Origin of the sequence: Flavivirga jejuensis (genome assembly GCF_030540765.1) — a bacterium.
In the GTDB taxonomy this organism is placed as follows: Bacteria; Bacteroidota; Bacteroidia; order Flavobacteriales; family Flavobacteriaceae; genus Flavivirga; species Flavivirga jejuensis.
The window spans coordinates 807,401-865,071 of record NZ_JAUOEL010000002.1; the positions used below are offsets into that span (position 1 = coordinate 807,401).

General features: G+C 32.2%; 46 protein-coding genes (2 of these 46 running past the window's edge). 33 read left to right on the forward strand and 13 right to left on the reverse strand.

Going from position 1 to position 57,671, the window contains the following annotated elements; translation table 11 throughout:
- Positions 1-446, forward strand: the 3' portion of a protein-coding gene (locus Q4Q40_RS08405; protein WP_303301340.1) for a YdeI/OmpD-associated family protein. 127 nt of this gene lie to the left of the window's left edge; the window shows 446 of its 573 coding nt (coding positions 128-573); its start codon lies off the left edge, out of view; it ends in the stop codon at positions 444-446.
- Positions 447-451: 5 nt separating this feature from the next.
- Here the strand turns inward: Q4Q40_RS08405 and Q4Q40_RS08410 are convergent, their stop codons facing one another.
- The 6 genes from Q4Q40_RS08410 to Q4Q40_RS08435 all read right to left on the reverse strand — a co-directional run bounded on the left by Q4Q40_RS08410 (position 452) and on the right by Q4Q40_RS08435 (position 10,604).
- Positions 452-886, reverse strand: a complete 435-nt coding sequence (locus tag Q4Q40_RS08410; RefSeq protein WP_303301341.1) for a T9SS type A sorting domain-containing protein — start codon at positions 884-886, stop codon at positions 452-454.
- 451 nt (positions 887-1,337) lie between these two features.
- Positions 1,338-4,334 carry a glycoside hydrolase family 48 protein gene (locus tag Q4Q40_RS08415; protein ID WP_303301342.1) on the reverse strand — a complete coding sequence of 999 codons (2,997 nt, stop codon included), beginning with the start codon at positions 4,332-4,334 and terminating at the stop codon, positions 1,338-1,340.
- 673 nt (positions 4,335-5,007) lie between these two features.
- Complete coding sequence (locus Q4Q40_RS08420; RefSeq protein ID WP_303301343.1) at positions 5,008-6,402, reverse strand: glycosyl hydrolase family 8; 1,395 nt, start codon at positions 6,400-6,402, stop codon at positions 5,008-5,010.
- Between the two features lie 71 nt (positions 6,403-6,473).
- The gene (locus tag Q4Q40_RS08425) at positions 6,474-7,940 is read right to left on the reverse strand and encodes a magnesium chelatase (protein ID WP_303301344.1); all 1,467 of its coding nucleotides are present in this window, start codon (positions 7,938-7,940) and stop codon (positions 6,474-6,476) included.
- A 293-nt stretch (positions 7,941-8,233) separates the two neighbouring features.
- A complete protein-coding gene (locus tag Q4Q40_RS08430; RefSeq protein ID WP_303301345.1) occupies positions 8,234-8,593 on the reverse strand; it encodes an endonuclease domain-containing protein in 360 nt (119 codons plus the stop codon).
- An 880-nt stretch (positions 8,594-9,473) separates the two neighbouring features.
- Positions 9,474-10,604: a vWA domain-containing protein gene (locus Q4Q40_RS08435; protein ID WP_303301346.1), complete on the reverse strand. Its 1,131-nt coding sequence runs from the start codon at positions 10,602-10,604 to the stop codon at positions 9,474-9,476.
- 109 nt (positions 10,605-10,713) lie between these two features.
- On the opposite strand from Q4Q40_RS08435, the gene Q4Q40_RS08440 reads away from it, so the two are divergent.
- On the forward strand, positions 10,714-13,938 hold the full coding sequence (locus Q4Q40_RS08440; RefSeq protein ID WP_303301347.1) for a VPS10 domain-containing protein: 3,225 nt from the start codon (positions 10,714-10,716) through the stop codon (positions 13,936-13,938).
- Positions 13,939-13,940: 2 nt separating this feature from the next.
- A complete protein-coding gene (locus tag Q4Q40_RS08445; RefSeq protein WP_303301348.1) occupies positions 13,941-15,890 on the forward strand; it encodes a S9 family peptidase in 1,950 nt (649 codons plus the stop codon).
- A gap of 55 nt (positions 15,891-15,945) precedes the next feature.
- On the opposite strand, the gene Q4Q40_RS08450 is transcribed toward Q4Q40_RS08445, so the two are convergent.
- Positions 15,946-16,623 carry a Crp/Fnr family transcriptional regulator gene (locus tag Q4Q40_RS08450; RefSeq protein WP_303301349.1) on the reverse strand — a complete coding sequence of 226 codons (678 nt, stop codon included), beginning with the start codon at positions 16,621-16,623 and terminating at the stop codon, positions 15,946-15,948.
- Between the two features lie 106 nt (positions 16,624-16,729).
- Here Q4Q40_RS08450 and Q4Q40_RS08455 point away from each other — a divergent pair, with 106 nt between their 5' ends.
- The 15 genes from Q4Q40_RS08455 to Q4Q40_RS08525 all read left to right on the forward strand — a co-directional run bounded on the left by Q4Q40_RS08455 (position 16,730) and on the right by Q4Q40_RS08525 (position 35,174).
- Complete coding sequence (locus tag Q4Q40_RS08455) at positions 16,730-19,105, forward strand: heavy metal translocating P-type ATPase (RefSeq protein WP_303301350.1); 2,376 nt, start codon at positions 16,730-16,732, stop codon at positions 19,103-19,105.
- A 229-nt stretch (positions 19,106-19,334) separates the two neighbouring features.
- Positions 19,335-19,523 (forward strand): cbb3-type cytochrome oxidase assembly protein CcoS, encoded by a 189-nt coding sequence (gene ccoS / locus Q4Q40_RS08460; RefSeq protein WP_303301351.1) that lies wholly within the window; start codon positions 19,335-19,337, stop codon positions 19,521-19,523.
- Between the two features lie 12 nt (positions 19,524-19,535).
- The gene (gene ccoN / locus Q4Q40_RS08465; protein ID WP_303301352.1) at positions 19,536-21,728 is read left to right on the forward strand and encodes a cytochrome-c oxidase, cbb3-type subunit I; all 2,193 of its coding nucleotides are present in this window, start codon (positions 19,536-19,538) and stop codon (positions 21,726-21,728) included.
- 19 nt (positions 21,729-21,747) lie between these two features.
- Positions 21,748-21,933 carry a CcoQ/FixQ family Cbb3-type cytochrome c oxidase assembly chaperone gene (locus Q4Q40_RS08470; protein WP_303301353.1) on the forward strand — a complete coding sequence of 62 codons (186 nt, stop codon included), beginning with the start codon at positions 21,748-21,750 and terminating at the stop codon, positions 21,931-21,933.
- Complete coding sequence (locus Q4Q40_RS08475) at positions 21,930-22,844, forward strand: cbb3-type cytochrome c oxidase N-terminal domain-containing protein (protein WP_303301354.1); 915 nt, start codon at positions 21,930-21,932, stop codon at positions 22,842-22,844. Before Q4Q40_RS08470 ends, Q4Q40_RS08475 begins: the two co-directional genes overlap by 4 nt.
- A gap of 100 nt (positions 22,845-22,944) precedes the next feature.
- Complete coding sequence (gene ccoG / locus Q4Q40_RS08480; RefSeq protein WP_303301355.1) at positions 22,945-24,369, forward strand: cytochrome c oxidase accessory protein CcoG; 1,425 nt, start codon at positions 22,945-22,947, stop codon at positions 24,367-24,369.
- Between the two features lie 135 nt (positions 24,370-24,504).
- Positions 24,505-24,951 carry a FixH family protein gene (locus tag Q4Q40_RS08485; protein WP_303301356.1) on the forward strand — a complete coding sequence of 149 codons (447 nt, stop codon included), beginning with the start codon at positions 24,505-24,507 and terminating at the stop codon, positions 24,949-24,951.
- Between the two features lie 164 nt (positions 24,952-25,115).
- Positions 25,116-25,817 carry a sulfite exporter TauE/SafE family protein gene (locus tag Q4Q40_RS08490; RefSeq protein WP_303301357.1) on the forward strand — a complete coding sequence of 234 codons (702 nt, stop codon included), beginning with the start codon at positions 25,116-25,118 and terminating at the stop codon, positions 25,815-25,817.
- Between the two features lie 499 nt (positions 25,818-26,316).
- Positions 26,317-27,594, forward strand: coding sequence for an aminotransferase class I/II-fold pyridoxal phosphate-dependent enzyme (locus Q4Q40_RS08495; RefSeq protein WP_303301358.1), 1,278 nt, complete (start codon positions 26,317-26,319; stop codon positions 27,592-27,594).
- Between the two features lie 163 nt (positions 27,595-27,757).
- Positions 27,758-28,390 (forward strand): TetR/AcrR family transcriptional regulator, encoded by a 633-nt coding sequence (locus Q4Q40_RS08500; protein ID WP_303301359.1) that lies wholly within the window; start codon positions 27,758-27,760, stop codon positions 28,388-28,390.
- Positions 28,391-28,836: 446 nt separating this feature from the next.
- Entirely contained in the window at positions 28,837-29,511 is a 675-nt protein-coding gene (locus tag Q4Q40_RS08505) for a TetR/AcrR family transcriptional regulator (protein ID WP_303301360.1), read from the forward strand.
- 3 nt (positions 29,512-29,514) lie between these two features.
- The gene (locus Q4Q40_RS08510; RefSeq protein WP_303301361.1) at positions 29,515-31,182 is read left to right on the forward strand and encodes a peptidase domain-containing ABC transporter; all 1,668 of its coding nucleotides are present in this window, start codon (positions 29,515-29,517) and stop codon (positions 31,180-31,182) included.
- A 3-nt stretch (positions 31,183-31,185) separates the two neighbouring features.
- A complete protein-coding gene (locus Q4Q40_RS08515; RefSeq protein WP_303301362.1) occupies positions 31,186-32,544 on the forward strand; it encodes an HlyD family secretion protein in 1,359 nt (452 codons plus the stop codon).
- Positions 32,544-33,947: a TolC family protein gene (locus tag Q4Q40_RS08520; protein ID WP_303301363.1), complete on the forward strand. Its 1,404-nt coding sequence runs from the start codon at positions 32,544-32,546 to the stop codon at positions 33,945-33,947. Before Q4Q40_RS08515 ends, Q4Q40_RS08520 begins: the two co-directional genes overlap by 1 nt.
- A 132-nt stretch (positions 33,948-34,079) precedes the next feature.
- Positions 34,080-35,174 (forward strand): serine hydrolase domain-containing protein, encoded by a 1,095-nt coding sequence (locus Q4Q40_RS08525; RefSeq protein WP_303301364.1) that lies wholly within the window; start codon positions 34,080-34,082, stop codon positions 35,172-35,174.
- A gap of 165 nt (positions 35,175-35,339) precedes the next feature.
- Here the strand turns inward: Q4Q40_RS08525 and Q4Q40_RS08530 are convergent, their stop codons facing one another.
- Entirely contained in the window at positions 35,340-36,170 is an 831-nt protein-coding gene (locus Q4Q40_RS08530; protein WP_303301365.1) for a universal stress protein, read from the reverse strand.
- 39 nt (positions 36,171-36,209) lie between these two features.
- A complete protein-coding gene (gene hemN, locus Q4Q40_RS08535; protein ID WP_303301366.1) occupies positions 36,210-37,574 on the reverse strand; it encodes an oxygen-independent coproporphyrinogen III oxidase in 1,365 nt (454 codons plus the stop codon).
- 123 nt (positions 37,575-37,697) lie between these two features.
- Here hemN and Q4Q40_RS08540 point away from each other — a divergent pair, with 123 nt between their 5' ends.
- On the forward strand, positions 37,698-38,327 hold the full coding sequence (locus tag Q4Q40_RS08540; RefSeq protein ID WP_303301367.1) for a YceI family protein: 630 nt from the start codon (positions 37,698-37,700) through the stop codon (positions 38,325-38,327).
- Between the two features lie 258 nt (positions 38,328-38,585).
- Positions 38,586-39,185: a YdeI/OmpD-associated family protein gene (locus Q4Q40_RS08545; RefSeq protein ID WP_303301368.1), complete on the forward strand. Its 600-nt coding sequence runs from the start codon at positions 38,586-38,588 to the stop codon at positions 39,183-39,185.
- Positions 39,186-39,305: 120 nt separating this feature from the next.
- On the opposite strand, the gene Q4Q40_RS08550 is transcribed toward Q4Q40_RS08545, so the two are convergent.
- The 3 genes from Q4Q40_RS08550 to Q4Q40_RS08560 all read right to left on the reverse strand — a co-directional run bounded on the left by Q4Q40_RS08550 (position 39,306) and on the right by Q4Q40_RS08560 (position 41,417).
- Entirely contained in the window at positions 39,306-39,503 is a 198-nt protein-coding gene (locus Q4Q40_RS08550; RefSeq protein WP_303301433.1) for a hypothetical protein, read from the reverse strand.
- A 124-nt stretch (positions 39,504-39,627) separates the two neighbouring features.
- The gene (locus Q4Q40_RS08555; RefSeq protein ID WP_303301369.1) at positions 39,628-40,428 is read right to left on the reverse strand and encodes a TIGR00266 family protein; all 801 of its coding nucleotides are present in this window, start codon (positions 40,426-40,428) and stop codon (positions 39,628-39,630) included.
- Between the two features lie 527 nt (positions 40,429-40,955).
- On the reverse strand, positions 40,956-41,417 hold the full coding sequence (locus Q4Q40_RS08560; protein ID WP_303301370.1) for a DUF4442 domain-containing protein: 462 nt from the start codon (positions 41,415-41,417) through the stop codon (positions 40,956-40,958).
- A gap of 143 nt (positions 41,418-41,560) precedes the next feature.
- On the opposite strand from Q4Q40_RS08560, the gene Q4Q40_RS08565 reads away from it, so the two are divergent.
- From Q4Q40_RS08565 to Q4Q40_RS08595, 7 genes are all read left to right on the forward strand, one after another.
- Positions 41,561-42,007: a DUF4870 domain-containing protein gene (locus tag Q4Q40_RS08565; protein WP_303301371.1), complete on the forward strand. Its 447-nt coding sequence runs from the start codon at positions 41,561-41,563 to the stop codon at positions 42,005-42,007.
- 93 nt (positions 42,008-42,100) lie between these two features.
- Positions 42,101-42,442: a PadR family transcriptional regulator gene (locus tag Q4Q40_RS08570; RefSeq protein WP_303301372.1), complete on the forward strand. Its 342-nt coding sequence runs from the start codon at positions 42,101-42,103 to the stop codon at positions 42,440-42,442.
- Positions 42,439-44,271, forward strand: coding sequence for a PspC domain-containing protein (locus tag Q4Q40_RS08575; protein WP_303301373.1), 1,833 nt, complete (start codon positions 42,439-42,441; stop codon positions 44,269-44,271). Before Q4Q40_RS08570 ends, Q4Q40_RS08575 begins: the two co-directional genes overlap by 4 nt.
- A 296-nt stretch (positions 44,272-44,567) precedes the next feature.
- The gene (locus tag Q4Q40_RS08580) at positions 44,568-45,296 is read left to right on the forward strand and encodes a head GIN domain-containing protein (RefSeq protein ID WP_303301374.1); all 729 of its coding nucleotides are present in this window, start codon (positions 44,568-44,570) and stop codon (positions 45,294-45,296) included.
- 527 nt (positions 45,297-45,823) lie between these two features.
- Entirely contained in the window at positions 45,824-46,129 is a 306-nt protein-coding gene (locus Q4Q40_RS08585; protein WP_303301375.1) for an ArsR/SmtB family transcription factor, read from the forward strand.
- 51 nt (positions 46,130-46,180) lie between these two features.
- Positions 46,181-46,417: a thioredoxin family protein gene (locus Q4Q40_RS08590; protein WP_303301376.1), complete on the forward strand. Its 237-nt coding sequence runs from the start codon at positions 46,181-46,183 to the stop codon at positions 46,415-46,417.
- A gap of 219 nt (positions 46,418-46,636) precedes the next feature.
- Entirely contained in the window at positions 46,637-47,614 is a 978-nt protein-coding gene (locus tag Q4Q40_RS08595) for a permease (protein ID WP_303301377.1), read from the forward strand.
- An 18-nt stretch (positions 47,615-47,632) separates the two neighbouring features.
- Here Q4Q40_RS08595 and Q4Q40_RS08600 read toward each other — a convergent pair whose 3' ends face one another.
- Positions 47,633-48,679: a GntR family transcriptional regulator gene (locus Q4Q40_RS08600; RefSeq protein ID WP_303301378.1), complete on the reverse strand. Its 1,047-nt coding sequence runs from the start codon at positions 48,677-48,679 to the stop codon at positions 47,633-47,635.
- Between the two features lie 613 nt (positions 48,680-49,292).
- Here Q4Q40_RS08600 and Q4Q40_RS08605 point away from each other — a divergent pair.
- The 6 genes from Q4Q40_RS08605 to Q4Q40_RS08625 form a co-directional block, all read left to right on the forward strand.
- The gene (locus tag Q4Q40_RS08605) at positions 49,293-51,398 is read left to right on the forward strand and encodes a bifunctional aldolase/short-chain dehydrogenase (protein ID WP_303301379.1); all 2,106 of its coding nucleotides are present in this window, start codon (positions 49,293-49,295) and stop codon (positions 51,396-51,398) included.
- Between the two features lie 76 nt (positions 51,399-51,474).
- Positions 51,475-52,755: a sugar isomerase gene (locus Q4Q40_RS08610; RefSeq protein WP_303301380.1), complete on the forward strand. Its 1,281-nt coding sequence runs from the start codon at positions 51,475-51,477 to the stop codon at positions 52,753-52,755.
- Between the two features lie 9 nt (positions 52,756-52,764).
- Positions 52,765-54,135 carry an FGGY-family carbohydrate kinase gene (locus tag Q4Q40_RS08615; protein WP_303301381.1) on the forward strand — a complete coding sequence of 457 codons (1,371 nt, stop codon included), beginning with the start codon at positions 52,765-52,767 and terminating at the stop codon, positions 54,133-54,135.
- Positions 54,136-54,200: 65 nt separating this feature from the next.
- The gene (locus Q4Q40_RS08620; protein WP_303301382.1) at positions 54,201-55,616 is read left to right on the forward strand and encodes a purine-cytosine permease family protein; all 1,416 of its coding nucleotides are present in this window, start codon (positions 54,201-54,203) and stop codon (positions 55,614-55,616) included.
- Between the two features lie 1,522 nt (positions 55,617-57,138).
- Positions 57,139-57,243: a helix-turn-helix domain-containing protein gene (locus tag Q4Q40_RS24050; RefSeq protein WP_425556024.1), complete on the forward strand. Its 105-nt coding sequence runs from the start codon at positions 57,139-57,141 to the stop codon at positions 57,241-57,243.
- Positions 57,244-57,533: 290 nt separating this feature from the next.
- On the forward strand, positions 57,534-57,671 hold the beginning of the coding sequence (locus Q4Q40_RS08625; RefSeq protein WP_303301383.1) for an iron-containing alcohol dehydrogenase. It continues 1,017 nt past the right edge of the window; the window shows 138 of its 1,155 coding nt (coding positions 1-138); its start codon is at positions 57,534-57,536; its stop codon lies off the right edge, out of view.

The following is a 57,671-nucleotide window of genomic DNA, read 5'->3' on the forward strand; positions in this document are numbered from 1 at the left end:
GATGGGAAGAAGCTGTAAAAGTAGCGCTTTGTTATGGTTGGATAGATTCCACAGTAAAAAGTTTAGGTAACGGAAAACGTCGACAACGCTTCTCTCCAAGAAACCCAAAAAGTGTATGGAGCGCCTTAAACAAAAGATATATAAAAGAATTAACCGCCAACAATTTAATGCACAAAAGTGGCCTTAAAATTATTGAGATCGGTAAAAAAAATGGAAGCTGGACAGCTTTGGATGCTGTTGAAAAAGGCATTATTCCAGAAAGTTTACAAAATGCCTTTGATAAAAACCCTAATGCTTTTAAAAATTATCAAAACTTTGCACCTTCTTACCGAAAAGGGTATTTGTATTGGATCAATCAAGCCAAAAGAGAAGAAACCAGACAAAAACGCATTGCTGAAATTATTAGACTGTGTGAGGCCAATATAAAGGATAGAGGGAATTGGTAAAAGATCTACAACTTAATGATCTTAAAATTTTCTTTATCAATATTTAAAAAATAAATACCGTTACTTAAATGGCTAATATTTAATTCTATTTCAGAAGTATTTATTGTTTTACTTAACAGCTTATTTCCGTTTATCGAAAACAGATTAATTGTTCTCTGTTCGGTAACTCTAAAACTTATAAATAAGTAATATAAAACAGAATTAGCATCTGTTTCAAAAGATGTATCTTCCAATTCAGTAACTCTTAAAAAAGGTTTTTTTAAGAGATTTGTATGACTGTTATTTACAAAACTTTGAGTATTGATAGTCATACTCGCAATAGTATTAGCACCTGTAAATAATGGATCTCTATTTAAAAAATTCACTTCTGAAATTTGAGCACTGGAAAGACTCACAAGTAATAGTAACAAACAAACGGTAGTAGGATAACGTTTTTTCATAGTGGGGGCTATTTTTGTTATTTTATATACGTTACTGATCTACAAACCAGATCTTAATTAGCAATAAATCTGGTTTTTACATGCCTTTTATCCCCAGTAAGGATCTATAGATTGAATGCTCTCTGCAAACCTTTTTTGTATACTTAACTGTTAAAAACACTACTAATACCCGAAGAATAAAGAGGCTGTCTAAAAAGTGTCATTCAGAAGGCTATCTTCAAACAAAATATATTTTGTTTGAAGATATAAGCGAAGCTTACGACTGAAGAATCTCTTGAATTTTAATGTTTCTATTTTTAGACAAATAAGTATATAAAAGGAATAATTAGATGAGCCTTTAATTTCTATTTGGTGTAAAAAAAAGAGAGATTCTTCAGTTTGCTCTGAATGGCAAAGTTCATCACTTTTTAGACAGCCTCTTTTACAGATTTAAAATAATTTATTCGTTATTTTATTGTACTAAAATCTTTTGTAAATGTTTTTGACCTGATTTAGTTGTTACAGTCAAGAAATACATCCCTGTAGGCAATGTATTAACATCAAGTTCATATCTTGAATTCCTTGTTTTAATAGTTCTATTTTTCACCATCCTACCAAGCAAATTAATTACATTTATATTAGCCCCTTCAAGACTAGAGCTGCTTTGAATAGTTACTGTCGCTTTTTTAAATCGATTAATAGGATTAGGATATAATCTTATATTAACTTCCTTAGCTATGGTTGTAGGTGTTTCAGATGTTTCTTCGGTATCATTTCCAAAAAAGAAACCATACTCTGCGTTTGCCAAGGCAACCTCAATTTGTGCCCAGCTCCTGTGATAGTTTTGTGAAAAATCTTGCCCAGCATCATATGCCGCTTTTAGCCTATCATATTCAGGATCATCCTTATATTTAGAACGAATGTCTAGAAAACTAACTCCAGGTTGTATAACATCTCCATTAGCCATAACACCAGAGTATCCAGCTGGAATATATACTTCCTGCTCAAACATTCTTTTGTAATCTGCTCTAATTTCTGTTGAAGACACACCTTTAGAATCTCTGTATTTCGTCCACATTCTATCTAAAATTTCTTTCGCAAGTGTTTTCGCATCGTTATCAAGAGTATCATGTTTATCAGTAGCTGCTGCGTAATAAATTAAAGCTTTTGCAGTAGAAGCAGCGACACCAAGATCTAAATTATACGACGTTACTGTTACGCTAAGATTGTTATTAGCACCTGGATTTGTAGGATTCCAAGTATCAGGTTCTCCAGTCCATTCTAATCCAGCAGGAACGCTGAAATCATCTGTGCCTACAAGTTGAAATACTCCTTTAACCCAATTAACCCATTTCTCTATTAGTATTTTTGCTGTAGGGTCGTTAGTAATATAGTAATATTCTGCTACACGTTCCATTGACCAAGATTGCCACCCAAACCAAGTGCCACTTCCTGGGTCATGATAAACAGGATTCGTATCAAATGCCATATCATAGAAAGTAGACTTCCCAGCTGGGTAAGTGCTATAATTACCATTCCAACTATTTGTGGCACCACCTGCTATGGCACCTTCTTTAGATTGCAGGTATTGATAGAATTCCATTTGTCTTTCTAAACTATCACCCCAATCACGTTTACCATTAGTTGATTTTGGAGCAAATTCGTTTATTTGAGACATCGCATAGGCTGCAACTGGGTTTTGATACCCAAAATGACAATGACTTGAACTAATTCTAAAAGCCCAAGCTGCATCAGAATTGGTAGCCCCTCCCCAAGCCATATACCAAGACATTAAATAATGTGCACTATCGTATCCTGTTCCAATACCCGAAGACTCACTTTGAACTCCCATAGGTTTGAAATATTTATCAAACATTGATAGTCTTAGGTAATCACCCATTTTAGTAGCTTTATCTAGTAAAGAACCATCGATGGTTGCACCTTGTTCTTTAGCATACTCTACAGCCCAATACATGGCTTGTACTGCTCTTGCATCTGCATCAGGGGCACTTGTATAACGCCATTGTTGCGCATAGTTACTATCTTCTATAAATATTGGCAAGAATCCATTTGTTCCTCCCCATTCATAGCTTTCCCAAGATGGATGTGGTACTGTTTCAAAAACAGACTCTTGTTCTCCTCTTTGAAAGGTATTAATATAAGACGGCGTACTAACACCATCTCCACGATTTCCATAACCATAAAAATTATCATTATCTAATAACCAATGCATTTGATAAACATTTTCACCATAGGCAGCCGTAAGTTCTGGTGAAACAGGATCGACACCAACTGGGGTACTTAGACTCAATGGTGATGGGTAGTTCTCTGGTAAAGGAAACTCACTAGCATATGCTGCTGGACTATTAGCATTGTAAGCACTATTTGTTGGTTGATCCAAAGCTGTAGGAATAATAAATTGCTCTATTTTATCCCATACATTAGCTACAGGTACCCAGTTTTTAGTGATACGGCCGTTCATTACTTCTAACCATAACCAATACGAATATAACTCGGATGTAGATTCATGACCATGATCTGGAGCTTCTACGATTAACGATTCTATTGAGTGGTGAGGCGATCCGTCTGCACTAAAATATCCATTTTCAGGATCTAAAAATTCACTACGCATTTCTAAGAAACGATCAATATATTCATTATCTGCAGGAGGAGGAATCACAACATCAGTTGCAGTAATAGATACAGAAGCAGTGTCTGAACCTCCATTACCATCACTTACAGTAACAGTAGCAGTGTAAGAACCATTTGCTGTATATGTATGGCTAGAAGAAGCATCTGTACTAGAAGTACCATCTCCATAGGTAATAAGATAACTTAGAGTATCTCCATCTGCATCTGTTCCTGAAGCGGTAAAACTTACCACCAAAGGAGCCAAGCCAGAAGTAGGTGTTGCAATTAATGAGGCCACAGGCGGTGTATTAAGTGTAGAACCCCCACAATCTGGAGCTGTAGAAGAATTACTAAAATAAATACTATAGCCTCCAGTTTTGGATACGATAACAAAATTAACGCCGTCTTTTGCTACCCAATAGTCCCCATCAAGACCACTAATTCCAGAGCCATTTATAGCGAGTTCAGGTTGAGCAGAGTTAAGATTTTTAGTAATTTTTGGTAATAAATCTATGTACCAGTTTGGTTGTCCGTTATTAGTATTAAAAGAAAATTGGTATAAACCATTATTATTTAAATCCCAATTGATATTAAATATGGTAACATTATCAAGGTTAGGTCCACCAGTACCTAACACATGAATATTACTATACGGTTGATTGATAGTACTAAGAGCAGTGGCTAATGGTGTGCCAAAGGTACAATCACTAGATTGTTGGGCTTCATAGAAAAACCACGACTTATGTAATGCTTCTCCATGATTAAAAGTCAGAGCCTTAAGCTGACTACTGTAAATTGCTATAAATAGCAAAAATAATTTGAATAGTTTGTGTTTCATTTTGTTTAAGATTTAGATTAATTAATATGAGTTCGATTTAAAAACAAGCATATTTTAAGTAATAAAATCCACTATAATGATTGGTATTTGTCACCTTGAGAGTGTCGAAAGGTTTAAAAAATTGAGTGTTTTTTTATAGGTTTCGAGTGTGATCAACCTTACAAGAGAATATAAGTGATTGATTTTAAATTAAAATGTATTCATCGCTATATTGAGCTCACGTTAATTAAATACGTTATCTTAATATTTGGTGAATACGCACTTGTTTTACGATTGTAAAAAAGTAATATTTTAACATTTTAAATAGTATATCTTCAGTTTTTTACTTAAAAAAATAAAAAATATCATTGTAAATATATATATTATATAAACATCCCTATAATACTATACTTACAGATTATTAACTTTTTTTTACAATAAATTGACCAGAACTAAACCATAGACGGAAGTCCAAAGATTCGTTTTGGCAGACTAAAAGTTTACTTTGTGACATACCAAAATAAAAGAATAAACATGTTAAAACTGAATTTCTGTGAATTCGTGAAACCTGCCAGTCAAAAGGCTGATTCGTGTCAAAAATTCTTAGAAGCTGAAAAGAGAAGAAACAAAAACGCATAGATCAAATTATTGAACTATGCGTTAAAAATATTAAAAGTTGAGATACTGTAAAGATTTATAACTTAACAATCTTAAAACTTTCTTTATTGATATTTAAAAAATAAATACCACTACTTAAGTGAGAGATGTCTAATTCTATTTCAGAAGTATTAACTATTTTACTAAGTAACTTATTTCCTTTAACTGAAAACAGATTAATTATTCTCTGTTCTGGAACTCTAAAACTTATAAATAAGTGATCTGAAACAGGATTAGGATATATTTCAAAAGGCATATCATCCAATTCTATAACACTTAAAACAGGTTCGTTTAATGGATTATAAGTATTACCTGAAAGAGCAAACATATAGAGCGCTCTTAATGTGGCTCCAAAATAGGCACTTGTAGATTGATTCTTTAACTCAGTATAACCATTATCTACAAAACTTTGAGTATTTGAAGACATGGCCGCAGTAGCATAAGCACCAGTAAACGTTGGATCTTTGTAAGTTGTATTGATCGCAACACCAGCTTGATTATAACCTGGATATATTTGATCAAAACCACCTTTATTTGTAACAAAATCGTTGCATAAAACCGAATAATCTAATGCTTTAGAATTACCATACCACACATAATCTATCGCTATTCGCCATGGTGTTCTGGCAGCATCATAATAATAAGATTTTCCTTCATCATAAGCCCAAGAGACTATGGCTGAATAATCGCCATCTGCTTCACACCAATCTGATACTAAATTGTAGGCAGCACTGTGTTTAGACAAATTAGCATTAATAATATCATAACTTTTATCGGCAACGGCATTCCAAAACGTTATATCGTTTGTATAATCTCCAAACACTCTAAAATAACCTGTTGTAAAGTATGATGGATTTGTATTAACACTTCCACCCCAGGCATCACCTGGTTTTAAAATATTTGTATTTGCTTCAACTTCATGATTTTTTATAGCAGCTATTAAAGTTTTTGCATCATTTTGATAATTTATAGCACCTGTATTTCCCCAACGTTTTTCTGCTACAATCAGGGCTATGGCAGCATCTAATTCTGCATCGGTAGCACCATTTTCTCCAATAACGTTAGAGCAAGCATTTATTTTCCAGTTCATAACACCGTTAGTATTAGAAAAGTCTTGATAATAAAGCCATAAGCCATCAAAAAGTTCTTTATCATTTGCATAGGCAGACAACAGCATGCCATAGGCTACGCCTTCTGAAACTGTTTCGGTAGGCGTATCAAATTTTATTCTATATCTTCCATTCGTGCATGGTGTTGCAAAAGCATTTCGCCATGCTACATAGACATCATATAAATCATTAGCTTGAATATTTGATGGTTGTATACCATAGTCATAATCTCTGTTCAAAAAATTCACTTCTGAAATTTGGGCATTAGAAAAGTTCATCAATAAAAGGAACAGGCAAACAGCTGTAGGATAACGTTTGTTCATAAGTAGGTTTTTATTTATGAATATACGTTACTAAATCATAAAATAGATTTTACTGCACCATAAATTCTATTTTAAATCCCATTTATAAAACTTCCATAAGGATCTTTAAACTGAATCCCCTCAGTAAATCTTTGTTTAGTTAATTGCTTAAGTTCTACTAATGCCCAAAGTATAAATTCCTTTACAAAATAACTGTCTTCTTTAGATATTTTAGGCTGATATTTACCCAACAGATCATCTAAAGGAGAAATAGCATCTAATAAACTTCTATATTCTTTATCACGTAGATCGTCTAACAACTCAAAACCATCTTTCTGATTAAAAAACCAAGATATAATATCGTCATAAGGACTTTCATCTTCTTGTTTTTTTAGTTTTTCAATCTTCGGAAAAAATTCATTGAACAAATTTTTAATTGCTGCTCCTATTAAATTATAAGCAACCATTGCTGCTCCCTCCTGCTCCCCTTCATAAACCAATTCTACCTTTCCTGTAATAGATGGAATAATACCAACAAAATCACTTAAACGTAACATCGTGGTTTTTTCTCCAGATATTAAAGCCCTGCGCTCGGCTGTACTTAGCAAGTTTTCCAGTGCCGTAATGCTCAATCGGGCACTTACGCCACTTTTAGCATCAATAAAATCATTTTCACGAGCTTCAAATACAATTTGTTCTAAGAGGTCTCTTGCTAGGTCTGGAACTAAAACCGTTTGTTTTTGTCCTTCTACCAATCTGGCTTCTTGTTCTGTTATTAATCTAGCCGTTTCAATATCTATTGGGTAATGGGTTAATATTTGAGAACCAATTCTATCCTTTAAAGGGGTTACAATACTCCCTCTATTGGTATAATCTTCAGGGTTTGCCGTGAATAAGAATTGAATATCCAATGGTAATCGTAATTTAAATCCTCTAATTTGAATGTCCCCTTCTTGCAAAATATTAAACAAGGCTACTTGAATTCTTGCTTGCAAATCTGGTAGCTCATTAATTACAAATATGCAACGATTTGCTCTTGGTATCATACCGTAGTGGATCACTCTATCGTCTGCATAACTCAATTTTAAATTAGCTGCTTTAATAGGATCTACGTCACCAATAATATCAGCTACCGTAACATCTGGAGTTGCTAATTTTTCTGCAAAACGTTCACTTCTATGCAACCATGAAATAGGGGTTTTGTCTCCTTTTTCTTTTATCAATTCTACTGCAAATCTAGAAATAGGATGTAATGGGTCATCATTAATTTCAGAGCCCTCAACATAAGGGATATATGCATCTAATAAATTCAACATTAAACGAGCTAAACGCGTTTTTGCCTGTCCTCGCAATCCTAAAAGATTGATATTATGACGTGATAAAATGGCACGTTCTAACTCAGGAATCACCGTATTTTCATAACCGTGAACACCTTCAAAAGTTGTTTCTTTATTCTTTATTTTCTCAATTAGATTGCCTCTTAATTCATCTTTTATAGATTTAGATTGGTAGCCTGCTTTTTTTAATTCACCGAGTGTTTTTATACTTTCTATATTCATATTTTTTATTTAGAAAAAAAGGAGATAGATAAAAGAAACCTGACTTAATTCTCATTGTCTGTATTCTCCCCTCTTTTTTCTTTTCTCTTTTTCTTGTTAATTTTTTATTCTTTTAAATACTCCACTGAATGATTTTTTTTTCTTATTATCGTGTTTTTAACCCTCCGAATTTTCATTCTGAAAATCCACCTCCCTTAAAAATAAGGGAGGAACAAGTACTATTTATATTTTTAACTTCCTCTAATACGTTTTTTTCTATTTGTTTCATAGTTTAATCTAAAAAAAGAGGTGTTTTATTTAAAATGTTCTTTTATTTCCATAAATACAGATCCTAAATTTTCAAAAACCATTTTGTTTTCAAATCTTATTACTGTATAACCTAATTCTGTTAAATATTTTGTTCTTTGATCGTCCTTTTCTTTAGCTAATTCATTGTTATGAACTTCACCATCTAATTCAATTATTAGTTTTTCTTTAGAACAATAGAAGTCTACAATATAGTTTTTAATACTGTGTTGTCTTGTAAAACGTCTTCCTTCAAATTGTCTTGATTTTAAATGTTTCCACAAAAAAGCTTCAGCTGGTGTTAAGGATTGCCTTAATTCTGCTCTTCTTTCTTTTAGATATTTTAGTGAATGTATTTTTTGTTTCATTATAATATGTTTAACCCTCCGGATTTTCTTCTGAAAATCCACCTCCCTTAAAAATAAGGGAGGAACAAGTACTATTTATATTTTTAACTTATTCTAATACAATTCCTTCTATTTGTTTTATAGTTTAATCGTTACTGCTCTCCTCTTTAATTAAAGAGGAGATGAATTTCGATTTTTTTTAAATCGGAAGAAAGAGGTGTTTTATTTAAATATTCTTTCTACTAGTTTTATTGTAATACTTTAACGAATCTATTTTTTCTTTCATTATAGTATGTTTAACCCTCCGAATTTTCTTCTGAAAATCCACCTCCCTTAAAAATAAGGGAGGAGCAAGTACTATTTATATTTCTAACTTCCTTCTTCTAATCCTTTTTTCTATTTGTTTTATAGTTTAATCGTTAATGTTCTCCTCTTTAATTAAAGAGGAGATGAATTTCGGTTTTTTTAAATCGGAAGAAAGAGGTGTTTTATTTAAATATTCTTTCTTCTAGTTTAATTGTAATATTTTAACAAATGTATTTTTCTTTCATTATAACATCTTTAACCCTCCGAATTTTCATTTTGAAAATCCACCTCCCTTAAAAATAAGGGAGGAGCAAGTACTATTTATATTTTTAACTTCCTCTAATACATTTTTTTCTATTTGTTTCATAGTTTGATCGTTACTGTTCTCCTCTTTAATTAAAGAGGAGATGAATTTCGATTTTTTTTAAATCGGAAGAAAGAGGTGTTTTTAGTTACATATTCTTTCCACTAGTTTGATTATAATATTTTAACGAATGTATTTTTCTTTCATTATAATATGTTTAACCCTCCGAATTTTCATTCTGAAAATCCACCTCCCTTAAAAATAAGGGAGGAGCAAGTACTATTTATATTTCTAACTTCCTCTAATACGTTTTTTTCTATTTGTTTCGTAATCTTCAAAAATCATTTCACCTAATCCTTTTATACCCGTATAAAATGCTTTCCCTTGGTTGGCATAGGTAAACTCCCTTACAAACTGCATCAAATAACTATCTTGTGCAATCATAAACGTTGTAATAGGAATATGTAAACGTCTTGCTTGTTGCGCCATGGCATAGCATTTATTGACAATATGTTTATCTAACCCATTGCTATTTTTATAGTACTGACCATCTGGTAAACGTAAACAACTTGGTTTTCCATCGGTGATCATAAAAATTTGTTTGTTGGTATTTCTTTTTCTTCGGAGTAAATCCATTGCTAACTGTAAGCCTGCCACAGTATTGGTATGATAGGGTCCTACTTTTAAATAAGGTAAGTCTTTAATTTCTATCTGCCACGCATCATTTCCAAACACTAAAATATCTAAAGTATCTTTTGGATACCGCGTTGTGATTAATTCTGCCAACGCCATCGCTACTTTTTTAGCTGGTGTAATTCGATCTTCTCCATAAAGAATCATACTATGACTAATATCAATCATCAAAACAGTACTCATTTGCGATTTATGAAGTGTTTCTTCAACGACCAAATCCTCTTCAGACAAATTAAAATCTCCAATCCCATGGTTGATCTGAGCATTTTTTAAACTTTCTGTCATAGATACTTTATCCAGAGCATCACCAAATTGGTAGTTTCTAAAATCGCCCGTATGCTCGTCACCAACTCCAGGACTTTTACTTTTATGGTTTCCTTGTCCGCTACGTTTAATCTTACCGAATATATGATCCAATGCTTGCTGACGAATAGCGCGTTCCGTTTTTGCTGTAATGGCCATTCCCCCTTTGCCATCAGGATCTATCTCTTCTTTTATGTAACCTTTCTTTTTAAGATCTTCTATAAAATCATCAATGGTATAATCGGCTGTAGTAAGTTTGTATTCTTTATCCAATTCCCGCAACCAATCGATGGCTTCATCAAAATCACCCGAAGTATGAGTGATGAGCTCTTTGAACACTTCAAAAATTTTATCAAATGGAGATTGGAAAGGTTTTTCGTACTTTTTAAATACAAATCCCTTCCTTATTGTTGTATTATTTATCATAGCTGTATAAAAATACTATATTTTTTCCATAATAGAATAGCATTAACATCTCATTAAGAGTCTCACATCAAGTTTTTATTATCTTTATTCCACCCAATTAAAATATATAATGAAACAAACAAGTTACCTCTTGATACTACTAGTATCATTTTCTTTATTCTCCCAAGAATTCTCAATAGATTTATTAAAAAACATGACACCACGAAACATTGGCCCTGGCGGCATGTCTGGTCGTGTCACAGCAATTGATGTTGTAAATTCCAATCCAGATATTATGTACGTGGGTACTGCTTCTGGAGGTTTATGGAAATCTACTTCTGGGGGTATTAAATGGCAACCTATTTTTGATGATGAGGCTACAGCTTCTATTGGAGCTATTGCTATTCAACAATCAAATCCAAGTGTTATTTGGGCTGGAACGGGTGAAGGAAACCCTAGAAATAGTTTAAATGGCGGCTATGGGATTTATAAATCATTAGATGGCGGAAAAAATTGGATACTAATGGGTTTAGAACAAACACGTCATATATATCGTATTGTTATTGATCCAACAAATCCAAATACCGTTTATGTTGCAGCTATTGGTTCCCCGTGGGGCATACATCCCGAACGTGGCGTTTTTAAAACAACCGATGGTGGTAAAACCTGGAATAAAATTTTATTCATTAATAACAAAACGGGTGCTGCCGATTTAGTTATGGATCCAACAAACCCTAATAAACTCATTGCTGCCATGTGGGAACATAAAAGAGACCCTTGGTATTTTAATTCTGGTGGTGAAGGTTCTGGATTACATATAACACATGATGGTGGTGAAACCTGGAAAAAAATAACTGATGAAGATGGTTTACCAAAAGGGAACTTAGGACGTATAGGTGTTGCTATTGCTCCAAACAACCCCAATACTATTTATGCGCTTATTGAAGCTAAAAAAAATGCCCTCTATAAAAGTGAAGATGGCGGTTTTATATGGCAAAAAATAAATGATAAAAGCGACATTGGTAATCGTCCTTTTTATTATTCTGAAATCTACGTAGATCCACAAAATGAAAATCGTGTTTACTCCATATATACCTATGTTAATGTTAGTGAAGATGGCGGGAAAAACTTTTCACAACTTATGCCTGCTTATGGTGCTAATAATGGTGTGCATCCAGACCATCATTCCTGGTGGATAAACCCTACCAATGGTGATTTTATGATAGACGGTAATGATGGCGGTTTAAACATTACTAAAGATGGTGGTAAAACGTGGCGTTTTATAGGAAATTTGCCTGTTGCGCAATTTTATCATATTAACGTAGATAATGATATTCCATATCATGTTTATGGAGGCATGCAAGACAATGGTTCATGGAAGGGACCTGCTTATGTGTGGCGCGCACAAGGCATTAGAAATTCTTACTGGCAAGAAATAAGTTTTGGTGACGGTTTTGATGTGGTTCCAGATAAAGAAGATTCTCGTTTTGGCTGGTCTATGAGTCAACAAGGTTATGTAAGTAGATACGATGCTGAGACTGGAAATAATTATTCGGTAAGACCAACACATCCCGACGCCAATGTAAAACTCAGGTTTAATTGGAACTCGGCTATCAATATCGATCCTTTTAATTCTAGCACACTCTATTTCGGAAGTCAATTTGTTCATAAGTCGACTGATAAAGGCTTAACATGGCAGATTATTTCTGAAGATTTAACAACCAACAATCCTGAAAAACAAAAACAAAGTGAAAGTGGCGGATTAACCATTGATGCAACGGGTGCAGAAAATCACTGTACTATTTTAGTTATTGAACCTTCTCCTTTGGAAAAGGATATGCTTTGGATTGGTACAGACGATGGACGTGTGCATGTCACTCAAAATGGTGGACAAACTTATACCGATGTTACAAAAAACATTAAAGGTTTACCTTCGGGAAGTTGGATTCCACAGATAAAAGCATCCAATAAAAATAAAGGTGAAGCCCTTTTAATAGCTAATGATTACAGGCGTTTTAATTACACTCCTTATGCCTACAGAACTAAGAATTATGGTAAAACATGGCAACGCATTGTTCATACTAAGGATGTAAAAAGTTATACATTATCAATAGTGGAAGATATTGAAAATCCGAACCTATTATTTTTAGGAACAGATGATGGCTTATACATATCATTAGACGCAGGGAATAAATGGGTCAAATGGACAGAAGGCTTCCCTACAGTGCCTGTAAAAGATCTAGTTATCCATCCACGTGAACATGATTTAATTATTGGAACTTTTGGGCGTGCTGCATGGGTATTAGATGATATTCGTCCATTACGAGCCATAGCAAAAAATCAAGAAGTTCTTAATCAAAAATTAGAATTATTTCAACCTCCAACAGCATACCTAGCCGCTTATCAACAACCTACAGGAACCCGATTTGGTGCTGATGCAATATATCATGGAGAGAACAGAAAAGCAGGCGCCCAAATATCCTATTATGTAACCATTGATAAAAAAGAGGCGTCTAATGACGATAAAGAAGAAGAAGAAGAAGAAGATGAAAATGAGACCCTAAGTCAAGTTCAGGATGACGACAAAAATCTAATCAAATGGGATTCATTAACTATGAAAATTTATGATGGAGACCGTTTAATAAGAACATTAAAGCAAAAAGCTCCTAAAGAAACAGGGATACATAAATGGACTTGGGCCATGAATGAAAAAGGACCAGATAGAGCTTCTAGAAAAATTAATAAAAGTAAAAATGAACCTAGAGGCGTTAGAGTGAAGCCTGGGACTTATAAAATAGTATTGAATTTTGGAGACTTAACCTCAGAAGAAATGATTACTATCAAAAACGATCCACGTTTAAATAAATCGGATCATGCAATCAATGAGGTATACAATGCTTTAAAGGATATTGAAAAAATGACACAAACCATGGCAGATGTTGTTAAACAACTTGTTGAAAGCAAACAAACTGCTAAAAAATATCAATCCGATTTAAAAAAATTAGACAAGGAATTGTACAAAGATCAAATAAAGGCTTCAAAGAATATTACCGAGAAGATTGATAACATTATTAATCTGTTTTTAGGAAAGGAAGACAAAAGACAAGGCATAACTCGCAATCCAGAAGTTAATATCAGTCAACGTATTAATATAGCAAATGGTTACGTTAGATCTAGACAAAATGGATTAACAGAAACAGAAACCATATTACTAGAACACGCAAAAAAGGATTTAAAAAATGGGATCGACAAAACAAATACATTTTTTAATGAAGACTGGAAAACCTACAAAAATTTAGTAAAAGACATAAACCTATCCCTATTTAAAGATGTAAAATCATTTAAAACCAATTAAATATGAATAAACTAATAAGCTTAGTATTACTGGTTTTGTTTGCTTCTTGTAAAAAAGACAGCCAAACAAAAGAAGTCGCTCTTAATTTAAAAGAGTACACGATTGAACAGTTCATGGATAATGAAGCTGTGGGAGGAGGGAGTTTTTCTCCAGACAAATCAAAATTATTAGTCTCTAGTAATCGATCTGGAATTTATAATATGTACACTGTTCCTACAACTGGAGGTGATTTTACGCCTATAACGGTTTCAGACTCTTCATCAATTTTTGCCATTTCTTATTTTCCAAATGATGAACGTATGCTGTATAGAGCCGATAGTAATGGTGATGAAATTTATCATTTATATTTACGAGACATAGATGGTACTATTTCAGAACTAACACCAGATGAAGGCGCTAGAGCTTCCTTTTACGGTTGGTCTCACGATGGAAAAAGCTTTACTTATGGTTCTAATAAAAGGGACAAACGCTATATGGATGTTTATGAAATGACCATTGAGGATATGTCGTCCAAACTAATTTATCAAAACGATGAAGGTTATAATTTTAATGCTATTTCAAGCAACAAAAACCTCCTGGCTTTTAGTAAAACCATAAACACAAACGATAGTGATATATTTATTTATAATCGAACAGATAAATCACTCACCAAAGTAAACGACAATCAAAGTAGTAATTCTGCTGAAGATTTTTCTTTAGACAACGAAACTCTTTATTATACGACAGATGATGGTGCAGAGTTTTCATATGTCATGAAACATAATATCACTACAGGTAAAAAGGAAAAAGTTTTAGAAAGGTCTTGGGATGTAAACGGTATTTATTTTACTCATAATGAGAAATACATGGTCAGTTTTATAAATGAAGATGCTAAAAACGCCATAGAAATAACAGACATGGCTTCGGGTAAAAACTTAGAACTTCCAGATTTTCAAAACGGTAGTATAACCAGTGTGGGTATTTCCAGAGACGAAACGACGATGCGTATGTATGTTGGAGGTTCTAATAGCCCATCAAATTTATTTATTTATAACCTTGGGACTAAAGAACAGCATCAACTTACTAATGTCCTTAATAAGGATATAGACGCAAATCATTTAGTAACAGCTAAAGTGATTCGATATAAATCTTTTGATGGTGTAGAAATTCCTGCTATTTATTACTTACCACATCAAGCATCTATTACAAGTAAAGTACCAGCCCTTGTTTTAGTACATGGTGGTCCTGGCGGGCAAAGCAGACAAAACTTTAGTTCTCTAACGCAATACCTTGTTAACCATGGCTATGCAGTACTAGCTGTCAATAATCGTGGTAGTAGTGGCTATGGTAAAACATTTTTCCAAATGGATGATCTAAATCATGGTGAAAAAGATTTACAAGATTGTGTAGAAGGCAAAAATTGGCTAGCCTCACAACAAGAGATTGATGCTAGCAAAATTGGTATTATGGGCGGCTCTTATGGTGGATACATGACGATGGCCGCATTAACTTATACACCAGAAGAATTCGCCGTTGGTGTCAATTTATTTGGTGTTACTAACTGGATGCGTACCCTTAAAAGTATTCCGCCATGGTGGGAATCTTTTAAAGAAGCACTTTATAAAGAATTAGGAAACCCGCACACAGCAGACTCAATAAGGTTGCATAGAATATCTCCTTTATTCCATACCGATAAAGTAACCAAACCTTTAATTGTTTTACAAGGCGCCAAAGATCCTAGAGTTTTACAAGTAGAGTCTGATGAAATCGTTGCTGGTGTTCGTAAGAATGGGATTCCTGTAGAATATGTTTTGTTTGAAGATGAAGGGCATGGTTTTGTAAAAAAAGAAAATCAAATTGAAGCTTATAGTAGTATTCTTAAATTTTTAGATACGTATCTTAAAAAAGAAAATGCACCCATAGATGGTGAAATGACTATAAAAGAAATAGAAGCGGAAGCGCCGACAAACTAAGTAAAACAAAAAACGCTCTGAAAATTTCAGAGCGTTTTTTTATAATTTTATATAGCTATTCAATCCGTTTTAGACCATCTAAACTTTCTATCTTTATTTGCTTTCCTATAGTAGAAATAAGACCTTCTTTTTTAAATTGAGATAACACCCTTATAGCAGACTCGGTAGCAGTACCAACGATATTGGCAAAATCTTCACGAGATAACAAAACACTAAGTGTGCCATCTGGATTAACGCCAAAACTATCATGTATATATATTAAAGCTTCTGCCAAACGTTGTCTTACAGATTTTTGAGCCATATTAACGATAATATCATCTGCCTCCCTTAAATCATGCGCCATATCTTTTAACACATCAAATGAAAACTTTGGGTTCTTTTGAAGGTCCATAATGATTTCACTTTTAGGTATAAAACAGACTTCCATATCGTTTAAAGCGGTTGCCTGTAAATTAGAATTCTCATCAGAAATAAGTGAACGTTGTCCCAACAATTGTCCTTTTACAACCATTTTAACAATTTGATCTTTGCCATTTTCGCTTAATTTAGAAAGCTTACAAATACCATCCTTAACGCAATACACGCCATTTACAGCATCACCTTCTTCAAAAATAACAGTGCCTTTTTTTATAGTGTATGAGGTTTTACAATTAGAAATACGCACTAACTCATCTTTAGTCAACGACTTAAGCGAATTAAATTGTTTGATAATACATTGTTCGCACTTGCCCATAATAATTAATTACTCAGTATGTAAAAATAAATAAAACATGACAATTATCATATTAAAACAGCTATTAACTTTCAACCTTTGTATAAGGTATAAATGAGCAAATAAAATGAGCAATAACACATGTTTTCATTGTGGGTTAGATGCTACATCCAATACAATCATATTTGATGATAAGTCATTTTGTTGTAACGGCTGTAAAACTGTCTATGAAATTTTTTCTGTAAACGATTTAACGTGTTACTACGATTTACAACAAGCCCCTGGGGCAACTCCCAAGGATATTGAAGGCAAGTACAATTTTTTAGATAATACTAAAATTGTAGAACAATTACTGGAATTTAATAACGACAATACTCAAATAGTCACCTTATACATTCCGCACATTCATTGTAGTTCCTGTATTTGGGTTCTTGAGAACTTAAATAAATTAAATCCGTCGGTAAATTCGTCTATTGTCAATTTTGGTAAAAAAAATGTTCGCGTTACTTATAACAGTGAATCACTTACATTAAAAAACTTAGTTGCTTTATTAAGTAGCATTGGTTACGAACCTTTTATAAGTTTAGACGATTATAGTGTTGGTAAAAAACATATAGATCGATCCTTAATATACAAATTAGGAATAGCTGGTTTTGCCTTTGGAAATGTAATGTTTTTATCATTTCCAGAATACTTTCAAGTGGATGGTTTTTGGATAGAAAAATATAAGCATCTATTTAGATGGTTGATGTTTTTGTTTACACTTCCTGTTGTTTTTTATTCCGCACAAGATTATTTTATTTCCGCTTTTAAAGGACTTCGATCTAAAATTTTAAATATTGATGTCCCTATCGCTTTAGGTGTTCTAGTATTATTTATAAGAAGTTCTGCTGAAATTATTTTCGATGCTGGATCTGGTTTTTTTGATAGCTTAACAGGGCTTATCTTCTTTTTATTGCTTGGGAAGTTTTTTCAACAAAAAACGTATACTTTTTTATCTTTTGAGCGTGATTACAAATCGTATTTTCCTATTGGAATTACAAAAATAGCAGCAGAAGGGACAGAAGAATCCATACAAGTGTATGATATTGAAAAAGGCGATCGACTACTTATTAGAAACGAGGAGCTTATTCCTGTTGATTGTATTTTAATAAAAGGAACTGCGCGTATAGATTATAGTTTTGTAACGGGTGAAGCTAAAACAGTTTCTAAACAATCGGGCGACAAATTGTTTGCAGGAGGTAAACAGCTGGATGGCAGCATAGAAGTAGATGTATTAAAATCGGTTGAACAAAGTTATCTAACACAACTTTGGAGTAACGATGTATTTAAAAAAGACAAAGAATTATCGTTTACAAATATTACCAATGGCATTAGTAAGCGCTTTACCATTGTTATTTTATTAATAGCATTAATAGCCACCACATTTTGGTTATTAACAGACTCTAGTAAAGCATTAAATGTTTTTACTTCGGTATTAATTATAGCATGTCCGTGTGCCATTGCTTTGTCTGCTCCCTTCACCTTCGGGAATATATTACGTATTCTGGGGAAGAAAAAATTCTATTTAAAGAATGCCAGTGTTATTGAGCAATTAGCTAAAATAAACACCATCATTTTCGACAAGACAGGTACCATAACTGCCAATAAAGAAACGTCCATAAATTATGAGGGCGCTCAACTTTCCTTAGATGAAGAAACATTATTAAAGAGTACGTTACGAGGTTCTAATCACCCATTAAGCAGATCGTTATATGATATCCTAAATAAACATGATATTCTCACATTAGATACTTACGAAGAATTTTTAGGAAAAGGTATTGAAGCGAAATATAAAGACCATAATATAAAAATAGGGTCAGCGCCATTTGTTGGCTATACAAATGATACGGCAACGTTAAACACAACCGTTCACGTTAGTACCAACAACAAATATAAAGGCAAGTTTACATTCTATAATGCCTACAGAAAAGGAATCTCTCAGTTATTTAACACTCTTAAAAAAGAGTATGATCTGGTTATTCTTTCTGGTGATAACGCAGGTGAAAAAGAGAACTTAACAAAACTACTCCCAACTAAAACAAAGCTACTTTTCAATCAAAAACCAGAAGACAAATTAGAATACATTAAATACCATCAAAATGAAGGTGCCCATGTCTTAATGGTTGGAGATGGACTAAATGATGCCGGTGCACTGGCACAAAGTAATGTAGGTATTGCTATTTCAGAAAATGTGAATGTTTTTTCTCCTGCCTGTGATGCTATTTTAGATGCATCCAAATTCAATCAATTATTTAATTATATAAAAATATCTAAATCAGCTATAAAAATTATTCAATGGAGTTTTTTACTCTCATTCATATATAACAGTATCGGACTTTATTTTGCAATTACAGGACAGTTAGAACCTGTTGTTGCTGCTATACTAATGCCGCTTAGTTCTATTAGTATTGTCGCATTTACAACCATAGCAACAAACATTGTGAGTAGAAAATTAAAATAGTTGTTACACATAATTTTCACAGAGATGCACTGAGGAATATAAATTGAGGAATATTAATAAAACTTGTAGAGAATACACGAATGTTTTTACTTAAAACGCTCTGTGAAACTCTGCGAAAACTCAGCGAAACTCTGTGCAATAATTTTAAAACATAATTAACAGAACATGACAAAAGTCATTTTTTAACAATAGATATGAAAGTAATTTTGAACCATAACTTCAAGTAGGTATGAGTGTTATTTATATTTTATTAGCTATAAGCATTATTGTAGCTGTTGGTTTTTTTATAGCTTTTATTATAGCTGTAAAAAAAGGACAGTACGACGATAGTTACACCCCATCTGTAAGAATGTTATTTGAAGACGAACTCGTTAAAGAAAATTCCAATAAAACAACAATACTAACCAAAAAAGAATAACACTATATAATTATGGAAATGCAGCAATTTCATTACGATAATAAAATCGTTAAAAATTTCATATACGCCACCATGCTTTGGGGTGTTGTGGGCATGCTGGTAGGTCTGCTACTAGCATTTATGTTTTTATTCCCTAATCTAACCGATGGTATTTCATGGCTTAGTTTTGGTCGATTAAGACCATTACATACCAATGCCGTAATTTTTGCCTTTGTTGGTAATGCTATTTTTGCTGGGGTCTACTACTCTACACAGCGGTTACTAAAAGCCAGAATGTTTAATGATATTTTAAGTAAAATTAACTTCTGGGGGTGGCAACTTATTATTGTTGGTGCTGCAATCACCTTACCTTTAGGTTATACCACATCAAAAGAATATGCCGAATTAGAATGGCCGTTTGATATTGCTATAGCACTTATTTGGGTTGTTTTTGGATGGAACCTAATTGGTACTATTTTAAAAAGAAGACAGCGCCATTTATATGTAGCTATTTGGTTTTATATTGCCACATTTGTTACCGTTGCTGTCCTTCATATATTTAATAGTTTAGAGTTACCTGTTAGTGCATTAAAAAGTTACTCGGTGTATGCTGGGGTACAAGATGCCTTAGTACAATGGTGGTATGGACATAATGCTGTGGCATTCTTTTTAACCACGCCTTTTTTAGGTCTCATGTATTATTTCATTCCTAAAGCAGCTAACAGACCTGTATATTCTTATAGATTATCTATAGTTCACTTCTGGTCGTTAATCTTTATATACATCTGGGCTGGACCTCATCACTTATTATATACAGCATTACCAGAATGGGCACAAAACTTAGGTGTTGCATTTTCTATCATGTTATTAATGCCTTCTTGGGGAGGTATGATAAATGGGCTTTTAACCTTACGTGGTGCCTGGGACAAAGTACGTACAGATCCTGTTTTAAAATTTATGGTAGTAGCCATTACAGGTTATGGGATGGCAACCTTTGAAGGGCCTATGCTATCGCTTAAAAACGTTAATGCTATTGCTCACTTTACAGATTGGATTATTGCGCACGTACATGTAGGTGCTCTGGCATGGAATGGGTTTCTAACCTTTGGTATGATATATTGGTTAGTCCCTAGACTTTTCAAAACAAAACTATTCTCTGTTGGCCTAGCAAATCTGCATTTCTGGATTGGAACGCTAGGTATCATTATGTATGCTTTACCAATGTATGTTGCTGGATTTACGCAAGCAAGTATGTGGAAACAATTTAACCCAGACGGTACATTAGTTTACGGTAACTTTTTAGAAACGGTAACAGAAATTATGCCTATGTACTGGATGCGTGCTATTGGTGGAACCTTATTCCTTACAGGGATGCTTATAATGGTTTACAATGTTATAGTAACTATAAAACAAGGTAGTAAAGTTGAAAATGAATTAGCAGAAGCACCAGCTTTAGAACGTGTTACTAAAAAACGTACTACTAATGAAGGATGGCATACCTGGTTAGAACGTAGACCAGTTCAATTAACACTTTTAGCAACTGTGGCTATCTTAATTGGTGGTATTATTCAAATTGTACCAACCATTATGGTAAAATCTAATATTCCAACCATAGCCAGTATAAAACCTTATACGCCGCTCGAATTAGAAGGACGCGATATTTATATCCGTGAAGGTTGTGTGGGGTGCCATTCACAAATGATTCGACCTTTTAGAAGTGAAGTAGAACGTTATGGAGAGTACTCAAAAGCGGGTGAATTTGTATACGATCATCCATTCCTTTGGGGAAGTAAACGTACAGGACCAGATTTACATAGACTTGGTGGTAAATATTCTGATAACTGGCACTTTAATCATATGTATGATCCACAAAGCACATCGTCTGGATCCATTATGCCTCGTTACCCTTGGTTAATAACAGGTAGCAGTAGTAAATTGGATAAATCTATGACCGAAGCTAAAATGAAAGCGATGGTATCATTGGGTGTTCCATATACCGAAGAAGACATTGCTAATGCGCAAAAAGACATGTTAGACCAAGGCGAGCAAATAGAAAAAAATCTCTATACAGATCCTGACTTTGCCAGTACGTACGAAGCAGATAAAAAATATGCTTCAGAAAATGGTGAAGACTTTATAGAAATGAAAAACAGAGAAATAGTAGCACTTATAGCCTATTTACAACGTTTAGGAACCGATATTAAAGTAGAAACAGCACAACAATAACCATCAAAAACAGATAACCATGTTAAAATTTGTAAAAAACCATATGGAGAGTATTACAGGCATCGAAATCTATCCGATGATCTCTTTACTTATCTTTTTCACATTTTTTGTAGCACTTTTTTGGTGGGTATTTACTGCTAAAAAAGACTATATAAAAACCGTAAGCAATATTCCATTAGACAACCAAAACGACGATATATCATGAGAAAATTAATCCCATCTTGGATACGAGTTCCTATAGCATTCTTCTTCATTTTTGGAGTTGTAGAATTCTTTATAGATTCAGGAGATAAACCAGCATTTATTGAATACCCTATTGTGCTACTTTTCCTTTTCTTAGTACTCCTCATATTAATTGCGATCGAAGCCATTGTTGGTGCTTTAGAAAACGTGATGCTTCATAAATTAGATGAAGAAGCCAAAGCACGTTTTTTAGAAGAAAAAGAAAAACAATACCAGTTTACTTGGATTAAAAACATTTATAAAAAACTTTTAGGTTCTAAACCAATAGAGCAAGAAAGTGAAATTATTTTAGACCATAATTATGATGGCATAAAAGAGTTAGATAATAACTTACCACCATGGTGGGTATATGCTTTTTACATCTCTATTGTTTTCGCCGTTGTTTATTTATCTAAGTATCATATTTTTAATGGTGATACTCAATTTGATGAATTAGAAACCGAACTAGCAGAGGCAAGAACAGCTATCGAAGCTTATAAAAAAACAGCAAAAGACTTAGTAGATATAAATACTGTGACACTACTTACTGAAGCTTCAGATTTAAGCGCAGGTAAAGCGATATTCGAAACCACCTGTGTTGCTTGTCATATGGCAGATGGTGGTGGTGGTATTGGTCCGAATTTAACAGATCCAAATTGGATTTTAGGCGGCGGTATTAAAAACGTTTTTAGAACAGTTTCAGAAGGTGGTCGCTCTGGAAAAGGTATGATTGCGTGGAAACAACAATTAAAACCTTTACAAATGGCACAAGTAGCAAGTTATGTTTTAACATTACAAGGAACAACGCCAGCAAACCCTAAAGCGCCAGAAGGTGATATATGGGCAGATGAAAATGCTCCAGAAGAAGAAGAAACTAGCGCTATTCAAAATTGATTCTTTAACAACTTCGGTGAATTAATAGTAGTATGAATCAAGAACCAATAATATCAAAAACAATCTTTATTCTTGGTTCTTGATTCTTTAAATCTAAAAAATGGAAACCCCAGAAAACGAGACATTCAGAGATTCTATAGGTACGGTTACCGAAGAAGGTAAACGTGCTTGGGTATTTCCTAAAAAACCCAGCGGGAGGTTTTATAAATACCGAAAATGGGTAAGTTATGGATTGTTAGCTTTTTTACTACTATCTCCTTTTATAAAAATAAGCGGGAACCAGTTTTTAATGTTTAATGTTTTAGAACGTCGTTTTAATATTTTTGGATTTCCATTCTGGCCACAAGATTTTCATTTATTCGTGGTCTCTATGATCATTGGCGTTATTTTTATCACACTTTTTACGGTGGCTTTTGGTCGAATTTTCTGTGGATGGATATGTCCGCAAACCATTTTTATGGAAATGGTATTTAGACGTATTGAATATTGGATTGAAGGCGATAGAGGAAAACAAATAAGACTATCTAAACAATCATGGAATGCAGAAAAAATTAGAAAAAAAGGATTAAAACTAATTATATTTCTTATCATTTCTTTCATTATTGCTAATGTATTCTTAGCATACTTAATTGGAAGCGACAAACTCATTCAGTATATAATCGATGGTCCATTTAGCCATTTAAGCACTCTTATTTCTCTAACCATTTTTACAGCTGTATTCTATTTTGTCTTTGCATGGTTTAGAGAGCAAGTATGTATTATCGCTTGTCCTTATGGAAGATTACAAGGTGTTCTTTTAGATACAAAATCAGTGGTTGTAGCTTATGATCATAAACGTGGTGAAGCTGAAAATGGAAGAAAGAAATTTAGAAAAAATGAAGACAGAGAGGCTTTAGGACATGGGGATTGTATTGATTGTTTTCAATGCGTTAATGTGTGCCCTACTGGAATTGATATTAGAAATGGTACACAATTAGAATGTGTAAACTGTACAGCTTGTATTGATGAATGCGATCATATCATGGAAAGCATTAACCTGCCAAAGGGTTTGATTAAATATACTAGCGAAGAAAATATTAAAAAGAAAACGCCTTTTAAGTTAACAGCCAGACTTAAAGGTTATATCGCAGTGCTTTCTATTTTAATTGGTTTGTTAACTGGTATGTTGTTTTTAAGAAATGATGTAGAAGCAAATGTATTAAGACTCCCAGGCCAGTTGTACGAACATAAAGAGAATAATATTATAAGTAATGTTTTCACTTATAAATTAGTAAACAAAACTATTAAAGATATTGAACATGTGAGTTTCAAATTGATGTCGCATAAAGGTGATTTAAAACTGGTAGCTACACACGATAGTTTTGTAGTACCAAGTCAAGGGATTGCAGAAGGTACTTTATTTATCGAAATAAATAATTCGGCATTAACAGGCGATAGAAATAAAATAAAGATTGGAGTATACGCAAATGATAAACTAATTGAAACTACAACGGCTAATTTTTTAGGTCCAAGGAGTTATAAATAGTTATATAGTTTGCAGTGCTTAGTCATCAGTTGGCAGTTAGTGATTTATAACGAAACATATAGATTTTGAAATAAATTCAGGCTAATAAAAAATTAATAAGTTCCTCTCCTTCGAGGTACTAAAAAAAGATAAACGATGAAAATAAACTGGGGAACAGGTATTGTAATTGCTTTTATAGGCTTTATAAGTTTTATCATGTACTTCATTATTACTATGAATGTAGATGATACATACGATCATGATCTAGTAACAGAGGATTATTATGCCGAAGAACTAGAATATCAAAAAGATATTGATAAGTTAAAAAACGCTAAAAATTTAAGCGAAAATATAACGTATAAAAAAACAGCAGAAGGATTAATTATTGAATTCCCTGAAACTATAAACGTTAACGAAATCACTGGAAAAGTGTTCCTTTATAGACCATCTAACAAACATTTAGATTTTGATACTATTATTTCATTGTCTAAACCCTCTTTGCTCATACCTGACAATCGTTTGGTAGATGGTCGTTGGAACATTAAAATTGATTGGCAATATAACGGTAACTCTTATTTATTTAAAGAATCTATTAATTATTAAAAAAATGTTCCTACAAAGACCATCTAACAAATACTTAGATTTTGATACTATTATTTCATTATCTAAACCGACTTTGCTCATACCTGACAATTGTTTGATAGATGGTCGTTGGAACATTTAAATTTATTGACAATATAACAGAATTTATTAATTAAAAATTAGTTATGTTAATTTCAGCATTTGTATTAGGATTATTAGGAAGTTTCCACTGTATAGGCATGTGTGGACCTATTGCTTTTATGCTTCCAGTAGACAGAACAAATGCATATAAGAAAGTATCTCAAATTACTATTTATCATGTTGGCAGATTATTAGCTTACAGTAGTATTGGTATAATTTTTGGGCTTATTGGTAAAAGCCTTTATATTTTTGGGGTTCAACAGCAGCTCTCTGTTATTATTGGTATTTTAATGATCTTGGTTGTTTTAATACCTCAAAAAACATTTAACAAGTACAATTTTTCAAAACCTATTTACAAACTTATATCTAAGGTAAAGTCTGCTTTGGGCAGTGCTTTAAAGAAAAAAACTACCGATACCTTTTTAACCATTGGTTTTTTAAATGGCTTCTTACCTTGCGGACTTGTTTATATGGCTTTGTTTGCTGCTATAGCTAATGGCGATGCATTAAAAGGAAGTTTATATATGGTGGTTTTTGGCATAGGCACGATTCCACTAATGACTACTGCTATTTATTTTAGTCACTTTTTAAAAGGCACAGCCAGACAAAAAATACAAAAAGCAATTCCTGTATTTGTTGTTTTTATTGGTTTACTTTTTATTCTTCGTGGTTTGGGTCTTGGGATTCCTTACCTATCTCCTGCTCCTATTTTAGATAGTGTTTCCAGTACTATAGAATGCCATTAAATAGTATTTGATTTTGCTCCGATAGATATAGAGTACCTGTAGAAATTATAGAAGCTAAAGCAGCATGCACTAAAGTGTCTTTATTTAGATTCTTTTAATATTTAACAAAAGAAAAAAGGGAAATGTGGTTTAAAGCTTCTTAATTACTCTAACTTAATTAATATTAAACCACTCTTATTCCCCCTTTTGATATTATTATTTTTAGACTCACTACTCACTAGCCTTGATACCCTTTTATTTTTATTTTACATAAATATAGCAATTTTCCCGATACTGGGAAAATTAAATACCACATTTAAACACAATTTAAACATAACTTAACGTAGATTCAACGTAAACCAAAACACAAAAAACTACACACAAAACACTGATAAACAGAACAATAACCACCAATTATCGACAAAAAAATGCAATGGATAATTTTTAAAAAACAATCAAAGTTAAAATTATCCCGTATTAGGGAAAATTACTATATTTAACGATCTAAAAATCCCACTCTATGCCAGAATTACACAACATTGATTTCAATAAGGCCAGTTTTAAAGACTTTGAAAGTATTCCAAACTATAATTCTTTTCAAAGCGCAATGGCTTTTAAAGAATTTACCGACTATATGGAAGTTCAAGGACATATGAATTATCGCTTCGTAACACATAATGGTTGTGGAGCAGAAGTATTGGTTAGTTCTCCTTTTGACAATACCCCACAAAAATGCATAAGTCTTGTTTCTAATGATTACTTAAATTTCACTCAACATCCAAAAGTCAAAGCCGCCGCTATTGAGGGCATTCAAAAATATGGAACAGGAGCTGGCGCATCACCACTTATTGGTGGACATCATGAATATCATGTTATGTTGGAAGATAAGCTATCTACTTTTTTTAACAGACCTAAAGATTCATCCATTATTTATACTACAGGTTATACCGCCAACAGTGCTACATTATTAGCAATGCTTAAAAAGAATGATTGTGCTATTGTAGATATGGCAGTCCATGCTAGTGTTTATGAAGGTTTGCTAGAAACAAACCTTAAAAGATTCCCACATAACAGCCTTGTTCATTTAGAAAGAGCTTTATCCGATGCACAATCAAAATATCAAACAAGAATGGTTGTTATTGATGGTGTGTATTCTCAAAATGGAGACTTGGCCAAAATGGATGAAATTTACAAACTCACAAAACAATACGGAGCTTTTCTTATGGTTGACGATGCTCATGGTATTGGTGTTCTAGGTGAAAATGGTAGAGGTGCTATTGAACTATTTAATTTATTAGATAAAGTTGATATCATATCTGGGACATTAAGCAAAGCATTCGGACATATAGGCGGATTTGTAGTTTCTAAACCTGAAATTGCCAACTATCTTAAATTTCAATCGCGTCAACAAGTTTTTTCTTCTACTGCTACGCCAGCTATTAATGGCTTACTAACTGCAATTGATTTAATTGATACTGAACCAGAATGGCGTATTAAACTTGCAGAAAATGTCGCTTATTACAAAAAAGGACTCCTTGATATGAAGTTAAATATTGGAACAACTGCTTCGCCAATAATTCCTATAAAAATAGGTGATCCACATAAAACGGGAGACGCAGCAAGGCTACTTTTTAAAGCTGGTGTGTATGCCAATGCCATTGTTTATCCCGGAGTATCCCGTAAAGATGCTAGAATTCGAACAAGTTTAATGGCTACGCATACTCGAGAACATTTAGATACTGTTTTAAATGCTTTTGAATACGTAAATCAAAAACTTAATATTTCTAAAGCAGATTGATTTTAATAGACTATTAGATTAAAAATAAAAAAATTGACTAATGTTCTAGTTACCAGCAATGATTTACCCTATTCTCTTAAGTAAAATGTCTTTGCTGCTTATCGCAATAGTAACAAAAAACACATAAATTTGTGACATAAGTGAAATTTCGTATAAAACTATTATGGGAAAAAAAAGATACCAAGGGGAATTTAACGACAAAGCCCGATCCATACAAAAACTTATTGATGCAGTTGGAGTAGTAATAAAGACTAAAGGCTACACAGGGTTAAGTGCAACAAATATTGCAAAAGCTGCTGGTTTAAGTCGTCGTCTTATTTCCCTCTATTTCGAATCTGTCGATGATTTAGTAGAAACTTATGTTAGAGGAAAAGATTATTGGATAGCAGCTTCAGGAAATGTTGGCGAGATGATGGAAAAGAATAAAGGTGAAAACACCCAAAAGATTTTGGATTCCTTATTACAAAATCAATTGGATTATTTTTACAAAAATACTGAAATGCAAAAAATCATACTGTGGGAGATTAGTCAGAAAACGGAAATCATGTATGAAGTTTGTGAAGAAAGAGAGCGTTTAGGTTCAAAATTTTTTGCTTTATCAGACAAAGAATTACAAGGGAAAGATATTGACCTACGAGCTGTATCAGGATTATTAGTTGCTGGAATTTATTATATGGTACTACATTCCAAATCTACCGATACACTCTTTTGTGAAATAGATATTAATACTCCTAAAGGAATGAAAAGGATAAAAAATGCAATTAGTTTAATAATAGAACAGACGTATAACAATTAACCTAAGCAGGCTACTTTTCAAAATTCAGTTGTAAACTAACATTCAATGTCATTAAGCCAGCATTAGAATACGATATGTTATTTTAGGTATTTCTTTTTGAATTTGCTATAATTTAAACAGAACCCTTCTCTTCCTATCCATACCTCCAGAAAATCTTAAAACTAGATTACCTCGAAACAATCCATAAAAGTATTTCACCAGTTTCATTTTACCTCACCCAGAACTGATAAATGGACAGTTCCCACCTCTCCAAAGGAACAATGTAATTGAAAAGTCCGATCCGTGTTTAGATTTAAACAATAATTGATTTTAATTCCTGAATTTTTTATAAAATAAACCACTCCTACCGACTAGATACATCCTTGTAACTACAGCTGACAATAATAATAACTTTAATTTCTTTTTTAATAGTATTACTATTATATTTGCGTATAAATACTTTAATAATGAAAAATTTACTATCAAATCTAAAAATTGTCGTTCCTGAAAAAATCTATATAAAAGACCCAGAATCGTCTGCTTTAGGGAAACGGATCATAGAACATAGTATCTTATTAATAGACTCAATTGGTTTTGACAGTTTTACTTTTAAAAAATTGGGGAAAGAAATAGGTTCTAACGAAAGCTCTATTTATAGGTATTTTGAAAGTAAACATAAACTATTACTATACTTATCTTCTTGGTATTGGGCATGGATTGAATATCAATTGGTTTTTGAAACTCATAATATTTCCGACAGTAAAGAAAAATTAATGAAAGCGATAGATATTGTTTGTAGAACAACCAAGGAAGATACAAACTTCACACACATTAACGAGATAATCTTAAATAAGATTATTATTAATGAAAACTCAAAATCCTTCTTAACAAAAGAAGTAGATCAAGAAAACAAAGACGGTTACTTTATTATTTACAAGCGCATTGTACAACGCTTACGCGATATAATTATCGCTAGTAATTCTAGTTATGAATTCCCTTCTTGTTTAGCAAGTACCATTATTGAAGGAGGTTTACATCAACACTTTTTAAAAGATCATTTTTTATCTATAACAGATTGTAAAACAAATATAACACCTACTAGTTTCTTCGTAAACTTAGCCCTAAACACTTTAAACTTATAACTTATGACGGAATCCAACATGTCGCCCTGGCGACGTTTAATTGGTTTATTACAGCTTGAAAAAAGAGACATCCTTCAGGTATTTTATTATGCTATTTTTGCAGGTATAGTAGCACTATCATTGCCTCTTGGTATCCAAGCTATTATTAACCTAATACAAGGTGCTCAAATATCAACCTCATGGGTGGTTCTAGTCATTTTGGTTACTCTGGGCGTAGCATTTTCTGGAGCTTTACAACTTATGCAATTACGTATTATTGAAACCATTCAGCAACGTATTTTTACACGTTCTTCTTTCGAATTAAGCTATCGTTTCCCAAAGATAAAAATGTCTGAATTACGCAATTACTACCCACCAGAATTAGCAAATCGTTTTTTCGATACTTTAACCATTCAAAAAGGCTTATCTAAAATATTAATAGATGTACCAGCTGCACTCTTACAGATTTTATTTGCACTTATTTTACTATCATTTTATCACCCGTTTTTTATCATATTCGGAATTCTTTTGTTGTTACTCATTTTTATAGTTTTCAAGTTTACTGCAAAAAAAGGGCTTGAAACAAGTTTAAAAGAGTCTAAAAACAAATACAAAGTAGCGCATTGGATTCAAGAAATAGCACGAACGGTTGTTAGCTTTAAAATATCTGGAAGTAGTGATTTAGGAGTCAATAAAAATGATGATTTAGTTGCTGATTATTTAAAATCTAGAGAAAGTCATTTTAAGGTTTTAATAATTCAATTTATTCAAATGGTAAGTTTTAAAGTCATCGTTACGGCTAGCTTACTATTAATTGGAGGAGCACTTGTTCTAAATCAAGAAATGAATATTGGTCAATTCGTTGCTGCCGAAATTATCATACTATTAGTTATTGCATCCGTTGAAAAACTAATTCTAGGGTTGGAGTCATTCTATGATGTATTAACTTCTATAGAAAAAATTGGGCAAATAGTTGATAAAGAATTAGAAAAACAAGAAGGAGAAGAACCTCTATTTAAAAATGATATAAGCATAGAATTGGACAATGTATCTTATAAAGTACCCAATAGAGAAAACCTTATTCTTAAAAACATATCGTTACATATTACTCAAAAAAGTCGCCTTTTAGTAAGAGGGGAAAGTGGTTCTGGTAAATCGTCATTATTACGTATTATATCTGGGATTACCCAACCAACTTCTGGGAATGCATATGTAAACAATCTATCAATCAAGAGCTTACATTTAAATCATTATCGCTCACAATTGGGCATATACTTATCTGAAGAATCGCCATTTGAAGGTTCTATTAGAGAGAACCTCACATTTGGAAATAAAGATATTTCGGATGATAAAATATTTGAAATTCTGGATATCGTAGGATTAACAAATTTCATTAAAGAACAACCTTATGGTTTACAAACAATTTTAAATGCTGAGGGCAACCAAACCTCTTATAAAATTGCTAAAAAAATAGTATTGGCAAGAGCCATTATTAAGCAACCTAAAGTACTTATTCTTGAAGATCCATTAGATCGATTTAATCCCATTGAAACTAAAAAAATAATCAATTATCTAACAGATAAAAATAAACCCTGGGCACTTATTGTTGTGAGTAGTAGTAAACATTGGATTGAAACATGCGATGAACTCATAACTCTAGTAAAAGGAGAAGCCTCTACACAAAAAATATAAGTTATGCTGAATATATCTCATAATAAATTGAATCAAAAAGTTGATATACATCAATTTAAATCCAGTCAAGATATTTTTAATAAAACCTACTATAAGCAATTTAATAAATTCTTATTAACCATGGCCATTATTATAATTATCGTGGTTTTTTTACCATGGACACAAAATATAACAGGACAAGGGCAAGTGACTACTTTAAAGCCTAATCAACGTCCGCAAACCATACAATCACAAATTCCTGGGCGTATAGAAGAATGGTTTGTACAAGAAGGAGATTATGTAAATCAAGGGGATACTATTTTAAGAATATCTGAAGTAAAAAGTGATTATTTTGATGATAAATTGGTTGAAAGAACAAACGATCAAATTGAAGCTAAGTCTTCCTCTGTTGAAGCTTATAAAGGAAAAGTACAGGCTTTAAACAGGCAAGTTTCAGCATTGCTGAATGAACAAAAATTAAAAATTCAGCAAACACAAAACAAATTAATACAATCTCGGTTAAAAGTAAAAAGTGATAGCATTAATTTAGAAGCATCAAAAACAAATATTACAATTGCAGAGCGTCAGTTCAATCGCATTCAAACACTACAAAACGAAGGTTTAAAAGCTGTAAAAGATGTTGAAGAAAAACGCTTAAAATTACAAGAAACGCAAGCTAAGCTTATCTCTCTAGAAAATAAATATTTAGCAAGTAAAAATGAGGCCATCAATGCCCACATAGAGCTTTCTAGAACTAGAGCTTCTTATGCCGATAAAATATCAAAAGCGCAAAGCGATATGTACACGGCGCAATCCAGTGGGTATGATGTTAAAGCACAAGTTACCAAACTTGAGAATGCTTATACAAATTATAAAAAACGCTATAGTTTATTATACATTACCGCACCTCAAAGTGGCTACATCAATAAAGCATTGCGAGGCGGTATTGGTGAAACTTTTAAAGAAGGAGAGCGTTTGGTCGGGATTATGCCATCGCAGTACGATTTAGCAGTAGAGACCTATGTAAAGCCTATCGACTTACCTCTTTTACATATTGGTGAAAAAGTGCGTGTCCAGTTTGATGGTTGGCCAGCCATAGTATTTAGCGGATGGCCCAATGTTTCTTATGGTACCTACGGAGCTAAGATAGTCGCTATTGAAAATTTTATTAGCGATAACGGAAAATACCGCATATTGTTAGCACCAGATGCAGCAGATTATAAATGGCCAGATGCTATTCGCATTGGTTCTGGAGCACGCACTTTTGCTTTATTGGAAGATGTCCCTATTTGGTTTGAATTATGGCGGCAAATCAATAGCTTCCCTCCTAACTATTACCAACCTCAAAAGAATAATAAACCCGATTTAAAAGCAAAAAAATAATGAGAGCTTTTACATTAATCATATTGCTATTTGTTAGCGGCTTCGTTTCTGCTCAGGATAATACATCGGTTATTACACTGGCGGAATATTTAGGCTATGTAAAAACCTATCACCCAATTGTAAAACAAGCTCATTTAGTTATTAACGAAAGTGAAGCGAAACTTATGAAAGCACGCGGCGCATTCGATCCTAAATTGGAAGTTGATTATGATAGAAAGAAATTCAAAAACACCGAATACTACGATAAATTAAATGCTTCCTTTAAAATCCCAACTTGGTATGGTGTAGAATTAAAAGGGAATTTTGAAGAAAATACAGGTGATCTTTTAAACCCTGAGGTTAGTGTTCCCGAGGATGGTTTGTATAGTGTTGGTATTTCTGTTTCGATTGCTAAAGATTTACTTATTAACAAACGTATGGCAATGCTTAAACAAGCAAAAATGTTTGTAAAACAGACAGAAAATGATAGACAAATACTAGTCAATACCATTTTGTATCAAGCTACATTAAGTTACTTTAATTGGTTAAAAACATATAACGAAAAACGTGTTTATAATAGCTTTTTAGCGAATGCCGAAATACGATTCAATGGCATAAAAAAGAGTTATGAGGCAGGAGAAAGCCCAGCTATAGATACTTTAGAAGCGCGTATCACTTTAAATAACAGACGGTTAAACCTTGAAAAATCAAGAATTAAGTTTATAAAATCGTCATTAGAACTATCTAACTATTTATGGTTGAATAAAAATACGCCTATAGAGATTAAAAACCATGTGATTCCTAATATTCATACCATTCAAGACATTGATAAAACACTTAGTACCTCTCAATTTGACATGGCTACTTTAGATATAGATAATCACCCGAAATTACAATCTTTAGATTATAAGTTTCAAAGCTTACATATTGAAAGACGATTGAAAGTGAATAATTTACTACCAAAAATAGATCTGCAATATAATTTCCTATCACAAACTCCAGAAATATCAAGGAGTTTTAGTACTTCGGCTTACAAAAGTGGCTTAAACATTAGTTTTCCATTATTTTTAAGAAAAGAACGCGCGGAATTAAAATTAGCAAAACTTAAAATACAACATACCCAATTCGAAATACAGTCTACAAAAGTGATGCTTAAAAATAAAATAGATGCGATCAATCAAGAATTAGAATCATTTATAGCTCAAAATGATTATATAGGGGGTATCGTAAACGATTATAATACCATGTTATCTGCCGAAGAGCGCAAATTCTTCTTAGGTGAAAGTTCTCTGTTTTTAGTAAATTCCAGAGAATCAAAATTAATAGATGCTAAACTTAAAGCCGTTCAACTTGAAAATGATTTTTTTAAAACAAAAGCAAGCTTATTTAATGTGTTAGCTGTTTCGGATGTTGATATCAATTAAGAAATTTACGGTCTATATTTATATTCAATTGGTAATTTTTTAAATTTATACTACAAAATAAAACAATAAGAACTAACAAAACTTATAAATATGGCGTTAAGCCGTATAAAATCACATATCCTGTCTTTTATCATGAAAAACGTAGTAAGCTTAACCATTTTTGTTTTTTTTATAAGTACGCTTTGTTATGGACAAATGACGTATGAATATTTCCAGCCAAAAAAACTTGATGACGGATGGAAAACAAATAATTTAAAATCACAAAAGGTCGACACGACTAGAATATACCAATTATTCAACGAAATAAAGAAAGGAGCACATAAACTACATAGCATTCTATTGATAAAAGATAACCAAATCATTATTGAAGCGTATTTCAACAAAAATTCGGTAGATAAACCACACGATCTTCGTTCGGTGACAAAAAGTATCAGATCTATTTTATTGGGAATTGCAGTTGATAAAGGATTTATTGCTAACATTAACGACCCAATATCTAAATATCTTAAAAACCTGATACCAACCAAAAATCTTAACAATCATAAAAAAGAAATCACCATTAAACATCTTTTAACGATGTCTAGCGGACTTGATTGCAACGATTGGGACAAAAAGTCTAAGGGACAGGAAGACAAAATTCACAAAAAAAAGAATTGGCTTCAATATACACTTGATTTACCAATGGTTAACGAACCAGGAACAGTCTCAAATTATTGTTCGATGGGAACCGTTCTCATAGCGGAAATAATAAGTCAAGCTTCTGGAATGACAATCGACAAGTTTGCTGAGAAATACTTATTCAATCCAATGGGAATTAACAATGTAAATTGGGGGCATACTTCCAATAAAGAAATAATTCCTTCGGGTAAAAGATTGTACATGACCTCTCGAAACATGGCCAAAATAGGGCAATTAATACTCGATAATGGAAAGTGGCATGACAAACAAATTGTATCTAAAAAATGGATTGAAGACTCAACTACACCAAAAACAAAAATTACAGGAATTGATTATGGTTATTTATGGTGGAATATTCCATTTAAAGTAAACAAAGAAACTCTTGTTACTAAAGCGGCAACGGGAAATGGCGGACAATACATTATAGTGCTTCCTAAAATGAATATGGTAGCTGTATTTACAGGTGGCGCCTACAATTCGCAAGAAGACAAGTTGCCTTTTGCAATAATGAGAGACATCTTCCTACCAACGTTCGCAAACGGAAAATGATCAATTTGTCTAAGTTTATTAGCCCACGCTTATAACGTGGCAGAAAACTCATTCTATTCGTCAGTTTCATTTTGCCTTTAAAAATAACAGACGACCTAAGATAAACACCTTAGATCGTCTGTCCTCAAATAAATAAATAAATATATTACAAACTACTAATTAACTTTAAATTTTAAATGTTATAACTGGTAATGTTGAATGGTTTGCGACATCCTCACCTACACTTCCCTGAAAAAAATGAGCCATTCCTTTTCTTCCATGTGTGGGGATAGCAATTAAATCTGCACCTATTTTAATAGATGAATTTAAAATCCCATCTTCAACAGTGTAATCTGATGTATAATAGACATCATTCATTCTATCTAAATTACCATCAGCTTTAGTAAAGAAATTAACAGCAAGCCTTTCAATTTCTAAAGAGTTTTTAAATTTATCATTTGGCAAATTCACATAAACCAAATATAGTTTAGAGTCCATCTTATCAAATATTTTAACTGCTTTTAAATACGCTTTAATCGATTCTTCCGAAAAATCACATGCATAGGCAACCACCTCAAAATTAACTTGAGATACATTGTTTTTAACGACCAATACTGGAATCTCTGCATTTCGTACGACACGTTCTGTATTAGAGCCAATAAAAAACTCCTTAGCTCCACTAGCTCCATGAGATCCCATGACAATAAGATCTGCATCGTATTTCTTCGCAATTTCGTTAACCTCGCTAAACACTTTAAAATGTTTAACAATTGGTGTTACTTTAATGCCTTTTAAATAATCTTTTTTAAGAAAATCTTCAAATCTTTGTTCTGCTAATTTTAAAAAATAAATTATTTTTTGTGGCTGTTCTCCACTTGTTGTAAGCATGACTTCAGACATTTCTAACATATGCAACGCTATCAATTCTGCATCATTCTCTTTAGCTAGCTTTGCAGCTGTATTTAAAGCATATTCTGAATGTTCAGAAAAATCTACTGGTACAATAATCTTTTTCATAGTTTTTAGTGTTTGTCCCATCTTAATAGGGGTGTTTAATTAAACTGTCATAGAGAACAACTGGGTGTCTGGTAGTTTTCTTTGTAATAACAAATCGAAAGCCATACAAATATTTCTAACATATGGTTGTCCTTTTTTAGTCACCTCAATACTATTTGAATTAATATTGAGTAATCCGTCTATTTCCATTTCTTTTAATCTGATCAATACATCTGATAATTCATCAAAATGAAGATTATTTTGAGTCCAGGTTGTTTTAAAACGACACATTAAATTAAGAATATGCTTTCTTATAATTAAATCTTCTTCATTAAGAATATGGCCTCTATAAACTGGTAAAATGTCATCTTTCAATAAATTATAATACGCTTCAATACTTTTTACATTTTGGGCAAATCCGTACCAGCTATCACTAATTGATGATACACCTAAACCAATCATAGCTTTTGTTTTAGAAGCTGTATACCCCATGAAATTTCTATGTAAATTACCATTTACCATAGATTCATGTAATGAATCTGTAGTTAGAGCAAAATGATCCATTCCTATTTCATTATAACCAACCTCAGAAAGCAATTGTTTACCCAATTCGTATTGCTGTCTTTTTAATTCAGCAGATGGTAGATCGGAATCATTAAACCCACGTTGACCATTCCCTTTAATCCATGGTACATGAGCATAGCTATAAAATGCCAATCTATCTGGTAACAATGCTTTAGTTTTTAGAATGGTCTCTTTTACATGTTCTAAAGTTTGAAATGGTAATCCAAAAATAAGATCATGTCCAACCGAAGTATAACCTATATCTCTGGCCGTATCGGTAGCACGCTTTACATTTTCAAAAGATTGAATTCTATGTATCGCTTTTTGCACCGTTTCATTATAGTCTTGAACCCCATAACTCACCCGTCTAAATCCTACATCGTAAAGGGCTTGTAAATGTTCTCGTGTTGTGTTATTTGGATGTCCCTCAAAACTAAACTCATAGTTATTTGCAAGTGTTGAACGGCTTAAAACACCATTAATTAATCGCTTCAAATTTTCAGGGCTAAAAAAAGTTGGTGTCCCGCCTCCCAAATGCAATTCTTTAATAATGGGTGTTTCATCAAATAATTCTACATATAGATCCCATTCTTTTAGAACAGCATTTATATATGGAGATTCCACACTATGTTGTTTTGTAATGCGCTTATTACACCCACAAAACGTACACAAACTCTCGCAATACGGCAAATGAATATAAAGGCTTATACCTTCTTTTAAATTACTTTCTTTAAAGGATTGTATTAAAGACGATTTCCAGTTTTTCAAGGAAAAAGTTTCATTATCCCAGTAAGGAACTGTTGGGTAACTCGTATAACGAGGCCCTGCAATATTATATTTATTTACTAACGAACTTAACATACCTAACATTTATATTTCAAAAGTATAACTTGAAGGGTTTTAAAAATATGATATATGTCATAGCGAATATTTGCAATTCGATTATTATTGCCTTAATTTCACATCTCTAAAAAATCAAAAAAAATGAAAAGAATAATCGCCTTATTAGTTCTTATTTTTATAGGAACAACGTCATGTAAACAAGAAAAAAAAGAAGCAAAAACAGATGCTCCAGATACGATAGAAGTAACAGAAAAATTTGTGGTTAAACCAGAAGGTACCTCTGTAAAATGGACCGCTTACAAAACCTCTGAAAAAATAGGTGTTGGTGGTCAGTTCACAACAGTAAATTTTGACAATAAAGAAGGAGCCTCTCCTCAAGAAGCTCTAAATAATTTAAATTTTTCTATACCAATAAGTAGTTTGTTTACTAACGATGCTACTAATACACGTGATGCAAAATTAAAAGAGTTTTTCTTTGGTGCGATGTTAGATACTGAGTTTCTAAAAGGTACTATTAAGTATACGAATGATGCGTGTGTTGCTTCAATTACTATGAATGGTGTTACTAACGATTTACCATTACAAGTTAGTATAACAGATGCCAGACGTGTAAGTATGACTGGTACAATGAATCTTAAAGACTGGGATGCTTTAGGTGCTTTAGAATCTATAAACAAAGCTTGTTTTGATTTACATAAAGGCTCTGATGGTGTTAGTAAAACCTGGGAAGATGTAGCTATAGAAGTAAATACTTTTCTTCGTAAAAGCTAATAAAAATACTGTATAGTAATAGTATATTACATAATACCAATTATTATTTAAAATGAGCTACTTTAACGAGTAGCTTTTTTTATAGAACTAACTCTTCTTTACTTTTGTTTTAAAAACCTATGCATATATTTCTTGTAATGGATAAAACCTTGTTAGCATATAAAATTATTTAACGATCTGCTTGTTTCAACTTTTTCATTAATTTAGTAACAAGACTAATTTGTATACAATCCATTAAACAAACCTTTAAAATAGCATATGAAAAAAATCTATTCTGTTGAAGAATACATTGAGGAACATGCCCATTTTAGTGAAGCTTTAATCTTATTACGAGATATTATTATTGCTACTGAATGTGTTGAAACCATAAAATGGAATGCGCCAGTTTATACTGTAAATAATAAAAATGTTTTGGGTTTAGGAGCCTTTAAAAATCATTTTGGTATTTGGTTTTTTAATGGTGTGTTTTTAAAAGACACCCACAACTTACTCATAAATGCTCAGAAAAATAAGACTAAAGCTTTAAGGCAAATGCGCTTTGAGTCTCTTTCCGAAATTGACAAACATATTGTTTTAGATTACGTTAAAGAAGCTATTGAAAACCAAAAATCAGGTAAAGAAATAAAGCCTGATCGCAGTAAAAAAGAGACTGTTATTCCTAAAGAATTAAAAGATTTATTCGCAAATAACAACGATTTAAAAAAAAGTTTTGAGTCTTTATCTCCCTATAAACAACGAGAATATTGTAATTATATTGATAGCGCAAAACGTGAAGCAACCAAACAAACCCGTTTAAAAAAGATCACGCCTATGATTTTACAAAATATCGGTTTAAACGATAAATATAAAAACTGTTGAAGCATCTTAAAAAAGAACTTGTTTTAAATAAAAAGAGCCCGATACAATATCGAGCTCTTTTAAATTAATATTTTCAACCATCCTATTTTAGATTCAATATAATAGTCTAGTCATTTCTTTTCATGGTTTTAAATAAATTAAACATTGATTTAATTCTGGGTTTTGCTGCACAAGAGAAAGAATAAATATTTTAAGCTCTTCTATCTCGTAAGGCAGTAATCGTTGCACTGCTTTTTGTACTTCTTTGCAAAACAGCGTTGTATCAAAACTAACTTTTCCAAGTACAGTTTTAGTATACTCTAGCATTGCTCTTGCCATAGTTGTATTATAAGGTTTAGGTTTGTAAAAAAGTAGATTTTTTTTATAGGCTATAATTTTCATTAATGAAGTTAAATTTAGTGAAAAATTATATAAGATTTTTTTTTTTAAATAAGTTTAACATTTAAAATCTATTATCACCATCTAATAAATCCCCTATCCCTCCTAAAACACTACCCTCACCTTTACGCTTTCCGCCACCTTGTGGAGCAGAAGCCAAAACACGTCCTGCCAACCTACTAAATGGTAATGATTGAATATATACTACACCAGGACCTTGTAGTTTCGCAAAGAATAATCCTTCACCTCCAAAAACGGTATTCTTAATACCCCCAACAAATTCTACATCATAATCTACATCTTTTGTAAAACCAACGATACATCCTGTATCAACTTTTAAAATTTCTCCTGCTTGTAATTCTTTTTTAGCCAACGTTCCTCCTGCATGAACAAATGCCATACCATCTCCTTCTAATTTTTGCATAATGAAACCTTCTCCTCCAAATAAACCGCTTCCTATTTTTTTAGAAAATTCTATTCCAATACTTACACCCTTGGCTGCACATAAAAAAGCATCTTTTTGACAAATAAATTTCCCTCCAAATTCTGCTAAATCTATTGGCAAAATTTTTCCAGGATATGGAGAAGCGAATGATACATTCCGTTTACCAACCAAATCATTATAAAAAGCTGTCATAAATAAGCTCTCTCCTGTAAGAATACGTTTTCCTGCTCCTAATATTTTACCTAAAAATCCTGTATCCTTTTGGGAACCGTCGCCAAAAATAGTTTCCATTTTTATACCATCGTCCATCATCATAAAACTACCTGCTTCGGCAATTACACCTTCTTCCGGATCAAGCTCAATTTCCACATATTGCATCTCTTCTCCGTATATTCTATAATCAATTTCGTGTGCTGTCATTTTATATATTTTTATTCATTTATATGTAGTTTTTTTTAAGTTTTGTTACAAATTAATGAAGATTTATTAGTTGTTTCGCAGAGTTCCACAGAGGAAAATGAACTGTTACTGATTAGTTATTTCACAGAGTTTCGCAGAGTTGCCACTGAGTTTCACTGAGTAAAATTGACTGTTACTGAATACTGATCACTGAACACTGATGGTTATTTCACAGAGTTTCGCAGAGTTGCCACTGAGTTTCACTGAGTAAAATTGACTGTTAATAACCACTGATTACTGATTACTGAGCACTGATGGTTATTTCACAGAGTTTCGCAGAGTTGCCACTGAGTTTCACTGAGTAAAATTGACTGTTACTGAATACTGATCACTGAACACTGATGGCTATTTCACAGAGTTTCGCAGAGTTATCACTGAGTTTCACTGAGTAAAATTGACTGCTAATAAGCACTGATCACTAAACACTGAATACTGATCACTGAACACTGAACACTGATCACTGAACACTGATCACTGATCACTGATCACTAAAACAACTCCTTCATCTTAACACTCCATTCAAAATTAAAGGTTGAAACCTCTACACCTTCTTCATTCACACCAATGGATTTAGCCCAAAAGGTTTGCCCCTCCCCTGTTTCTATTGCTTTTTTAATAGTCTCGTCCATAAGGTTACCATCATGGCACGTAAACCTAATTCTACCTGTTGCTTTTTTGGTAAATGTTGCGTTATTTGCGGTAACTAACATGGAGATACGTTTTCCCGATTCTTTAATTTTTGAAATCATTAAAGCTCCTGTAGAAAACTCTGCCGCCATACCTTGCACCGCCCAAAACATAGATTTAAATGGGTTTTGGTTAATCCATTTGTACCTAACACTTACAATACACTTATCTGCATCAATATATTTTGTTCTAACCCCACAAAAGTATGCAGCAGGTAATTTAAAAATCGTAAAAGCATTTAGTTTTCTAGGTGTTACGTTCATTTTTAAGGTTTATTTTTTACTAAGTTATTAAATTATTAGTTAACACAAAATGTTAATATTATGTTAAATTTAAGTACTATGCGTAACATAATACCTTCTTTTAGACATATATTTGTATAAGAAACTATTATATGTTTTAAATCATGTTAGATAATCACCAAAAAAACATCGCTACATTTATTCATTTATCAACCTTTAGCAGGTTTATAATTCCATTTGGAAACTTTATTGGCCCTATTATTCTTTGGGTAGCTAATAAGGATAAATCTGAATTTGTAGATACACATGGTAAACAAGCCATCAATTTTCAAATTAGTATTTTATTATACGCTATAATTTTAGGCACTTTAACCATTCCATTTTTCATTTTTAAAATCTTTAACGGTATTGACTTTATAGATTTTCATGGGTTTCATGATTTCCATATCAATATAGGCAAACCTTCTCCATTATTATACATTGGTGGTGGCTTAGGCGTTTTGGCCATTTTGGGTTTCATTTTAGAACTTCTTTTTATTATCAATGCTAGCTTAAAAGCCAGAGATGGTGAACCCTATAAATATCCATTAACAATCAATTTTTTAAAATAACATACACTGAACTTGTTTCAGCATTTCATCAAAACAATCAATCACAATCAATCAAAAAATGAACAGTTTCACAATATTAAAACGCTTTAGAATATGAAGATAGAAAACACAAAAGCACAAATGCGTAAAGGTGTACTAGAATTTTGCATACTTTCTGTCTTAAAAGACAACGATGCTTATGTAGCAGAAATCTTAAGCACCTTAAAAGACGCAAAGCTACTTGTGGTAGAGGGGACAATTTACCCGTTACTTACACGACTTAAAAATGCAGGACTTTTAAACTACAGATGGGAAGAATCAACCTCTGGACCACCAAGAAAATATTATGGATTAACAGAAACAGGAAAATTGTTTCTAAAAGAATTAAATACAACTTGGAGTGAATTACATCATGCAGTAACAATAGTAACAAGCCAAAAAACAACAAAAAAATGAATAAAACAGTCAACATAAATTTAGCAGGTATATTTTTTCATATAGATGAAGATGCGTACTTAAAATTACAGCGCTATCTTGAGGCTATAAAACGTTCATTTACAGATTCTCAAGGACGTTCTGAGATTATAGCTGATATTGAAGCACGTATCTCCGAACTTTTTAATGAACGTGTACAAAACAATAAACAAGTTATACGAATTAAAGAGGTAGATGAAGTCATCTCAATCATGGGACAACCAGAAGATTATTTAGTTGACGATGAGATCTTTGAAGACGAACCTCAACCTTCTTATAAACGCAAAACAGTTCCATCTAAAAAACTGTTTAGAGATACTGATAACTCTTATGTAGGAGGTGTATCATCTGGATTAGCACATTACTTTGGTATAGACGCTATTTGGATTCGTTTAGCCTGGATTCTCCTAATTTTTGGAGCTGGTACTGGAATTCTTCTGTATATCTTATTATGGGTTTTAGTACCTGAAGCCAAAACAACAGCAGAGAAAATAATGATGACGGGAGAACCTGTTAATATTAGTAACATAGAAAAAAAAATTAAAGACGGTTTTGAAAACGTAACGGATGTTGCAAAAAATGTCACCGATTCGGTTGGAGCTGCAGCTAAAAACGTAAGTGATTCTGTTTCTAATGCAGCTAAAAATGTAGATTTTCAAAAGCAAGGAAACAAAATTAAATCCAGTTCAAAAACATTTTTCGACACGTTGGGAGAGATTATTATGTTCTTCTTTAAGCTGTTTGCTAAGTTTATTGGAGTAATTTTAATAATTGTTGGAGCTATTACTTTAATTGCGTTAATAGTTACTTTATTTTCTTTAGGTATTGTAGATTTTATTCATATACCAGGACTTGACCTTGTCGACATTGTTAATGCTGGAAATACCCCCGTGTGGTTAGTATCTTTATTCGTCCTTTTTACAGTTGGAATCCCTTTCTTTTTTGTATTCTATTTAGGGTTAAAAATACTTATAAATAACCTAAAATCGATTGGTAATATTGCTAAATTTTCTTTACTGGGTTTGTGGTTAATTGCTATGATTGGCTTAGTAATTATAGGGATAAGACAAGCGAGCGAGCATACTTTTGATGAGCGTATCATTACAAAACAAGAATTAAATATTACTGCAAATGATACCTTAAAAATAAAAATGGCAGAAAATGATCTTTACATAAGTAGCCATCGCAGAAGCAATTCGTTTAAAGTAGCTAATAATGAAAACGGAGAAAAAACGATATATCGATCAGACATTAGAATCATAGTTAAATCTACCACCGATTCGTTAGCAAAAATAGGTATTGAGAAAAGTGCTGATGGTAGAAACTATGAAAAAGCTATTGAACGTGCTAAAAATATAAATTACAACTATAGCTTTAGTGGACATGTGTTATTATTAGACTCTTATTTAACGACACCCTCTGAAAACAAATTTAGTGACCAAGAGATCGTTATTATTCTCTATTTACCAGAAGGAAGTGTTGCTAATTTTAGTAATAACACTAAATCATTTTTAAATTATAGAACCTATAACGGAAACCTTGTATCCTCTGGTGATGCCAATCATTATTTACAAATTACAGAAAATGGTATTAAATGTTTAGACTGCCCCATTGAAGAAGAAGAAAATTTCAAAGTAAATATTGATGTGCATGATGATGAGTCTAGTCTTAAAATAAATAGTAAGGGCTTGGAGATAAAAGACGACGATGTTAATATAAAAATAAATGGAGAGGAGCTTTCTGGAAAAGACGATGCTATTGAAGTTAAAATAGATTCGAACGGTATCAATATAAAGTCTAAAGACAATTAAAAAATCTTGAAATAAATATCCAGAGGCAAGCCATAGAGCTATTTCACCAGTTCCATTTTGCTTTTATAAGCAAAAACCGAATTTTATATTTTACCTCACCCAGAACTGCCTTTTTTGGCAGTTCTAACCTCTCCAAAAGAGAGGCGAATTAGAAACCCCGACTCTAGGGTCGGAAAATTTTTAAATTAACGATTCATCTATAAAAACAAACAATTCAGATACTTAGATTACTAATCAATAATCTTTAATAAGATATTTGAATAACAAAAAAATCATCAATCAAAAAACGAATAATTATGGCAACACTAGTTAAGTTTATTTTAGCAACAATTTTAAGTTTAACACTCTTTTCATGCAACTTCGATATGAATTTCAATACTGGAGTTCGCGGAAATGGAAACGTTACAACTGAAGAAAGAACCATTAATGACCCTTTTTCAACTATTAAAGCTACTGAAGGTTTAGATGTATACCTAACACAAAGCGATAACAAAAGTATCTCTGTTGAAGCTGACGAAAATTTACACGACCTAATTATAGTAGAAGTTATAAATGGTGTTTTAAAAATACATACTAGAGAAAACATTGGTAAAGCTTCATCAAAAAAAGTCATGGTAAGTTTTAAAGATATCTCAAGTATTATATCTACTAGCGGAAGCGATGTATCCGCTACAAATGTTATAACTGCTGAAAATTTAGAGCTTAAATCTACCAGTGGTAGTGATATGAAACTTGAAGTAAACACCTCTGTGTTAAACTGCAAATCAACAAGTGGTAGTGATTTACGATTATCTGGAAAAACGGTAAAACTTATTGCTGAAGCTACTAGTGGTAGTGATATTAAAGCAGCAGATTTAATTGCAGAATCTAGTCAGGTAAAGGCAACAAGTGGTGCCGATATTACTGTAAACACCTCTAAAGAACTTACAGCTAAAGCTACAAGTGGAGGTGATATAAAATATTATGGAAACCCAGAAAAAGTTGATAAAAGTAATAACGTTTCTGGTAGTATTAGAAAACGATAAACGAACAAAAAAACCTTTATAAGATTTCATATTTGTCCGTACTAACATTACTAATATGGTCTGAAAATTAACTAAGATCATATAAAGGAAAGACGGTCTTTTAATATAACTAATTTATTACCTGGTGTGATCAAAAAATAAACATTGTAAAACTTAATTCTGGTGAATGCATGATATGCATATCTAAAGTTTTAGAAGCTGTGTTCAACGTAAGGAAAATGAGTTTTTTTTCCAAAACACTGTTTATAAGATATTTACCTTAATAAAGTAAACTTTTTAGATATCTGAAACATATTCAACTCTATTAGTTTCAAGCTAAAAACCGATAAACATACCATCTTCTTCCTTAAATTATTATAGACTAGCTAGCTAGTCTATAATAATTATAAATGGAATCTAGCATATTTATTGACTTTTATCTACGATCCTTACATCGAAATCAGGTTAATAAATATATTTGAATCTCTTAAATATGACAAATATCATCTTTACTGCATTTGGTCAATCGTATATTTGCGATAAGAGATATGAAAAGAAATTTAGAGATCATAGACTACAAAGAAAATACTGAGGCTTTGGCAAGATTTGCAAAAGCATTAGGACACCCAACTCGTATTGCTATTTTAAAACACCTCGAGGCACAATCTTGTTGCTTTACTGGAGATCTGGTTGATGTATTTCCTCTAGCGCAATCCACCGTCTCACAACATTTAAAAGAATTAAAGAATGCTGGTTTAATTCAAGGAGAATTAAAACCGCCAAAAATAAAATATTGTATCAATCAAGAAAATTGGAAAATAGCTAAATCTTTATTTGAAAATTTCTTTGGTTGATATTTTTTTAAAATTTACATCGCTTATTTGCGATAAACAAATAATAATATTATGACTAGATCAATTAAAATTTTGGGGACTGGATGTCCAAAATGTAAAACAATGTCAAACTTGGTTCACGATGTAGTAAAAGAAAATAGTATTGATGCCACTATTGAAAAAATTGAAGATATTATGGAAATAATGACATTTAATGTTATGAGTACTCCTGCATTGGTCATTGATGATATTATTACTATAAAAGGTAGAATCCCTTCTAAAGAAGAAGTCTTAGAATTACTTAAATAAACCACTTATAGACTGGAAGTCCATAGGTTCGTTTTGGCAGACTGAAAATCTGCTTCGTAAAATACCGAAATAAAAGATAAACATTGTAAAACTGAATTCCTGTGAATTCGTGTCAAAATTTTTAGAAGCTGAAAGCGAAATACACTAAAGTACAAAGTTTTAAATACAGTTGGGATCAATAAAAATAGTTACAAAAAGATCATAGCATCCTAAATAAAAATGTTTGATTGGATACAAAATATAGCAGATTGGTTGATATATGGTATTTTAGGAATGAAAGCCAAAAGTCATTTAGCTGAGGCCTTAAACTTTTTTATTTACGATAGCTCCAAAATTTTAATTCTCCTTTTTATCGTGATCTTTTTTATGGGGATCGTTAATAGTTATTTTCCTATTGATAAGGTAAAAAACTACCTTTCAAGAAATAAACTATATGGTCTGGAGTACTTGGTGGCAAGCCTTTTCGGGGTAGTCACCCCGTTTTGCTCTTGTTCATCGGTTCCCTTATTCATCGGTTTCGTAAGAGGTGGCATACCACTCGGTGTCACCTTTGCTTTCTTAATTACCTCGCCATTGGTCAATGAGGTAGCCATCGGTCTTTTTGTTGGTTTATTCGGAATCAAAATAACAATACTTTATATACTAAGTGGTGTACTGTTAGGAACCATTTCTGGTTTCATTCTTCAAAAACTTAATTTAGAACCCTTACTAACCCCATGGGTTAAAGAAGTGCTGGCAAATGCACAAAGAGAGCAAGATAAGTTCTATAAGGAAAAACAGCCTTTTATAAAGCGACTTCCCGTTATCTGGAATGAGGTCATGAACATATTAAGAGGTATTATTCCCTATGTTATTGTGGGAATCGCAATAGGTGGATTCATGCACGGCTATATCCCCGAAGGTTTCTTTCAGCAGTACATGAACAAAGAGAATTTGTTCGCAGTACCTATTGCTACAGTGCTTGCCGTACCAATGTACTCTAATGCTTCAGGCATACTTCCTATTGTTCAAGTATTGGTAGCCAAAGGCATACCATTGGGTACTGCAATAGCTTTTATGATGGGGGTTGTTGGGCTTTCATTACCAGAAGCGATGTTGTTAAAAAAAGTAATGTCATTAAAACTTATCGGTATTTTCTTCGGAGTCGTGACCCTTTGTATAATATTATCAGGATACTTATTCAATATAATCTTATAAATCGATTATAGGATGACACTATAGTGAATCTCTATTAATAAAATTAAAAGGTACCTTAATTTGTTCTTTTTTTCTATTAATTACCATATCTGACACCGTTTCTCCCATCACTTTAAAATCTGTTGATATTACTGTTATTCCAAGTAATTCTTTAAGAGGTGTCTCATTATAAGATATCACGCCAATATCTTCGCCCAAAATAAATTCATCTTCACGCAATTGCTTTATTAAGCTAACTAAATCGAATTCCTCTATAGTTATAAATAAATCTCCTTTCTTAAGAATCATGTCATCATAAACCTCATTAAGGATTTCAAAATCTAATTTAAATTCCACACAAAATTTTCTAAAGCCATGAAGAATTCTCTTTGGGTAAGGGTAAATCGATTTTTCTGGATAGATTAACATTATTTTTTTATACTGTCGAATTCTTTCAATTCCTTTCTTTAAAGCTTCATATATATCATTTTCAAAATCCTGATAAACTGCAGTAATATCCTTACTATCGGGCAACATAAGGTTATCCATTATAATTAGCCTATCCTTTGGTATTTTATTAATAGCTTGTACTATCGCATCTGTATGACTGGTATGTCGTAAATCTTCAGTTTTAAAATGTGGCATGATTATATAATAATCGTAAGCCGATTTATATTTGTTTAATAAATTCAAAAATAAAGATTCATCACAATGATAAATATGTAGATCTGTATGTGAATTAGGTCCTAAACTATTAAGAAAAGAATTATACATTCTCATCTTATAAGTGCTCAATTTATTAACAAGAAATAAAATATTAACCTTCGAAATTAATTTTGTTCTAGTAATATAGAAGCCTTTCCCTTTAATGGCAGAAATTATATTGCGCTGCTTTAAAATATTATAGGCTTTTTCTACAGTATCTCTTGACAAATAAAATTCTTCACTAAATAAATTTATAGATGGAATTTTTTGATCCATTTCAAAATTCCCTATTGATATGTTATGTATAATAGAATCTACAATTTGCTGATACTTAGGTATTCTGGAATTTTCGTCAATTTTTATAAATTTAATTACATTCATTTTTAAATACTTACTTTATTTTTATTAAAAACAATTAGCAACAAAATAGTTTTCGGTTTATGGTCTCTCATAATAACCTCTTAATTCAAAGTTAATTTTTATACCCCTAAATCTAGCAAGCTAAGATAATCGATCTCAATTAATTTCCTTTCAGATCGACTTTACATCTCTGGGAAAACAGCCAGTATTATTAAATAGTGTTATAAATTTAAATAGAACTTAGGTTTTTTATTAAGAAGTAATTTAAGATTTTTTGATTGAAGCCAAAAAGTTTAAACCATTTCTTAATTAGAGCACATACCTTAGCTTATATAATACCCTAAAAAATAAATTTAGTGCTAGTTTCACCCAGCACCGTACTTTTTTTTATATTTCTTCAAAAACTTATTAAGTATTTTATATGATAATTATAACATTTTGAAGACATATACATTCTAGCTAATGTACTGGTTTTTACGACTAAATTAAAATTTAGGGGTTTGGAAAGATAAATTTATTACCGTAAATTTAGTATTTAAGCATTAATATTAATTAATCGCACGGCACAGTACAGGATACTTATGTTTAGCAAGTCATTTATTTTTGAAATTACACTTACAACTAACAATATAAAATGAAAAATGTGACTAAAAGTTTTAAATATGTCGATTATTTATGGGACGATCAAAAAGCAAATGCCTTAAATGATGATCAAGTAAAACTGTTTTTATACCGCTCAAATTTATTAGGGGCAGATTTAAGAATCACTAATTATGGAGGTGGAAATACGAGTTGTAAAACTATAGAAAAAGCCTCATTAACTAATGAAGATGTCGAAGTGATGTGGGTAAAAGGTTCTGGTGGAGATATTGGAACTTTAACACGTTCGGGAATCGCTGGATTATATACTAATAGATTACGAGATTTAAAGAATGTTTATAAAGGCTTAGATGATGAAGATAGAATGGTTGGGCTTTTTAATCATTGTATTTATGATTTAGACAGTAAAGCGCCATCTATTGATACACCACTTCATGGTTTATTACCATTTGCACATATAGATCACTTACACCCAGATGCCCTTATTGCTGTTGCTGCTGCTAAAGACAGCGAAAAAGTAACAAAAGAAATTTGGGGTGATACTATGGGCTGGGTACCTTGGCAACGTCCTGGTTTCGATTTAGGCCTACAATTAGAAAAATGCTTAAATGAAAACCCTGGTATTAGAGGTATTGTTTTAGGAAGCCACGGTTTGTTTACTTGGGGAGATACCTCTTACGAATGTTACATAAATAGCCTGGAAGTTATTGAAATGGCTTCAGAATACATTGAAAATAAAATCAAAGAAAATGGATCGGTTTTTGGTGGACAAAAAGTACAAAGTTTACCAAAAGAAGCACGCTTAGAAAAAGCAGCACAATTAATGCCTCTATTAAGAGGTTTATGTTCTTCTGAAAATAGAATGATTGGGCATTTTTCAGATAACGATGTCGTTTTAGAATATATTAACAGTAATGATTTAGAGCGTTTAGCTCCTATGGGAACATCGTGTCCAGATCACTTCTTAAGAACAAAAATCCAACCATTAGTTTTAACCTTAGATCCTAATGAAGATGTTTCGGATGCCAAAGCAGTTCTTAAAAAATTAGAACCTGCTTTTGAAGCCTACAGACAAGAATACGCAGATTATTATAATACTTGTAAAAAGGATAATAGTCCTGCAATGCGTGACCCAAACCCTGTCATTATTATTTACCCAGGAGTGGGTATGTTTAGTTTTGCAAAAAATAAGCAAACAACGCGTGTTGCCAGTGAATTTTATATTAACGCCATTAATGTAATGCGTGGTGCTGAAGCTATTTCTGCTTACACATCATTACCAAGGCAAGAAGCTTTTGATATTGAGTACTGGTTGCTAGAAGAAGCAAAATTACAACGGATGCCAAAAGAGCAACCATTATCACGTAAAGTAGCTTTAGTTACAGGTGCTGGTGGAGGAATTGGTAAAGCTATTGCTGATAAATTAGCTGCAGAAGGTGCCAATGTTGTTTTAACCGATATTAATGAAGATCGTTTAAAAGAAGCTCATGCTACTTATAAACGTGACGTTTCTACATATATAGCATGTGATGTTACCAATTACGAATCCATTCAAAACGCTTATAAAAAAGCCTGCATAGAATTTGGAGGTGTAGATATTATAGTTCATAGTGCTGGGTTAGCAATCTCTAAACCTATTGAAGAAACGACTCAAAAAGACTGGGATCTTTTACAAAATGTTTTAGTTAAAGGGCAATTTGAATTAGCCAAAGCAGGTGTCGAGGTTATGCGTATGCAAAACTTAGGAGGAAACTTTATATGTATTGCTAGTAAAAACGGATTGGTGTCTGGCCCTAATAATGTAGGCTATGGTACTGCAAAAGCAGCACAACAACACATGTCTAGATTATTGGCTGCAGAGTTAGCAGCAGATAAAATACGTGTAAATACAGTAAATCCAGATGGTGTTATAGTGGGTAGCAAAATATGGGAAGGTGCATGGGCAGAAGGTCGCGCAAAAGCCTATGGAATTACTGTTGAAGAATTACCAATGCATTATGCAAAAAGAAATTTGTTAAATGAAATTATATACCCTGAAGATATTGCAAATGCCGTATTTACATTGGTAGCTATTTTAGATAAAACTACTGGAAACATTATTAATGTTGATGGAGGCATGTCTAATGCATTTGTACGATAAATTAATTTAAGTTTAGTTTGTAAAAATTCCCATATTGTATTAATATGGGGGTTTTTTTAAAAATTTTTTATAATCAATGAAAATAAAACAACATAGTATCCTTGACCTTAATAATAAAAGCCTTGAATCACACCAAGAGCGTTTTGATTTCTTATCAAATAGCCTAGTAAAAAAAGAGGTGAATATTGATAACATAATCAGTAAAGTAAAGGATTTTCAAGTTGCTATTCCTAGTTGGGCGTTGGGTGCTGGTGGTACCAGATTTGGACGTTTTTCTTATTATGGAGAGCCGTCTAACCTTGAACAAAAAATTCAAGATGTTGGAATTTTACATGCATTAACGCAAACGGCTGGGGCTATTTCTCTTCATATTCCATGGGATATTCCAGAAGACTATAAAGCTATAAAAGAATTGGCAAATTCTTTAGATATTAAGTTTGATGCCGTAAATTCTAATACATTTCAAGACCAAAAAAATGCTAAAGAAAGTTACAAATATGGTTCCTTAAGTAACACAAATGAAGCTGTTAGACAACAAGCCATTCAACATAATATAGATGTTATCAATATTGGCAATCAACTAGGTTCTAAAAGCTTAACTGTTTGGTTAGCAGACGGCTCTTGTTTCCCAGGTCAAAATAACTTTCAAACAGCACTTCAAAATACAGAAAACAGTTTAAAAGAGATCTACAAAGGGTTACCAAATGATTGGAGTATGCTTATTGAGTATAAACCTTATGAACCCAATTTTTACAGCACCGTTATTCAAGATTGGGGGACATCCTTTATGTTAGCCAATGCTTGCGGAGAAAAAGCCTATTCGCTTGTAGATTTAGGTCATCATTTACCAAACAGTAATATTGAGCAAATAGTATCCATTTTAATGTCTAAAGGTAAATTAGGCGGTTTTCACTTTAATGATAGTAAATATGGTGATGACGATTTAACTGTTGGAAGCATAAAACCTTATGCCTTATTTTTAATTTTTAATGAATTAGTTTACGGGATGCAAAACAATCCGCAAAATCCAGATTTAGCTTGGATGATTGATGCTAGCCATAATATAAAAGACCCTTTAGAAGATTTAATACAATCTCTTGAAGCGATTCAAGAAGCTTACGCCAAAGCTCTTTTAATTGATCAAGACTTGTTAAAAGCAGCACAACTTGATAACGACGTTGTAAAATGCCAAGAAATTTTACAAGATGCTTACAGAACCGATGTAAGACCTTTACTTGAAAAAGCAAGATTAGAAAACGGTGGTGCATTAAACCCTATTAATGCATATCGCTCATTAGATATTAGAAATCAGTTAATCACAGAAAGGGGTAAAAACACTGTAGCAACAGGATTATAATAGACTTTTATGATAGATGTAACCGCTGTTTTTGATATTGGTAAAACAAATAAGAAATTCTTTCTTTTTGATAAAAATTATAAAGAGGTCTACAAAGAGTATATTCAATTTGATGAAATTAAAGATGAAGATGGATATCCTACAGAAAATTTACAAGCTTTACAAGCATGGTTAAAAAGTGTTTTTGAAAAAATTCTTGAGAACGCTGCGTACAATGTAAAAGCTATAAATTTTTCAACTTATGGAGCCAGTTTTGTGCATCTTGATGAAAATGGTGATGTATTAACACCTCTTTACAACTATACAAAACCAATAGACGAAAGTGTTATTGATTCTTTTATAGAAAAATATGGCCCAAAGGAAGACTTTCTAAGCACCACAGGATGCTTTGATCTAAGCCTTTTAAATTCGGGTTTACAATTATATTGGATCAAGCATACAAAACCAGAGGTATTTAAAAAAATAAAATATTCGCTTCATTTACCTCAATACCTTAGTTATGTTTTTACAGGCATTCCTTTAAGTGAATATACCAGCATTGGTTGCCATACAGCACTTTGGGATTATTCAAAAAAAGATTATCATAAATGGGTTTATAAAGAAGCGCTTAACCATATATTACCAACTATAGTATCTACAGAAACCAGCATTAACATGAACTATAATGGAAAACGCATTAAAATTGGTGTAGGTATTCATGATAGTTCTTCTGCATTGTTACCCTATGTAAGAAGTATTAATAAAAATTTTGTTTTAATATCTACAGGTACCTGGAGTATCGCTCTAAATCCATTTACAGTCCATCCAATTTCTATAGAAACTAAAGATAAAGATTTTATAAATTATATGCGAATTAATGGTAAGCCTGTAAAAGCTTCCCGCTTGTTTTTAGGAAACGAATACAAAATTCAAGTTAGTAAATTGGTTAAACATTTTGGAGTTTCTAAAGATTCCCATAAGCATATAAAATTCAATTATAAAACCTATTCTGAGATCATACAAGATTTTAAATACATGTATAAATGGGAAAGCATAACGGATACAGATATGCCCTCTAAAACCCAAATACCTTATGATAAATTTGAACATGCTTACCATCAACTCATGACAGAATTGGTGCTTCTACAAATTAAAAGTATCAAAGACGTTATTGGTAATGATACTATTAAACGATTATATGTAGATGGCGGATTTAGTGACAACGATCTTTACATTAAATTACTGTCACACTATTTTAGAGATAAAAAATTAAGAACTACAGATTCCTCATTAGGTTCAGCATTGGGAGCTGCTATCTCAATTTCTGATAAAAAATTGAATTCTAAATTTCTAAGAAAGAATTATTCCCTAAAAAAACATGTTCCTTTTATAATAAAATAATTAGCTATGTCCTTAATTTTTTTTTACCACAACATTTAATTGAATACTAACATAACCAAAATAATATGAGCCAAGTAAATATTGAAGAAGATATCATTGAAGATATTGCAGGAGGAGAATTTGAAAGAACGCCCGTACCTCAATCAAAACTTAAAAGTTGGAAAAGTTTTTTAGGTATGTATGCTGGAGAACATGCTGCAGGAACAGAATTTATGATTGGTCCTTTATTTTTAACAGCTGGGGTAAGTGCTTTCGATTTAATTATTGGTTTATTAATTGGTAATCTTTTAGCGGTTTTAAGCTGGCGGTTTTTAACAGCGGAAATAGCGGTTAAAAACAGATTGACATTGTATTTTCAATTAGAAAAAATTTGTGGTAAAAAATTGGTTACTGGTTATAACCTAGCAAATGGGATCTTATTTTGTTTTTTAGCAGGGTCTATGATTACCGTTTCTGCTACTGCAGTAGGTATTCCTTTTAATATGCCCATGCCTAAACTATCTGATACCATGCCAAATGGCATTACTTGGATTGTTATTGTTATACTTATTGGAGCTGTAATTTCTATTATTGCTGCAAAAGGTTATGACACGGTTTCAAAAGCTGCTAACTGGATGTCTCCTATTATAGTAATTGCATTTTTAGCTTGTGGTATAGTCGCTTTAAATCAATTAAATGTTACTAGTTTTTCTGATTTTTGGAATATTTGGGGTGAAGGATCAGATCCATTCCCTGGACAAATAAAATACACATTTTGGCATGTGGTTATCTGGTCTTGGTTTGCAAATGCTGCTATGCATGTTGGGATGTCCGATTTGTCTGTATTTCGCTTTGCTAAAAAAGCAAGTTCTGGTTGGACAACTGCAGCAGGCATGTATGTAGGACACTATATGGCTTGGATAGCTGCCGCTCTTTTATATGCCGTCTATTTAAAATCTCCTGAAGCTTTATCCTTTTTATCTAATGGTGAAGCACCTCCTGTAGCACCTGGACCATTAGCCCATAATGCCATTGGTGTTTTTGGTATTATAGCCGTGGTTTTAGCAGGGTGGACAACCGCTAATCCAACAATTTACAGAGCTGGTTTAGCTTTTCAAGCAATTATACCTAAAGTTTCAACATTTTGGGTTACGATAATTGCTGGTACCGTTGCAACAATTGCTGGTATTTTCCCTGCTTTTGCAATGAAATTATTAGGATTTGTAGCTTTATATGGATTTATTTTAGCCCCTGTAGGTGCTGTTATTGTTTTTGAACATTTTTTCGCAGAAAAATTCGGAATCAAAAAGAATTATGCAGAAATAGCTGGTATTAAAATTAATAATGCTGTACTTTTTGCCTGGATGATAAGCTTTGGTTTATTCTATTTTATTTCTGTTCAATTTGATATTTTCTTATCATTTGTAACATTCCCAGCCTGGTTATTAAGTGGTGTTTTATTTTTAGTTTTTAGTAAGTATTTACAAAAAAATAAGCTTTAAAATTCAATCTTTTTGTTAACATAGGGTTGAATTACCCTTTGAACAAAATGGAGTCGCTATGCCATTCAGAAGCCTGCTTACTGGTCAAACAGGAAAGAAGGGCTAGAAAATCTAAAGTTGATTTTCTTTTACCAGTAAGTATATAAATGTAATAGTTACATGAATCCTTAATTTTCGTTAGATGTAAAGAAAAGAGAGATTCTTCGCTTTGCTCTGGATAACAAAGTTCATCACTTTTTAAACAGCTTCGTGTTTTTATACAGAACCTAATATAATTTATGCGCCCTAATTTAATAAGTATAAAAACTAACAGTTAGTTATTATAAATAACAATCCCTAACAAATTTATTTTAAGGACTAAGTGTTCTATAAAATTTTGTTAAGGATTGTAACGCTATTAATTATTTCCATTTTATTAATTGAACTTTTTAAAAATTCAAAAAAAATGTTCTTTGCTATTTTAAACAAAGAATTTCTTGAAACCAACTATCCCCGAGTGAGAGTCAAGGATATCGTTGGTTTCATACCCAATCATGTTGAGCACAGTTTTTGATCTATAAAAAAGTCAAAAACAAAAATTATGTATTTAGATTTCCGTTTTATTCATTATGGTATATTTTTATAATAATGAATTCATGAATCTTGCGATTTCATGATAATAACAATTTCAACGGAAATCCAAAGGCAAAACCTAGTGATTCTTTTCGATTAAAATCGTCTTCTAAAATTCATTCTGTTTATAATTTTAATGCGATAAAATTATATAGTATTAAATATAAAATGATTTAACGGTATAACCATCCTGTACTTACCTGATTATAAATTAGTTAATTACACTTCTTTTTTACTCCGTATTATAAATACTTTCTGCTACTTTTCCTTTAAAGAAAAGGGATTATTTGAGGATATTACTATCAATAGTATCCAAATTAAGGAAGTAATAATAAACTTGATACATTCGCATCATCTATTAATAAATGAAATAAAAATACGGTGAATGGTGTAAATCATAAAGCGCTACTCCAATTACTCTTTATTTTATAAGAATATTTCCAAACAAAGAAAGAGGTGTCCATTTTGAACACCTCAATTATCTATATTATGAAACAAAAAAGGAATACTGCATAATCCTAATATCATTGCTCCACAGAACAAATTTCGAAAAAATAAATGGAAAAAAAAACTATCTCTGAGGGATTAAATTTTACACATGAGGGATTAATATAATCTTGAAAGTCCTATAATGAGAACATTAAAAAAGACAAACCAATATAACTATCTATAGGTCAGCTTCTTTCAAAACTACACCATAAAATATGTCCTTAAAAATAGACTTCGAAATCGAGATTTACGCTTTAATTATGATACCGAAATAATAAATGGTGCGCCATTTTACCTTACTAATTTTTTCAACTAAATTTTACAGAAAAATTAAAGCACTTACAAATCAAACTGCAAATGAGTTTTTGAAAATATAAGGTTTCAAAAGGCTAAGCAAATTATTGAGAATGGAAACACTAATATAAGTGAAGTTAGTTACAAAATAGGGTTTTCTTCTCCATCATATTTCACAAAATGTTTTAAGAATTATTTTGGAATGTTATTCTGTATAAAGCATTGTTTTTAATGAAGAATTATTGAATAATCATTCTAAATATTTAAAAATAAAAAAACATGATAATAGTCATTATTACCACAACATAAAAAATATATTTTTAACCTATAAAACGTATTATAAAACAATAGTTTTTTAATATTTAATCGAAAAGAATTCCTCGAGATTTTGCCTCTAATCTGTTGGCAAAGGCAGGGATAGTAGGTTTCAAGAAATTCTTTATTTACAATCTAAAAAATAAAATAAATGAAATACCCCGAGACAGAATCTCGAGGAATAATATAGATTAAAAATAGAACAAAATGTTACAAAACAGAAGAATTTACTTACCTCCCTTAAGTTTAATTGGTCCAGGAGCATTAAATGATCTTGGAGATGAACTAAAAAGTCTTCCTTACAAAAAAGCACTTTTTGTTACTGACAAAATTTTAGTAAAAATT

Bases quoted from the DNA above. Each gene is read 5' to 3' on its own strand.
- Q4Q40_RS08410 (WP_303301341.1), bottom strand. From the start codon at position 886: ATGAAAAAACGTTATCCTACTACCGTTTGTTTGTTACTATTACTTGTG.
- Q4Q40_RS08415 (WP_303301342.1), bottom strand. From the start codon at position 4,334: ATGAAACACAAACTATTCAAATTATTTTTGCTATTTATAGCAATTTAC.
- Q4Q40_RS08420 (WP_303301343.1), bottom strand. From the start codon at position 6,402: ATGAACAAACGTTATCCTACAGCTGTTTGCCTGTTCCTTTTATTGATG.
- Q4Q40_RS08425 (WP_303301344.1), bottom strand. From the start codon at position 7,940: ATGAATATAGAAAGTATAAAAACACTCGGTGAATTAAAAAAAGCAGGC.
- Q4Q40_RS08430 (WP_303301345.1), bottom strand. From the start codon at position 8,593: ATGAAACAAAAAATACATTCACTAAAATATCTAAAAGAAAGAAGAGCA.
- Q4Q40_RS08435 (WP_303301346.1), bottom strand. From the start codon at position 10,604: ATGATAAATAATACAACAATAAGGAAGGGATTTGTATTTAAAAAGTAC.
- Q4Q40_RS08440 (WP_303301347.1), top strand. From the start codon at position 10,714: ATGAAACAAACAAGTTACCTCTTGATACTACTAGTATCATTTTCTTTA.
- Q4Q40_RS08445 (WP_303301348.1), top strand. From the start codon at position 13,941: ATGAATAAACTAATAAGCTTAGTATTACTGGTTTTGTTTGCTTCTTGT.
- Q4Q40_RS08450 (WP_303301349.1), bottom strand. From the start codon at position 16,623: ATGGGCAAGTGCGAACAATGTATTATCAAACAATTTAATTCGCTTAAG.
- Q4Q40_RS08455 (WP_303301350.1), top strand. From the start codon at position 16,730: ATGAGCAATAACACATGTTTTCATTGTGGGTTAGATGCTACATCCAAT.
- ccoS (WP_303301351.1), top strand. From the start codon at position 19,335: ATGAGTGTTATTTATATTTTATTAGCTATAAGCATTATTGTAGCTGTT.
- ccoN (WP_303301352.1), top strand. From the start codon at position 19,536: ATGGAAATGCAGCAATTTCATTACGATAATAAAATCGTTAAAAATTTC.
- Q4Q40_RS08470 (WP_303301353.1), top strand. From the start codon at position 21,748: ATGTTAAAATTTGTAAAAAACCATATGGAGAGTATTACAGGCATCGAA.
- Q4Q40_RS08475 (WP_303301354.1), top strand. From the start codon at position 21,930: ATGAGAAAATTAATCCCATCTTGGATACGAGTTCCTATAGCATTCTTC.
- ccoG (WP_303301355.1), top strand. From the start codon at position 22,945: ATGGAAACCCCAGAAAACGAGACATTCAGAGATTCTATAGGTACGGTT.
- Q4Q40_RS08485 (WP_303301356.1), top strand. From the start codon at position 24,505: ATGAAAATAAACTGGGGAACAGGTATTGTAATTGCTTTTATAGGCTTT.
- Q4Q40_RS08490 (WP_303301357.1), top strand. From the start codon at position 25,116: ATGTTAATTTCAGCATTTGTATTAGGATTATTAGGAAGTTTCCACTGT.
- Q4Q40_RS08495 (WP_303301358.1), top strand. From the start codon at position 26,317: ATGCCAGAATTACACAACATTGATTTCAATAAGGCCAGTTTTAAAGAC.
- Q4Q40_RS08500 (WP_303301359.1), top strand. From the start codon at position 27,758: ATGGGAAAAAAAAGATACCAAGGGGAATTTAACGACAAAGCCCGATCC.
- Q4Q40_RS08505 (WP_303301360.1), top strand. From the start codon at position 28,837: ATGAAAAATTTACTATCAAATCTAAAAATTGTCGTTCCTGAAAAAATC.
- Q4Q40_RS08510 (WP_303301361.1), top strand. From the start codon at position 29,515: ATGACGGAATCCAACATGTCGCCCTGGCGACGTTTAATTGGTTTATTA.
- Q4Q40_RS08515 (WP_303301362.1), top strand. From the start codon at position 31,186: ATGCTGAATATATCTCATAATAAATTGAATCAAAAAGTTGATATACAT.
- Q4Q40_RS08520 (WP_303301363.1), top strand. From the start codon at position 32,544: ATGAGAGCTTTTACATTAATCATATTGCTATTTGTTAGCGGCTTCGTT.
- Q4Q40_RS08525 (WP_303301364.1), top strand. From the start codon at position 34,080: ATGAAAAACGTAGTAAGCTTAACCATTTTTGTTTTTTTTATAAGTACG.
- Q4Q40_RS08530 (WP_303301365.1), bottom strand. From the start codon at position 36,170: ATGAAAAAGATTATTGTACCAGTAGATTTTTCTGAACATTCAGAATAT.
- hemN (WP_303301366.1), bottom strand. From the start codon at position 37,574: ATGTTAAGTTCGTTAGTAAATAAATATAATATTGCAGGGCCTCGTTAT.
- Q4Q40_RS08540 (WP_303301367.1), top strand. From the start codon at position 37,698: ATGAAAAGAATAATCGCCTTATTAGTTCTTATTTTTATAGGAACAACG.
- Q4Q40_RS08545 (WP_303301368.1), top strand. From the start codon at position 38,586: ATGAAAAAAATCTATTCTGTTGAAGAATACATTGAGGAACATGCCCAT.
- Q4Q40_RS08550 (WP_303301433.1), bottom strand. From the start codon at position 39,503: ATGGCAAGAGCAATGCTAGAGTATACTAAAACTGTACTTGGAAAAGTT.
- Q4Q40_RS08555 (WP_303301369.1), bottom strand. From the start codon at position 40,428: ATGACAGCACACGAAATTGATTATAGAATATACGGAGAAGAGATGCAA.
- Q4Q40_RS08560 (WP_303301370.1), bottom strand. From the start codon at position 41,417: ATGAACGTAACACCTAGAAAACTAAATGCTTTTACGATTTTTAAATTA.
- Q4Q40_RS08565 (WP_303301371.1), top strand. From the start codon at position 41,561: ATGTTAGATAATCACCAAAAAAACATCGCTACATTTATTCATTTATCA.
- Q4Q40_RS08570 (WP_303301372.1), top strand. From the start codon at position 42,101: ATGAAGATAGAAAACACAAAAGCACAAATGCGTAAAGGTGTACTAGAA.
- Q4Q40_RS08575 (WP_303301373.1), top strand. From the start codon at position 42,439: ATGAATAAAACAGTCAACATAAATTTAGCAGGTATATTTTTTCATATA.
- Q4Q40_RS08580 (WP_303301374.1), top strand. From the start codon at position 44,568: ATGGCAACACTAGTTAAGTTTATTTTAGCAACAATTTTAAGTTTAACA.
- Q4Q40_RS08585 (WP_303301375.1), top strand. From the start codon at position 45,824: ATGAAAAGAAATTTAGAGATCATAGACTACAAAGAAAATACTGAGGCT.
- Q4Q40_RS08590 (WP_303301376.1), top strand. From the start codon at position 46,181: ATGACTAGATCAATTAAAATTTTGGGGACTGGATGTCCAAAATGTAAA.
- Q4Q40_RS08595 (WP_303301377.1), top strand. From the start codon at position 46,637: ATGTTTGATTGGATACAAAATATAGCAGATTGGTTGATATATGGTATT.
- Q4Q40_RS08600 (WP_303301378.1), bottom strand. From the start codon at position 48,679: ATGAATGTAATTAAATTTATAAAAATTGACGAAAATTCCAGAATACCT.
- Q4Q40_RS08605 (WP_303301379.1), top strand. From the start codon at position 49,293: ATGAAAAATGTGACTAAAAGTTTTAAATATGTCGATTATTTATGGGAC.
- Q4Q40_RS08610 (WP_303301380.1), top strand. From the start codon at position 51,475: ATGAAAATAAAACAACATAGTATCCTTGACCTTAATAATAAAAGCCTT.
- Q4Q40_RS08615 (WP_303301381.1), top strand. From the start codon at position 52,765: ATGATAGATGTAACCGCTGTTTTTGATATTGGTAAAACAAATAAGAAA.
- Q4Q40_RS08620 (WP_303301382.1), top strand. From the start codon at position 54,201: ATGAGCCAAGTAAATATTGAAGAAGATATCATTGAAGATATTGCAGGA.